The 57,671-nt window shown below is 41.9% G+C and carries 44 protein-coding genes, 2 tRNA genes and 3 rRNA genes (2 of these 49 cut by a window edge); 15 read left to right on the top strand and 34 right to left on the bottom strand.

All coding sequences use genetic code 11. From position 1 onward, the window contains the following. Together M1E93_RS01735 and M1E93_RS01730 are read left to right on the top strand one after the other, a co-directional pair. A protein-coding gene (locus M1E93_RS01735; protein WP_040132718.1) for a winged helix-turn-helix domain-containing protein crosses the window boundary here: on the top strand, positions 1-809 show its 3' portion. It extends 181 nt beyond the left edge of the window; the window shows 809 of its 990 coding nt (coding positions 182-990); its start codon lies beyond the left edge, outside the window; the stop codon is at positions 807-809. Further along, entirely contained in the window at positions 810-1,289 is a 480-nt protein-coding gene (locus M1E93_RS01730; protein ID WP_004925940.1) for a FidL-like protein, read from the top strand. A 69-nt stretch (positions 1,290-1,358) separates the two neighbouring features. Here the strand turns inward: M1E93_RS01730 and M1E93_RS01725 are convergent, their stop codons facing one another. The 7 genes from M1E93_RS01725 to M1E93_RS01695 form a co-directional block, all read right to left on the bottom strand. Then, positions 1,359-2,411 (bottom strand): isoaspartyl peptidase/L-asparaginase family protein, encoded by a 1,053-nt coding sequence (locus M1E93_RS01725; protein ID WP_104873035.1) that lies wholly within the window; start codon positions 2,409-2,411, stop codon positions 1,359-1,361. Positions 2,412-2,486: 75 nt separating this feature from the next. Continuing rightward, entirely contained in the window at positions 2,487-3,254 is a 768-nt protein-coding gene (locus M1E93_RS01720) for a fimbrial biogenesis chaperone (protein WP_004926106.1), read from the bottom strand. A 34-nt stretch (positions 3,255-3,288) separates the two neighbouring features. Further along, positions 3,289-4,551: a hypothetical protein gene (locus M1E93_RS01715; protein ID WP_231405887.1), complete on the bottom strand. Its 1,263-nt coding sequence runs from the start codon at positions 4,549-4,551 to the stop codon at positions 3,289-3,291. Positions 4,552-4,636: 85 nt separating this feature from the next. After that, positions 4,637-5,584: an IS30 family transposase gene (locus M1E93_RS01710; protein WP_140035165.1), complete on the bottom strand. Its 948-nt coding sequence runs from the start codon at positions 5,582-5,584 to the stop codon at positions 4,637-4,639. Between the two features lie 228 nt (positions 5,585-5,812). Beyond that, complete coding sequence (locus tag M1E93_RS01705) at positions 5,813-6,382, bottom strand: fimbrial protein (RefSeq protein WP_104873037.1); 570 nt, start codon at positions 6,380-6,382, stop codon at positions 5,813-5,815. Further along, entirely contained in the window at positions 6,366-7,112 is a 747-nt protein-coding gene (locus tag M1E93_RS01700; RefSeq protein WP_004925930.1) for a fimbrial biogenesis chaperone, read from the bottom strand. Before M1E93_RS01700 ends, M1E93_RS01705 begins: the two co-directional genes overlap by 17 nt. Positions 7,113-7,192: 80 nt before the next feature. Then, positions 7,193-7,750: a fimbrial protein gene (locus tag M1E93_RS01695; RefSeq protein WP_014656930.1), complete on the bottom strand. Its 558-nt coding sequence runs from the start codon at positions 7,748-7,750 to the stop codon at positions 7,193-7,195. A gap of 2,137 nt (positions 7,751-9,887) precedes the next feature. On the opposite strand from M1E93_RS01695, the gene zur reads away from it, so the two are divergent. Continuing rightward, positions 9,888-10,403 (top strand): zinc uptake transcriptional repressor Zur, encoded by a 516-nt coding sequence (zur, locus tag M1E93_RS01690; protein WP_004925923.1) that lies wholly within the window; start codon positions 9,888-9,890, stop codon positions 10,401-10,403. A gap of 166 nt (positions 10,404-10,569) precedes the next feature. On the opposite strand, the gene lexA is transcribed toward zur, so the two are convergent. Beyond that, positions 10,570-11,193 (bottom strand): transcriptional repressor LexA, encoded by a 624-nt coding sequence (gene lexA / locus M1E93_RS01685; protein WP_004925920.1) that lies wholly within the window; start codon positions 11,191-11,193, stop codon positions 10,570-10,572. A 136-nt stretch (positions 11,194-11,329) separates the two neighbouring features. Beyond that, positions 11,330-11,704, bottom strand: coding sequence for a diacylglycerol kinase (locus tag M1E93_RS01680; RefSeq protein WP_004925918.1), 375 nt, complete (start codon positions 11,702-11,704; stop codon positions 11,330-11,332). A gap of 126 nt (positions 11,705-11,830) precedes the next feature. On the opposite strand from M1E93_RS01680, the gene plsB reads away from it, so the two are divergent. Further along, on the top strand, positions 11,831-14,299 hold the full coding sequence (plsB, locus tag M1E93_RS01675; protein ID WP_004925916.1) for a glycerol-3-phosphate 1-O-acyltransferase PlsB: 2,469 nt from the start codon (positions 11,831-11,833) through the stop codon (positions 14,297-14,299). Positions 14,300-14,442: 143 nt separating this feature from the next. On the opposite strand, the gene ubiA is transcribed toward plsB, so the two are convergent. The 3 genes from ubiA to pgi form a co-directional block, all read right to left on the bottom strand. Then, positions 14,443-15,297 carry a 4-hydroxybenzoate octaprenyltransferase gene (gene ubiA / locus M1E93_RS01670; RefSeq protein ID WP_169342289.1) on the bottom strand — a complete coding sequence of 285 codons (855 nt, stop codon included), beginning with the start codon at positions 15,295-15,297 and terminating at the stop codon, positions 14,443-14,445. 33 nt (positions 15,298-15,330) lie between these two features. Beyond that, positions 15,331-15,837 (bottom strand): chorismate lyase, encoded by a 507-nt coding sequence (gene ubiC, locus M1E93_RS01665; RefSeq protein WP_004925912.1) that lies wholly within the window; start codon positions 15,835-15,837, stop codon positions 15,331-15,333. Positions 15,838-16,096: 259 nt separating this feature from the next. After that, the gene (gene pgi / locus M1E93_RS01660; RefSeq protein ID WP_104873039.1) at positions 16,097-17,743 is read right to left on the bottom strand and encodes a glucose-6-phosphate isomerase; all 1,647 of its coding nucleotides are present in this window, start codon (positions 17,741-17,743) and stop codon (positions 16,097-16,099) included. Positions 17,744-18,007: 264 nt separating this feature from the next. Between pgi and lysC the strand changes: the two genes are divergently transcribed. Then, the gene (lysC, locus tag M1E93_RS01655; protein ID WP_004925907.1) at positions 18,008-19,384 is read left to right on the top strand and encodes a lysine-sensitive aspartokinase 3; all 1,377 of its coding nucleotides are present in this window, start codon (positions 18,008-18,010) and stop codon (positions 19,382-19,384) included. A 53-nt stretch (positions 19,385-19,437) separates the two neighbouring features. Here the strand turns inward: lysC and M1E93_RS01650 are convergent, their stop codons facing one another. The 4 genes from M1E93_RS01650 to metH form a co-directional block, all read right to left on the bottom strand. Next, complete coding sequence (locus tag M1E93_RS01650; protein WP_060560900.1) at positions 19,438-20,055, bottom strand: LysE family translocator; 618 nt, start codon at positions 20,053-20,055, stop codon at positions 19,438-19,440. Next, positions 20,052-21,533, bottom strand: coding sequence for a tetratricopeptide repeat protein (locus M1E93_RS01645; RefSeq protein WP_104873040.1), 1,482 nt, complete (start codon positions 21,531-21,533; stop codon positions 20,052-20,054). Before M1E93_RS01645 ends, M1E93_RS01650 begins: the two co-directional genes overlap by 4 nt. A gap of 147 nt (positions 21,534-21,680) precedes the next feature. After that, positions 21,681-22,268 (bottom strand): hypothetical protein, encoded by a 588-nt coding sequence (locus M1E93_RS01640; protein ID WP_104873041.1) that lies wholly within the window; start codon positions 22,266-22,268, stop codon positions 21,681-21,683. A 54-nt stretch (positions 22,269-22,322) separates the two neighbouring features. After that, a complete protein-coding gene (metH, locus tag M1E93_RS01635) occupies positions 22,323-25,988 on the bottom strand; it encodes a methionine synthase (RefSeq protein ID WP_426207272.1) in 3,666 nt (1,221 codons plus the stop codon). Positions 25,989-26,215: 227 nt separating this feature from the next. On the opposite strand from metH, the gene iclR reads away from it, so the two are divergent. Next, positions 26,216-27,046: a glyoxylate bypass operon transcriptional repressor IclR gene (iclR, locus tag M1E93_RS01630; RefSeq protein ID WP_004925895.1), complete on the top strand. Its 831-nt coding sequence runs from the start codon at positions 26,216-26,218 to the stop codon at positions 27,044-27,046. An 18-nt stretch (positions 27,047-27,064) separates the two neighbouring features. Here iclR and M1E93_RS01625 read toward each other — a convergent pair whose 3' ends face one another. From M1E93_RS01625 to M1E93_RS01615, 3 genes are all read right to left on the bottom strand, one after another. Further along, positions 27,065-27,949 carry an N-acetylmuramoyl-L-alanine amidase gene (locus tag M1E93_RS01625; RefSeq protein ID WP_426207066.1) on the bottom strand — a complete coding sequence of 295 codons (885 nt, stop codon included), beginning with the start codon at positions 27,947-27,949 and terminating at the stop codon, positions 27,065-27,067. 917 nt (positions 27,950-28,866) lie between these two features. Beyond that, positions 28,867-29,142 carry a helix-turn-helix domain-containing protein gene (locus M1E93_RS01620; RefSeq protein WP_004925889.1) on the bottom strand — a complete coding sequence of 92 codons (276 nt, stop codon included), beginning with the start codon at positions 29,140-29,142 and terminating at the stop codon, positions 28,867-28,869. A gap of 471 nt (positions 29,143-29,613) precedes the next feature. Further along, positions 29,614-30,402 (bottom strand): N-acetylmuramoyl-L-alanine amidase-like domain-containing protein, encoded by a 789-nt coding sequence (locus tag M1E93_RS01615; RefSeq protein WP_004925887.1) that lies wholly within the window; start codon positions 30,400-30,402, stop codon positions 29,614-29,616. Between the two features lie 357 nt (positions 30,403-30,759). Here M1E93_RS01615 and edd point away from each other — a divergent pair, with 357 nt between their 5' ends. Next, entirely contained in the window at positions 30,760-32,556 is a 1,797-nt protein-coding gene (gene edd / locus M1E93_RS01610; RefSeq protein ID WP_395756079.1) for a phosphogluconate dehydratase, read from the top strand. 25 nt (positions 32,557-32,581) lie between these two features. Next, positions 32,582-33,223 (top strand): bifunctional 4-hydroxy-2-oxoglutarate aldolase/2-dehydro-3-deoxy-phosphogluconate aldolase, encoded by a 642-nt coding sequence (locus tag M1E93_RS01605; protein WP_104873043.1) that lies wholly within the window; start codon positions 32,582-32,584, stop codon positions 33,221-33,223. A 60-nt stretch (positions 33,224-33,283) separates the two neighbouring features. On the opposite strand, the gene aceK is transcribed toward M1E93_RS01605, so the two are convergent. From aceK to M1E93_RS01560, 9 genes are all read right to left on the bottom strand, one after another. Then, positions 33,284-35,035 (bottom strand): bifunctional isocitrate dehydrogenase kinase/phosphatase, encoded by a 1,752-nt coding sequence (gene aceK / locus M1E93_RS01600; protein ID WP_004925884.1) that lies wholly within the window; start codon positions 35,033-35,035, stop codon positions 33,284-33,286. Positions 35,036-35,140: 105 nt separating this feature from the next. After that, entirely contained in the window at positions 35,141-36,448 is a 1,308-nt protein-coding gene (gene aceA, locus M1E93_RS01595; protein ID WP_004925881.1) for an isocitrate lyase, read from the bottom strand. A gap of 53 nt (positions 36,449-36,501) precedes the next feature. Further along, positions 36,502-38,100 (bottom strand): malate synthase A, encoded by a 1,599-nt coding sequence (aceB, locus tag M1E93_RS01590; RefSeq protein WP_014656941.1) that lies wholly within the window; start codon positions 38,098-38,100, stop codon positions 36,502-36,504. Between the two features lie 354 nt (positions 38,101-38,454). Next, complete coding sequence (metA, locus tag M1E93_RS01585) at positions 38,455-39,384, bottom strand: homoserine O-acetyltransferase MetA (RefSeq protein ID WP_014656942.1); 930 nt, start codon at positions 39,382-39,384, stop codon at positions 38,455-38,457. Positions 39,385-39,889: 505 nt separating this feature from the next. Beyond that, a 5S ribosomal RNA gene (gene rrf / locus M1E93_RS01580) occupies positions 39,890-40,005 on the bottom strand. A 130-nt stretch (positions 40,006-40,135) separates the two neighbouring features. Then, positions 40,136-43,044, bottom strand: a 23S ribosomal RNA gene (locus M1E93_RS01575). Between the two features lie 325 nt (positions 43,045-43,369). Beyond that, a tRNA-Ala gene (locus M1E93_RS01570) sits at positions 43,370-43,445 on the bottom strand. Between the two features lie 135 nt (positions 43,446-43,580). Further along, positions 43,581-43,657, bottom strand: a tRNA-Ile gene (locus tag M1E93_RS01565). 63 nt (positions 43,658-43,720) lie between these two features. Continuing rightward, positions 43,721-45,260 (bottom strand): 16S ribosomal RNA (locus M1E93_RS01560). The 16S, 23S and 5S rRNA genes sit together here with 2 tRNA genes alongside, the layout of an rRNA operon. 689 nt (positions 45,261-45,949) lie before the next feature. Between M1E93_RS01560 and purH the strand changes: the two genes are divergently transcribed. Beyond that, positions 45,950-47,539 carry a bifunctional phosphoribosylaminoimidazolecarboxamide formyltransferase/IMP cyclohydrolase gene (gene purH, locus M1E93_RS01555; RefSeq protein ID WP_036942111.1) on the top strand — a complete coding sequence of 530 codons (1,590 nt, stop codon included), beginning with the start codon at positions 45,950-45,952 and terminating at the stop codon, positions 47,537-47,539. Between the two features lie 16 nt (positions 47,540-47,555). Further along, complete coding sequence (purD, locus tag M1E93_RS01550) at positions 47,556-48,839, top strand: phosphoribosylamine--glycine ligase (protein ID WP_104873044.1); 1,284 nt, start codon at positions 47,556-47,558, stop codon at positions 48,837-48,839. Between the two features lie 201 nt (positions 48,840-49,040). Here purD and M1E93_RS01545 read toward each other — a convergent pair whose 3' ends face one another. The 6 genes from M1E93_RS01545 to nudC all read right to left on the bottom strand — a co-directional run bounded on the left by M1E93_RS01545 (position 49,041) and on the right by nudC (position 53,600). Continuing rightward, entirely contained in the window at positions 49,041-49,664 is a 624-nt protein-coding gene (locus tag M1E93_RS01545; protein ID WP_014656945.1) for a DUF1481 domain-containing protein, read from the bottom strand. Positions 49,665-49,753: 89 nt separating this feature from the next. After that, the gene (locus M1E93_RS01540) at positions 49,754-50,026 is read right to left on the bottom strand and encodes an HU family DNA-binding protein (protein ID WP_004924821.1); all 273 of its coding nucleotides are present in this window, start codon (positions 50,024-50,026) and stop codon (positions 49,754-49,756) included. Positions 50,027-50,227: 201 nt separating this feature from the next. Next, positions 50,228-50,815: a YjaG family protein gene (locus M1E93_RS01535; protein ID WP_004924819.1), complete on the bottom strand. Its 588-nt coding sequence runs from the start codon at positions 50,813-50,815 to the stop codon at positions 50,228-50,230. A gap of 74 nt (positions 50,816-50,889) precedes the next feature. Next, complete coding sequence (gene nfi / locus M1E93_RS01530; RefSeq protein WP_076914839.1) at positions 50,890-51,561, bottom strand: deoxyribonuclease V; 672 nt, start codon at positions 51,559-51,561, stop codon at positions 50,890-50,892. A gap of 95 nt (positions 51,562-51,656) precedes the next feature. Then, positions 51,657-52,721: a uroporphyrinogen decarboxylase gene (hemE, locus tag M1E93_RS01525; protein ID WP_036942124.1), complete on the bottom strand. Its 1,065-nt coding sequence runs from the start codon at positions 52,719-52,721 to the stop codon at positions 51,657-51,659. Positions 52,722-52,820: 99 nt separating this feature from the next. After that, positions 52,821-53,600 carry an NAD(+) diphosphatase gene (gene nudC, locus M1E93_RS01520; protein WP_004924813.1) on the bottom strand — a complete coding sequence of 260 codons (780 nt, stop codon included), beginning with the start codon at positions 53,598-53,600 and terminating at the stop codon, positions 52,821-52,823. 239 nt (positions 53,601-53,839) lie between these two features. On the opposite strand from nudC, the gene M1E93_RS01515 reads away from it, so the two are divergent. The 5 genes in view from M1E93_RS01515 to M1E93_RS01495 are tightly spaced (at most 24 nt apart) and all read left to right on the top strand, a layout consistent with a single transcriptional unit that may run on beyond the window. Continuing rightward, complete coding sequence (locus tag M1E93_RS01515; protein ID WP_061064635.1) at positions 53,840-54,892, top strand: ABC transporter substrate-binding protein; 1,053 nt, start codon at positions 53,840-53,842, stop codon at positions 54,890-54,892. A gap of 24 nt (positions 54,893-54,916) precedes the next feature. After that, a complete protein-coding gene (locus M1E93_RS01510) occupies positions 54,917-55,735 on the top strand; it encodes an alkaline phosphatase family protein (RefSeq protein ID WP_104873045.1) in 819 nt (272 codons plus the stop codon). Beyond that, a complete protein-coding gene (locus M1E93_RS01505) occupies positions 55,735-56,640 on the top strand; it encodes an ABC transporter permease (protein WP_426207065.1) in 906 nt (301 codons plus the stop codon). Before M1E93_RS01510 ends, M1E93_RS01505 begins: the two co-directional genes overlap by 1 nt. Next, the gene (locus tag M1E93_RS01500) at positions 56,627-57,445 is read left to right on the top strand and encodes an ABC transporter permease (RefSeq protein WP_036942133.1); all 819 of its coding nucleotides are present in this window, start codon (positions 56,627-56,629) and stop codon (positions 57,443-57,445) included. Before M1E93_RS01505 ends, M1E93_RS01500 begins: the two co-directional genes overlap by 14 nt. Next, positions 57,445-57,671, top strand: partial view of an ABC transporter ATP-binding protein gene (locus tag M1E93_RS01495; RefSeq protein ID WP_004924798.1) — the beginning only. Its footprint extends 790 nt past the window's final position; 227 of the gene's 1,017 nt are visible here — the first part of the coding sequence; its start codon is at positions 57,445-57,447; its stop codon lies beyond the right edge, outside the window. The genes M1E93_RS01500 and M1E93_RS01495 overlap by 1 nt, the downstream gene beginning before the upstream one ends.

Genomic DNA, 57,671 nt, shown 5'->3' with positions numbered 1-57,671 from the left:
TGATAAAAGTTTGGGAAGAGTATGGCTTAGTAGGTTCAAATAATAACTTAAATACTTATATTAGTGAAATAAGAAAGAAATTTGAGTTGATCGGTATCGACCCAAAATCTATTGTTACCGTTCCTAAAAAAGGATTTCGTTTTGATTGTGACGCCTTAGAAACCATCACTGATGAAAACGATACGCCATATTTGCCAGAAGAAGAGATAGTCGTACTAAATAGCAGTGATGTTACTTTAGGTTTAGATGACTATGAACATTCCGTTACGCATTCTTCACAATATAGTGAAAAAAATGCTGAGGAAGCAACAACTCAATTTGTTGATCAGAAATCAATTATAGAAGAGCATCTTCATCAACCACGACAAGATAATTCGATATCAGAATTATCATCAACCGTACAAGAAGAGCCACAACTGCTCAAAATACAGAATAAGGGTAAGTTTAAAAATAACCCTATTTTGTTCGCTTTGATTGCAATGTCATTATTTTTGTTCATTTTTGTTTTCTATTACACCACTAATTCTAATGCAAGCATGGAAGTAAATAGCTACATGACAGTCAGTGAGCGAGACAAATGTTTGATACAAATACCTATTAATCTCATTGAAAGCTCAACAAAAGATAGCATCGATTTTGTGAATAAAAAACTTGATAAATATAATGTAAATTGTCAAGAGCCTAAGCGTGTTATCTTACTTTCAGAGCCGAATAGTATTCAGTCTGTTGATAAAAATATATCCCTTAGTATTTGTAAGGAAAAAAAGGCTCAATATGACTGTGTATCAATCAATGATCAGAGAATTTAAATGAAAAAATATATTTTATTGTTTTTATTTGTTTTTATTTCAGCTGTGGCAACAACAACATTTATCTATAATAAAGATAATGATGTGAATATTTGTAACTCTGATATTTTATGGATAAAAGATAACGGTACCGATGATGGGATTATGCTGAAGTCAAAAACCAGTGTACTCGTCGCAGATGATAATACCGGAAGAATGAATATGTATGGTTATATCAAGGAGAATAATATTTTTTATCGCCTTGATAGAGCGCTCTATTTTAGCTACCACGCGATTGATAAAAATAACCATTATTCGATACGGTTTAAATCGTTATCGATCACAAGTTCAGATAACGTTCCTCAAAAGCTGTTTGCAAACTTTATTCAGCTTGAAGAAGAAAAAATACACTATTATATTAATTTAACTAAAATGGATGATAATATTTACATTATCAAAGATGAAGCCTACTCATCATTTACTTGCCATGCTGATAAATAGAAAAAGCCTACTTAGAAAAAGTAGGCTCAGCCGTGAAAATTTCAGAAAAACACTCAAAAGGGCTAATAACTAAGGCCCAAATATGGCTACTTGTGGAATGCCATCCTGACCGATCGTTCCACGAAACATTCCCTTCGTATTGAATTGCATAACAAAATTACCTTTGCTATCTATCGCAATAATACCACCCGTACCACCCATATTTTTCACAGAGTTTAAAGTATTCATCACCGCTTCTGCTAACGGTGTATTACTGTATTTTATTTGTGCCACAACATCATAAGCGGCCACTCCACGAATAAAAACTTCACCTAACCCCGTGGTAGAAATTGCAACTGTATTATTATCAGCATATGTTCCTGCCCCAATAATAGGCGAATCCCCAATACGACCGTAATGCTTATTGGTGCTGCCACCTGTAGAGGTTGCCGCAGCAACATTTCCACGGCTATCTACAGCTACTGCACCTACCGTGCCATATTTATAATCATAAAGCAGAGGAGCTTCAAATAAGGCAGCATTTAGCCCTTTTTCTTGATCAATTTTATGGCTAATTTCTTTGACTTTTTTTAACTGTTCAAGTCTAGATTCAATAATAAAATAAGAAGGATCAACGAGTTCCAACCCCTCAGCTTTTGCAAATTGTTCTGCACCGGTACCACCCATCATAACATAAGGGCTTTTGGTCATAACTTTATAAGCCGCTATAATTGGATTTTTAATGTTAGAAACCCCAACGACGGCCCCCGCGGTATGGTCACGTCCATCCATAATGGAAGCATCCAGTTCTACTTTATTATCCGTAGTTAAAGATGCGCCTTTACCCGCGTTATATAATGGAGAATCCTCCATGATGATCACAGCGGCCTGTACAGCCTCAATACTGTCTCCACCTTTTGATAAAATTTCATACCCTGCTTGCAAAGCTTCTTTCAACTTTAATTCATGTTCTTTCTGTAATTGAGGTATAAGTGATTTTTCTGTTATATCACCAGCTCCTCCATGAATTAATAACCTAAAATTATTATTTTGTTGAGACATTGCAAAAGAAAATGGGAATAATAAAATAAAAAAACTCAGAAAAAGCGCTAGTATTTTATGTATATAGAATATTTTTTTCATTCGAAAACCGTGTAAACTAATTACCAAATATTACTCTTTCTGAGTTTTAGACCGGAAATAACTAAGATGAGTCGTTTATAACGTTGTTGTACGCTGTTCTAAAGGCATAGAAAACTCGTCCAGCACTCTCCAAGTTACTTTCGCGCCACTAGGAACAGATTTATTTTTCAGTTTAAACCTTTGCTCTCCTTTAGGAATCAATGGTTTAAATGTTTCATTTCTATCAATCTCAATAGAATTCACTGAAATATCTTCGAAAGTCATATATATAGGTGAATTATTTGTAACAATAAGTTCATTATTCTCCACCCTAAATTGTAATTTATCCAACTCTTCTTTAATTCTATAATATTCGAGCTGTTTTGGTCGGTAATATACTTTAAAATTCATCACGCGTACTACCGATAACTCAGAATTATGCTCGACATTATCACCCTCCTTTGGTACTTCAGAGGTTGGTATTGCTCTAAATTTAGCGATATATACAGACTCTCTGTCTTTGGGCATTTTTGACACATCACCAGCAAAGATAACTCGCCAATAATAGCGAGTTTTACCCTCTAATTTGTGTAATGGTGGCGTAATAATGAAAGGGATTTCTTCAGTATTACTATTCAATAAAGTAATGCCCGTATTCGTATCTAATGCTTCCATAGAGCCTTGGATCAGATAAGGGAGACTCTCTTTATTCCGTAAAGAAATAGAGATACTTTTATTACCTTCAACATAAGTACTCCGTATTAACTGAAAGCTAATACTATCCGGAATGTTACTATATGCAGATGTCATCGACAAAAAGAATAGAGCACCTAAAATAAATATTATCTTGCCTAGCTGTCTCATATTACTCTCTTAAACTATTAATGCTTAATATTGATCAAACCTTAGTATACACTAGCAATTCAACTCTTCCTTTGTACTTACCAGGTTTTACATCACGATTCTTACACATTAACCAACGTATGTTTAAGTTATCATTTTCAGCTTGCGCATTTTTGTTTAGTGGAATATCTGAATTATCAAACTTAATTAAATTTGATTGATTCGTTGCGTCGCAACTCAGCGCAGGGATATTACCACCATCAAAATATGGTGCCCCTATAACCCAAGGTTTTACTGTACTCTTCTCACCTGAATCAATTTGTTCTAATTCCAGCTTCGTTAATTTGTCACCTTTGGCTTCACCCATTCTCGGGATTGCAGACATATATAACGGATTCCCTTGCCCGCTACAGTTAAATGTTAACCGCGATTCTAATGGGATTGAATCAGCACGACCAAAAGTTTCGTGGAATACAGTACCACTTGCTGCACTTATACGACAAACTCGGGCTATTTTAACATTGGTAATAAAGCGAACCTTTATCTCCCCATCAGCTCTAAAACCTTTATGTCCTCCTAAGCTTACAAGTCTAAAGGCACTATTATCCATTATAAAGTCACCAGGAACCGCTTTTCCATTTAAATAGACTTCTAAAGGCTTAGCAATAGAAAACTGAACATGTTTGGTTCCACCATAGCCTATAGTTATTTTACCTGGTGGAATATAACATAAATTTAAACCTTTGGTATCTTTTCGGTCAACTGTGATAAGGTTTGCTATCGGTTCACCAAGAACACCCGAATATGATGTCTTTAACCCTTGAGTGCCGTTAGGTAAGTTTAAATTGATATCAACTTTAAAGCTAGGAACAACCCACGCGAATAAACCAGAAGCGTCTGTGTGTTTCATTTTAAAAGCAAATTTTTTACCCTGACCTAATACCGTATGTTCTGATGCATTAAAGGTCTCTGCTCTGCAACGACCTGAATAGTCAGAGATACCGACTATTGCGAACTCATCATCCCATTCTCTATTGTTAAGTGTTGAAGTGGTGTTCGGGAAATATTCAGGACGTTGGGTATAAATACCATACTCTGGAGGCCCCATCGTAATCGATGTCACCCCCATCATCCTTGCATCAAGTAGATGAGGTGTCCCCACAGGAACGTCATCATCTAGGTCAATCATACCATAGAGCTGTACAATCATTTGACCTGCCTGCATTGGACCTTCAGCATGCGCATTAGAAAAAAGCATCCCTATCGACATAGCTGATAAAGAAATCGCTTTCAAACATTTAGAAATACTTTTACTCATAACTGAACCTACCTTAACAAATATACAGTCAATCATTTATAATGCGCTAATTCATCTCAGGCGGATTCAAGTCCGAAGTGCAACGCTAAGCCGCCTTTCTTAGCTCCGCAAACACCACCGAAGGTTGTCTGAACCCCAGACACTTGCGTGGCCTGCTGTTCAACGCTCCCTGATAGCGTTGTAAGTCTTCTTCTGTCACTGTCCGCAGGTCTGTTCCTTTCGGGATAAACTGTCTTAACAACCCATTCGTATTCTCGTTCAGCCCACGCTCATGCGAGGCATACGGATGGGCAAAGTACGTATCTGCGTTCAGTGCTTCTGCTATCGCCTTGTGCTCACTAAACTCTAGACCGTTATCGAACGTTATTGTGTGACATACATCCTGATACTCACTCAGCAGTGAGATAATGGCCTTACTGACTTCCACCGCATCCTTTGAAAACACCTTTTTTGTCAGGTAAATACGGCTTTTGCGTTCTGCCAGTGTCACGATAGCACCAGTGCCCTGTTTACCCTGCACCAAATCGGCCTCCCAGTCCCCCAGACGGCTACGGTCATCGACGACTGACGGCCGTAGCTCAATGGATACCGCATCAGGGATGCGCCCTCGTTTCTGCCCGTAGCCCTTACGATATCGCCGTTTGCCCTGCCTAAGATGCCTGTACAACTCGCCACCGCTACGCTTATCCGCATAGATATACTGGTAAATCCATTCATGGCTGACGCTAAGACCAATAATGCTGCCAATTGCACTTATTTGCTCAGGACTCCACTTCCACTCCAGAGCAAATATCACGAAATCTATGGTCTGCTGAGGAATTGTCCTTTTGGCAGATGACAGCCGCCTATCACAGCACTTCTGGTGTGCCTGTTGTGGGTTATAACCAGTATCTGAAGTGTTACGCCTCAGTTCACGGGAGACCGTGGACTTGCTTACACCGATACGGATACCTATCTCATGGCAGGATAAATTATCCTCACGCAGTATCGATATCTGGTATCGTTGTCCTTCGGTTAGTTGCTGATACTTCATACTTACTCGCTCATCTTTGGTCGGAAGAGCAGGATAGCTTATCAGTAGCTAACCGTCCTTCCATCTAACATGACCGAGCGTTGCACTTATTATCTGAATTCGCGCATTAAATTCTATGTCTACCCCTTCTTTATCCTTTGCATTTGCATTTCCAAATAACATACACACGCCTAAAGTAACCGCAAATATAAGATTATTTCTCTTAAAATTCATTATAATAATTCCTTATTATGGTTGCTCTAACGTAATATCTATAGAGGAAAGCAACTCTCCAGGTTTTAAAGAACTTTCACCATCTAATTTAACCACACTAACTTCGAATAAATTTTCTGCTTTACCATTCCCTTTTATAGTAAAAGGTACATGTTCTGATTTTGAAAGTTCAACTATTTTGCAGCTGGACTCATCGTCTTTACAAGACCATAATACAAACGCTGCATTTGTTATATTATTAGTAGGATAGATTTTATTCATGCTATTAACTTCAGTACCACTGCCCGAAGTTATTTTCATCAGATATGGTACACCCGCATTTCCATTAGAAAAATCAAAGCTATCACATTCATAACCAAATAAAAATTGCTTCACATGCGTTTTATCTGTAACAGCTTCTTTTATTGTGTTGGTCTGTATCGGTAAATTGAAAGTAACATCTAATGTAGGAGAGACAACTTTACAAGAGCCTTTAATGATATTACCTTTAACTTCAAATTTAACTGCATTTGCAACGCTATTAAAACCCAATAAAAACGGTAACGCTAGGCAACCAAGTTTGATGTATTTAAAGTATTTGGCCATCATATTTCTCCTCGCCACCTAGATCATTAATTACAACCCATGTAGCTTGCTTATTATTCAAACCTCCACCGACTGTATAGCTATAAGAACTATATGGCGCAATCATGGTATTCTTTTTCTGTAGGCTTAAACTAACCTTTTTTCCACCAACCACTAATCTATTTAGATTTATGTAGTAAGGAGAGTTATTTTCAACTACTACACCTGATGGAGAGGATTTAATCACTAACTTCTTATATGCATCTTCTATTGATATAGGTAAATTATTAGGACGATAGAATAATTTTATAATATTATTATAGCCAATATTGATACCCGCACCTGTTGCTGGTCCATTAGTTGAGGGGATCATAGTGCCTGTAAAGTAAAAAACTGTTTCTCTATCTACTGGTAGGCTATGAGGCTGTATAAATATTCTAATATCTTGGCTTTTTTTACTATCAACTTTAACTAAAGGTGGATAAATTGCGAAAGGAACATTTTTACCACCGTTCTCTTGGGTTATAGCAAATTTAGCAAGATAGTTAATACTCGTATTATTTCTTGCACTAATAGAAATGCTTTCCTCTCCTTGAGAATAGACTAATCTTGTAGCATTTAACCCTACTCCACCATTCGCAAATGACTGCGCGGAAATAAATGGTAAAATAAAAACAAACAGTAAAATTAACAATCGCAGATTATCTATCGAAAAATTCAAATTTCTTTGTTTTAGTTTTATTGTTTGCATTATCTAAACCTACATTTTCCATCTTCAATAATAAGAGGCTGTAAATAGCCTCTTATGCCATTATCTAAACTTTATCAGTATTAGTTATAAGATACAGAGAAAGTAACTGGTACGTTTAATGTATCAGGAGCAACACCTACTTGAGTCAGTAAAAGTTTAGCCAATACAGGAATTGTAGTGCTACCGTTAACATCTACAGCGTTAGAGAATTTCAGCTCTGTGTCTACGTTTGGTTTGATATCTTTACCACCTGAAGATAATGCAACTGCTAAAGATTTAGCACCTGTGTTTGCAAAATACTCTGGGAATAGTGGAGATTCTTTACCTTCTGCATGAACGAAAATAGCTGCATCTTCTGCTGCTGCTTTAGAACAGTTAGTCAGGATCAGGTTGAAGTTTTTATCTGAACCTAATTGGTCTTTAACATTCTTACCATTAGTTTGGTCAAGAGTAAAAGTACCCCAATCAATTACAGAACCTTCCGCAGTTGAAGCTACATCACAAGAAGCCGCACGTAATTGAGCTTTGAAACGTACTTCAGTGCTTTTTTTACCTACTTCATCAGCAGCTAATGCTGAACCAGCTACCATTGAACTTGCTAATACTGCGATTGTTACTAGTTTCTTGTTGAATAACATTTTAAATACCTCTGTATTTATAACATGTAGTAGTGAAAGACATTGTTATTTAATGTTCAAATTTAAATTCGTTACATCCTTGTAAATCCAGTCCTAAAATTTTGAATATAAACTTGAATAATCAGCATTAGCCTATTTAGCTAACACCATTAGGGTTAAAAAAATCCTTTTAATCCCCTTTTTAAAGGCAAGTCAAAAAAATTGACTCTAAAAAAGGCACTACCCTTTCTACTTACATACTCAAAAACACATATTAAGTAGTCGTATTTTTACGGTTCTAGTGGCTCTTGAATTTAACTTATTGTTAGCTTTCAGCTATCCAGTAATAGACTCCTGAGCACCGCCTATAGTAAAAAATAAAAATACTATTCCTATAAAGGAAAGTGATGGCCAATATAGAAATAGCTATATGGATAAAATTTTCAACCTAGTTAATTAGTCATTTCATTAACTATTAACTAGACAAAGATAATAGCCAACATCAGGAACATATTTAATGTTAGGAGTTTTCTTATATTTGGAAGATATCAAAATCTTTATCTAATCGCGTTTTCTCTAAAAGCAAAACGTAGTAGCATAATTATCTTTTTCAATATGAAGAATATTTCCAAACATCCTCATCAACTGGTTCCAATATTACCGCAACAATATCTTTTGTCAAAAACACAACAAAAAAGCACTACAAACAAAATATAATATTTACAAACACCAAGACAAAAGAATAAACAACCACAAAAGCTAAAAAATCATATTTTTAGCCATCAAAATTGGATTAATTTATATTTATAAAAGGTAAATAATTTATAAAAATTTACATTTGTATCCATTTGTTTGAAATAATTTCATTACATATAAAACTATAAACAAGGAACGTGCTGAAATAAAATTCTATATTTTATAATTTAACAATACTTAACACTAGTTTACACACAAAAGAAGATAATTAAATCTATGTGGTTGAATTGTTGTAAGATAAGTCTTAATTGACATTCACCCTAAATGTAACAGTTCTTTACTTTTCGTGTCATCCGCTTTGAGTGTAATGATTACCCTTTGGTTTTATTTAGAATTTCACCAAATGGCTATTTTTTAATTAAACTTATGGCATTACTTTACTTAGATACAAAGATGTATCTCCACTCAAGAGAGTAATTTTTCAATAGCAATGCTCTATCTCTAATCGTTACCTTTAAAAAACCATGATAATCCTAAACATATCAACGCTGTTCTCCTATATAGATAGGGGAAACATGCCTCATATGCAGTCGCTTAGTAGTGAACGATGATATTCCTTTATCTAAGGGTGAAGTGAGAGAATATAAAGATATTCATCTATAAAGAAGAGATAGAAGTATTTCAAAGACTTCTCGCGGTATGAGTTTATAACTAGAAAAATAAAGTGATATGAAACTCAAGATTTATTTTTGATTATGTGGGTCACGGGCAGTGAAACAATATTCGCTAAATAAATACATTAGAATATATAACTAAGTAAATACTACTCTATTTATGCCTCTACTAATTTTTTATTACAAATTAATTATCCACTAATGAAGTTTATTGATATTGCAGACGACCTTTTAACTATTCATAAAAAGACACTCCCCATAATAGCCTAGTGATTGTTGCTTCTATTGACGAAAAAATACTTACAAAGTACCTTAAGTCACAAATTATCGCTTTATTTTAATTAAATAAGACATCTTAAATAGAATATTTAACCGCTATTGAGATACAAAAAACAAAATGCATAATTTTAAATTTTACACCTTAATTTTATAAGGTTAATGACCGTAGACGGTTATAGCATCCCAAAATCGGCAGTTTTGTGCCGTTTACCGATAAACATCGGTCTAACAGAAAAGCCTAGCCTAAAGCCTCACAATTACTGACGGTTAAGAAAAACGCCCAAACTGTGTTATGACAATTAACCTCAAGCGATACATTTAAAATGTAATATGACTCTATTTTTGTCCGATATTGCGGATTAAAATTTTCATTCTTGTTTTTGATAAATAACTATTTTTCTCTATGTTAGCCCTTTTGCTCTCTTCTTATTTCCATCTCTATCTGCAATGAAGTTATGGTAAACTTGTTTACAACAGCAATTTTCAGTTTTGATGTAAGGTCAATTACCATGAAAAAAATGAGTGAAGATAAACTGCTAGTGATGGCCGAAAAAATTTGCCAATCAAGAGGCGTTCGGCTCACACCGCAAAGAGAAACTGTTTTACGCCTGATTGCACAGCAACATGGCGCAATCAGTGCTTATGACTTATTAGATTTATTAAGAGAGGTAGAGCCTCAAGCAAAACCACCAACGATTTATAGAGGCTTAGAGTTCTTAATAGAGCAAGGGTTTATTCATAAAATAGAATCAACAAATAGTTATGTTATCTGTCACCATTTCGATAACCCGAGTCATATCTCAGTAATGTTGATTTGTGATCATTGCGGAAGTGTCACAGAGAGTGATTGCACAACAATTGAAACAGCAATTATGTCTCTTGCAAACAGCCACCAATTTCACCTGAGACACACTGTGGTAGAAAATCATGGATTATGTCATGAATGTTACGAACTCAGCACTTGCCAGGATCATGAACATTGTGAACACAACCATGAGCAACCGGTTATCACAAAGAAGAAATAAGAAGTGGCGTAGAATTACTGCTGATAGTAGGTACTTGCTGAGGGAGCACTTAAATAGAGTGGCAGACTTTTTATCTAATTTAATAACCTAGTGACAAACCTAGGTTGATATTAGAAAACAGTAAAATCTGCCAGCAATATTTTGAAGGGTGGTTATAAGACCAATATTAACACCAATCACCATTGCGAATCACACCTACCGCTAATCCTTCAATAGTGAAATTTTGTTGACGTAAATCGACAATAATAGGTGCAAACTCTGGGTTTTCGGCGATTAACTCAACGCGGTTACCTTGTTGCTTAAAGCGTTTTACCGTAACCTCATCTTCAATACGCGCCACAACCACTTGCCCATTACGGACATCTTGTGTTTTATGAACAGCTAACAGGTCACCATCCATAATCCCGATATCTTTCATCGACATCCCATTAACACGCAATAAAAAGTCAGCATGTGGTTTGAATAGCTCAGGATCAACCTGATAATGACTTTCAATATGCTCTTGCGCTAATAAAGGTTCGCCGGCAGCGACACGCCCAATTAAAGGTAGCCCCTGAATTTCAGGATCATTTTCTTCTTCAAGCAGTAAACGGATACCACGAGAAGCCCCTGAAACAATCTCTATCACCCCTTTACGAGCTAAGGCCTTAAGATGCTCTTCTGCCGCATTAGGCGAACGAAAACCAAGGCTTGCTGCTATTTCAGCACGTGTAGGTGGCATACCCGTCTGAGAAATGTGATCGCGCACCAGATCATAAACTTGCTGTTGTCTAGCGGTCAGTGCTTTCATTTCGTTCCCCTGTTTGTTTATACAGTCAGACTGTGAGTATATACAGGTAAATGAAGATTTGAAACACTTAAATCACTCGAATGCCATATTTGCCAGTAATCTCACCGATAATCGCTCTGTTTTCGATAATTTCTGACTAGCCAACGAAATAATGCTGCCACAATATCGTCGCCCAAATAACTAAAGCTAACCCAATCGTGATAAACACAGCCGCCGAGCCAATATCTTTCGCTCGTCCAGACAACTCATGATATTCACTTCCTACACGATCCACGACCGCCTCTATTGCACTGTTAATTAATTCTACGATAGCGACCAGTACAACAGAGCTAATCAATAATAATCGGTCGATATAGCTAACATCCAGCCACAACGCGATAATGACAGCAAGTATTGCCGCAACGGATTCTTGCCGAAATGCAGCCTCATTGACCCAAGCTGCTTTCAACCCTTTAAGGGAGTAACCCGCAGCCTTAATTACACGCGTAAATCCCTTAGTTTGGTTTGCCATATTTATTCCTCAAAATTACAAAACAATAATCATTTTTTGCGGTCAAAGTTAATTGTCAGTAACAGATTTGCCAGTTGATTTCTGGTATGCTTGCGAAGCATTGTTAACAAGAGGCTATAATCATTTATGTCACTATGGCGTAAAATATATTACAACACGTTGAATTTACCACTTAAATTACTGGTAAAGAGCAAACTCGTTCCAACGGACCCTATTTCAGAACTTGAATTGGACACCAGTCGGCCCACATTATATGTGCTGCCATATCATTCTAAATCTGACCTTTTAACATTACGTCACCAATGCTTATCTATCGGCCTACCTGATCCTTTGGTCGATAATGACATTAATGGCACTAAATTACCGGCTTACGTCTTTATTGATGATGGCCCTAGAGTATTTCGTTATTATTCTCCTAATCCACGTAAAGAATCGGTGAAGGTATTCCATGCCTACTTAGATTTGCATCGTAGTAATCCGAATCTTGATATCCAAATGCTACCGGCTTCTGTCATGTTCGGTCGCTCTCCTGGGCGTGAAGGGCATACACCGGCGCCGCCATTGCGTTTACTTAACGGTATTCAAAAGTTCTTTGCCATAATCTGGCTTGGGCGAGATAGCTTTGTTCGCTTTTCCCCTCCAGTGTCGATGGGCTTGATGGCGCAAGAACATGGCACAGATACTATTATTGCGAATAAACTTGCACGGGTCGCGCGTATTCACTATTCACGCCAACGCCTTGCTGCTGTTGGCCCTAAATTGCCTGTTCGCCAAGAGCTATTCAATAAGCTGCTAACCTCAAAAGCCATTGAAAAGGCGGTTGAAGACGAAGCCCGTAGCAAAAAAATTCCACTGAAGAAAGCTCAGCAAAATGCCGTCAATATGATGGAAGAAATTGCCGCTAACTTCTCTTATGAAGCGATACGTCTTACTGACCGAGTGTTAAGTTGGACTTGGAACCGCTTATATCAAGGGATCAACGTTCAGCATGCCGAGCGGGTTCGCCAATTGGCGCAAGATGGTCATGAAATCGTTTATGTGCCTTCTCATCGCAGCCACATGGATTACTTGCTGCTGTCATACGTTTTATATCATCAAGGCTTAGTTCCTCCTCATATCGCGGCAGGTATCAACTTGAATTTCTGGCCAGCGGGGCCTATTTTCCGTCACCTCGGCGCTTTCTTTATTCGTCGAACCTTTAAAGGTAATAAACTCTATTCAACCGTATTCCGTGAGTACCTCAGTGAATTATTTGCGCGGGGTTACTCTATTGAATATTTTGTTGAAGGTGGCCGCTCCCGTACAGGCCGTTTACTTCAGCCAAAAACAGGTACCTTGTCGATGACGCTACAAGCGATGCTACGTGGCGACTCTCGTCCTATTACGATCGTGCCCGTTTATATTGGCTATGAAAATGTTCTGGAAGTGGGAACCTATGCCAAAGAGCTACGTGGTGCTGAAAAAGAGAAAGAAGGCTTCTTTTCGATGGTTCGCGGCCTACGTAAATTACGTAACTTAGGCCAAGGCTATGTGAATTTTGGTCAGCCTATTTCACTCTCTCAATATCTCACAAAGCGTGTACCTGATTGGCGCGACTCGATTGACCCTATCGAACCTCAGCGCCCGAGTTGGTTAAACCCAATCGTCAGTGGGCTAGCAGATCACATTATGGTCAATATTAATAATGCTGCGGCAGCTAACGCTATTAACCTGTGCTCAACAGCATTACTTGCGTCGCGCCAACGTTCATTGACGCGTGAGCAACTTATTGAGCAAGTCGATTGTTACCTACAGTTATTGCGTAATGTTCCTTATACGGCTGATGCAACAACACCAAATAAAACAGCGGAGCAATTGTTAGAACATGCTTTGCAGATGGATAAGTTTGAAGTCGAAAAAGATAGTATGGGAGACATTATCATTCTTCCTCGTGAGAATGCCGTCCTCATGACTTATTATCGTAATAACATTCATCACTTATTGGTGTTGCCATCACTGATCTCGAGCATTGTGCTCCATCATGAAAGTATTAGCCGCCAAGATATCCACTATCAAGTAGGGCAAATTTACCCCTTCCTCAAAGCTGAACTGTTTATGCGTTTTGATAGTGGCTCTTTGGTTGAAGTCGTTGATACCTTAATTGATGAGCTAAATAACCAGAAATTAGTGTGCTTAAAAGAAGACGATATTGTCATTCTTAACCCACGTCGTATACGCCCATTACAGTTGCTCGCAGCAGGTGTTCGCGAAACCTTACAGCGCTATGCGATTACGCTTTCTTTACTCAATGCGAGTCCAGAAATTAGCCGTAATACATTAGAAAAGGAGAGCCGCATGCTAGCTCAGCGTCTTTCTGTGCTGCACGGTATTAACGCTCCTGAATTCTTCGATAAAGCGGTCTTTTCAATCTTAGTCGAAACGCTACGGGAAGAAGGCTACATTGATAATGATGAAAACGATATTTTCACGGCCAATGCGAAAAAACTCTATGCGGTTATTTCGCGTTTAATGTCGCCAGAAATTCGTTTGACTATCGAGAGCGTGAGTCAACCAGAGGAGCGCGCTACTGAGACAGAAAAATCAAAAGAAGACTAACTTTTAAGTCTAAAGAAACCAAAAGGGGGAATGCAATTCATGTTCCCCCTTATAAACAAAATCCCACGTTAAAAACGTAGGGTCGTCAGTACGTAAAAGGGGTAATGTGCTTCACATTACCCCTTTACTATTCCACAAATGGTTTACAAGTAACTTAAGAAAATCCCAATAAATAAGATCAATCCAACATAGTTATTATTTAAAAAGGCTTTAAAACACGGTGCTCGTTCCCTATCTACCATTAATTTTTGTTGGTAAATAAACAGCAATGCCGATAGTGATAGTGCGATATAGTACACCGCTCCTAAATCAGCCAATGAACCCACTAACACCAATAAAACAATCATCACGATCTGTAAAATACCAATAATCAGCTTGTCATATTGGCCAAACAGTATCGCTGTTGATTTAACGCCGATTTTTAAATCATCATTGCGGTCAACCATCGCATACTGGGTATCATAAATCACGGACCACAAGATATTGACCAAAAACAGTACCCAGCACACCAATGGTAACGATTCACTGACAGCAGAGAAGCCCATCGGGATAGACCAACCAAATGCGGCACCTAAAACAACTTGAGGTAAGTGGCTGACTCGCTTAACAAAAGGATAAATCCACGCCAAAGCTAATCCGGCAACAGATAGCCAGATAGTCATTGAATTTAGCGTCAGTACTAATAAAAATGAGAGACCAACGAGGCTAGCGAATAAAATTTTTGCTTCTTTTTCTGTCACATCACCACTGGGTAATGGGCGGTGTTTCGTTCGCTCAACATGGCCATCAAAGTGACGGTCTGCGAAATCGTTAATCACGCATCCGGCTGCACGCATCAAGAAAACGCCCGCCGTAAAGACAATAAGAATATGTAAACTCGGTATACTTTGAGCGGCAATCCACAACGCCCAATAGGTTGGCCATAACAATAATAGCGACCCTATCGGCCTATCAATACGCATCAAACGGCTGTAGGCATGCCATTTACTTAGCGCCATACTTCCCTCCATTTGTTGTGCTCCTTTTATTTTTTATCTTTTATATGCAGGTGATTCAGGTAAAAACAGTTCGGTTAATAATAAAGGTTTTTCAGATAATCTTAATAGAGAGCGGCGGATCCATCGCAAATTTTGCTGCCCTATATGAATATAATCACGGGAAAGATTATCATGGCTAAAGAGATAACGCCCTAACGGTACAGCACCGATATCAATAAGTTTCCGGTCTTCACCAGTCAATGTCTCCTGTGGAATTAACGTTCGTCCAAGTAACCATGGAATATTATCACCATACATAATGACTTCACGTAACCAATAATATTCACTGACAGGTAAACACGCCGCTTCTTCTTCGCTCAATGCCTCTTGAGTCACATAACGTTGCGTATAAGGAACAACCGTGACACGTTGGCAATGCTGCTCTAAGCGTTTTGTCATCGACCCTAGTTCATGTAGCCAATCTAAAACATTTTCAGGAACAAGGTCATCATCTTCTGATAGCCATGTTATCGGGTGAGAGATAAAAAGCGTTTCATCCATTACTCATCATTCCACCACTATACTGTGTGGTTTTGTATCATATTGGTTCTTAGCATGAAGGATATCACGTTGCCTTGCGATAAGGTTAAAGTTAGCTAACAAATTAGTTAAAAAATCACAAATCCCACATGAATTGTAAAATTTTCTTAAAATAATTTTTAACGCTAATGAGTCATACACACAAAATGATCAAGTAGAAATGATTAAATAGCGACAGCCTGCCATTATGGCAGGCTGTGAAAGGTAGCTATGACGCTTATCAACGCCAAGCTTTATAACGATTAATTAGCCCATTAGTTGAGCTATCATGGCTGCTGATTTCGTCTTTACTTTCTAACTCAGGCAAAATTCGGCTCGCCAATTGCTTCCCAAGCTCTACACCCCATTGGTCAAAGGTGAAAATATTCAGAATTGCCCCTTGCGTGAAGATCTTATGTTCATACATCGCAATGAGTGCACCTAATGAATAAGGTGTGATCTCTTTAAGCAAGATTGAGTTTGTTGGGCGGTTACCTTCAAACACTTTATAAGGAGCAACATACTCCATATCCGCAGGGTTTTTACCTTGAGCCGCAAATTCCGCATCAACAACTTCACGCGTCTTACCAAATGCCAACGCTTCCGTTTGAGCAAAGAAATTCGACAGTAATTTATCGTGATGATCACCGAGTGGATTATGCGTTACTGCTGGCGCAATAAAATCACAAGGGATCATTTTAGTTCCTTGATGGATCAATTGATAAAAGGCATGTTGGCCGTTTGTGCCCGGTTCACCCCAAATAATTGGCCCCGTTTGATAAGAAACTTTGTTGCCATTACGGTCAATATACTTACCATTTGACTCCATATTTCCTTGTTGGAAATAAGCGGCAAAACGGTGCATATATTGATCATATGGCAGAATCGCTTCAGTTTCCGACTCAAAAAAGTTGTTATACCAAATGCCAATTAAGCCAAGGAGAACAGGAATATTCTTTTCAAAAGCCGTTTGGGTAAAGTGCTTATCCATTGCATGAGCCCCTTCGAGGAGCTGAACAAAATTGTCATAACCCACAGACAAGATAATGGATAGGCCAATCGCTGACCATAATGAATAACGGCCACCAACCCAATCCCAAAACTCAAACATATTTGCCGTATCAATACCGAACTTCGCGACTTGCTCACTATTGGTTGACAGTGCCACGAAATGTTTTGCGATATGCTGTTCATCTTTCGCTTGTGCGAGCAACCAATCACGCGCTGAATGCGCATTCGTCATGGTTTCTTGCGTCGTGAAGGTTTTTGATGCGATTAAAAACAGAGTTGTTTCTGGATTTAAAACTTTCAACGTTTCCGCTATCTGCGTGCCATCAACGTTAGAAACAAAGTACATATTTAAGTGATTTTTATAAGGGCGTAGCGCTTCGGTGACCATAAATGGACCAAGATCTGAGCCACCGATACCGATATTCACCACATCCGTGATAGCCTTGCCAGTATACCCTTTCCACTCGCCATTAATAATGCGCTCACTAAATTGATGCATCTTTTCTAAGACCGCGTTGACATCTGGCATCACATCTTTGCCATCAACATAAATCGGTGTATTGTCACGGTTACGTAGTGCGATATGCAATACAGCACGATCTTCGGTACGGTTAATTTTTTCACCACTGAACATACTATTCATTGCGCTTTTTAGCTGAGTCTCTTCAGCTAATGCGAATAATTTATCCAATGTTTCTTGAGTAATTCGGTTTTTGGAGTAGTCCACCAAAATTTGGTCGTCAAATGTCGCGGAAAATTTGGTAAAGCGATCATTGTCTTGTTTGAACAGGTCGCGCATATGGGTATCTTTCATTTGCGCAAAATGTTGCTCTAGCGCCCGCCATGCTGCCGTTTGGCTTGGATTAATACTATTCATGGATAACACTCTCCAAAATATTTGAAATAAAAATAATTGTAACTCGCCGAGTCATCTTGACCTATCACTTTCCTGCGTTCTTGCAATCCTTATGATATTGGGCAATTTTTTGCAATTTTTCCAGAGCTTATTACAGCCATCGGGAAAAGCGATAATAAATTAGTCATCATTAGAATTACTGATTTGCATCGATTCTTCATTGACGGCATCGGCCTAACCCGATATTTCTATATAAAAAATAGATTGCCAAAAGGGATTGATACCATGAATGCAGTAGCCTCTTTGCCAGAAAATAATCCGTACGTTATCGCCAAATTTGGGGGGACAAGTGTCGCTAATTTTGAAGCCATGAACAAAAGTGCAGACGTTGTTCTTTCGAACAATAATGTCCGCGTAGTGGTACTTTCTGCTTCTGCGGGTATCACTAATTTGTTGATAGAGCTTGCCGAAGGTTGCGATGCCGACAAACGTAATCAGCTACTGCAAAAAGTTAAAGAGATCCAATATGCGATTATTGATCATTTACAACATGCGGAAGTAATTCGCGAAGAGATTAATCGTTTATTAGATAATATTGCTCATTTGGCAGATTCCGCTTCTCTGGCAACTTCCGATGCGCTCACCGATGAAATGGTGAGTCACGGTGAACTTATGTCGACTTTGCTGTTTGTTGAAGTCCTCCGCCAGCGTGGGGCTAACTCACAATGGTTTGATGTGCGCAAAGTAATGAAAACAAATGCAAACTTTGGTCGCGCTGAACCCGACCTTTTGCAATTAAAAGAGTCGGCCCAACAACACTTGCTCCCTCGCCTACAGGGTTCTTTAGTCATTACACAAGGTTTTATTGGGCAAGATAGCAAAGGACGCACAACAACACTTGGCCGTGGCGGTAGCGATTATACCGCGGCATTATTGGCTGAAGTTCTCAATTTAGCACGTGTTGATATCTGGACAGACGTTCCTGGTATTTACACGACAGATCCACGCGTCGTACCCGCAGCACAGCGTATCGATGAAATTGCTTTTGACGAAGCCGCAGAAATGGCAACGTTTGGCGCTAAAATATTGCATCCAGCAACGCTATTACCTGCGGTACGTGCTGGGATCCCTGTTTTTGTTGGCTCCAGTAAAGAGCCACAAGCTGGCGGAACCTTAGTGTGTGATAAAACCGCGAATGCCCCTCAATTTAGAGCGTTAGCACTGCGCCGTAAACAAACACTGCTCACGTTACATAGCCTAAAAATGCTGCATGCTCGAGGCTTCTTGGCTGAAATATTCACGATTTTATTACGTCACAATATTTCCGTTGACTTGATCACCACATCCGAGGTGAGCGTAGCCCTCACATTAGACACCACTGGCTCTACGGGTACAAATGGTAGCTTACTCACCAACGCACTGATGACAGAGCTATCAGCGCTATGCCGCGTAGAAGTAGAAGAAAATTTAGCGCTAGTGGCCATCATTGGGAACGAACTGTCGCAAGTAAATGGCCTCGGCAAACAAATTTTTGGGGCGCTAGAATCCTTCAATATCCGAATGATCAGCTACGGTGCCAGCAGCCATAATATCTGCCTACTGGTACCAGGTAATGACGCGGAAGAGATAGTGCGCACTCTGCATTCAAATCTATTTGAATAACGGCTCACTTTCCTGAGAAGACAGGCGCTCTTAGATAAAGGGCGCCTTTGACTTTATCGGCGAGAGAAAGCTAATTTAGCCGCGAACATAATAAAAATTAGCCCTGTTGTTCTGTCCATCCAGCGAATTACCGCCGGTTTTTTAAATAATGTCGATAGGGGGCGGGTAGCACCAATCAACAAGCCACTCCAAATAATCCCTAAAATGACATGGATCCCCACCAGCAAAAATGTCCACATCACTACATCTTTTCCGGCAGGGATAAATTGCGGTAAAAATGAGACATAGAAAATACCTACTTTTGGGTTAAGTAAATTGCCCAAAAAGCCTCGCATAAACCAATTTTGTTGCTTGGTGGATGTCGCGTTATCACCTGAAAAATGGTTTCTCGGTTTCAATAGCATTTGAACACCAAGCCAACACAAATAGGCAGCACCACACCATTTTAAAATAGAGTAAGCGAGTTCAGAGGCGGCAATCAGTGCGCCTAAACCAAAGGCTACCATAGCCCCCCACGCCAAACACCCTAACCCAATTCCTGCCGCGGCGGTAAAGGCCGTTCGTGTTCCCTGAACCGTTGATGTTCTTAAAATTAGTGCGGTATCAATACCCGGTGTTATTGTTAGCAATGTTGCCGCGAGTACATATGCGACCATCAATTCAGCTATCATTCATCACCCCCCTTTATCTTAGCCATCGCCTTTTGTACATTTGCCGTGTACTCCAACATCGCTGCTGTCACCGCTGCATTCTCTTTTAACAACCTTAAATTTTTTTGTGCTGTTTTATCATCCTGCTGACTCGCCCGCTCAAACCACATGATGGCTCGAAAGATATTTTTATCGCCACCAAGACCCTTGGCATACATGACGGCAAGGTTATTTTGTGCATCGCTGAGGCCTTGAAACGCGGATTGTTGCCATAATTCCCGCGCTCTTCGCGCATCTTGTTTTACCCCATTTCCCGTTAAGTAAAAAATGGCCAATTGATTTTTTGATTGGATATCATCCTGCTCTGAGGCTTGTAGCCAACTCACCACTTTTTGAATATCTATCTCAGGGAGTTGCCCTGCAATATACAATTCAGCGAGTTTTGTTTGTGCTTCGACAATATCATCCTCGGCCATGCTCATATACCATTCAATGGCTTTTCCATGATTGGCTTTGACACCGCCTAACCCTTTTTCGTAAAACTCCGCGACTTTCATTGCAGCAGGAACAGAACCATTATTGGCGCCTAGCAAATACCACTCAAAGGCACTGCCAAGATCTTTGCCTACACCATCACCCTCTTCATAGCCCCGCCCCATCACAAACAGTGCATCTGTATACCCCTGTGATGCAGCACGCTTATACCAATACATCGCTTGATACGGGTTCTTTTCAATCAAACGGTGGCCTTCATAATAGAGATCCCCCATATTCATTTGGGCAATTGCTGAACCCATATTTGCTGCTTGTCGATACAAATCAATGGCTTTTTCCTCGTCCTGCTGAACGCCTTCACCCTTTTCATATAAGACAGCTAAGTTATTGACTGCCGCAGCCACTCCCTGCTGTGCACTCTTTTCATACCACATTTTGGCTTTTTGATAATCAACCTCACCGTCTAAGCCATCGTAATAAAACATGCCTAACGCCAATTGGCTATACGCGCCCCCTTGTTCGGCGGACTTCATATACCATGCTTTAGCTTGTTTATAATCTTGCTCCAAGCCTAAGCCACGCTCATACAAAAAACCTAAACTATATTGGCAATCAGGGTCACCCTTTTCTGCACCTTTCCGATACCAGCGCACTGCCTCTGCATATTTTTGCTGCTGTTGTGCTAAAAGCCCTAAATAATAGTCACCATCGGCACTGCCGCGATCAGAGACTTTTTTAAACCAAATGAAAGCCTTATCTGCATCAGGAGATAAATAATCAGTACCATCCATATAAACAAGGCCAATACTGAGCATGGCATCAATATCACCAGACTCAGCTTCTTTTAATTTATGAGTAAACTCGACAGGAAGGTTTTCAGGGGGTGTGGCAAGAGAAGCTGGCGGTTGCTGTTTTCCTTGTACCGATAATGTTTCCTTGGAATTAGCCTGCACAAAAGCAGCACTGCCTAAACAAAGCAAAAATATTAAGGGTCGTAAATTCATTCAATCAATCCATTCGCCAGCATTATGCTTATAACATAACACTCCTCATGGAAAAGCATAAGCGTTCAGCTCCTAAAATCAGCAACGAATAATAGAATATTTAGGCATATTTTAGGTGGTGAAAAACCGTTCACCACCTAAAGGGGATTAGTTGACTCGATAACCGCCATGTTTGCTCGCGAATAAATTAAATTTCCCCCATTCCACTAGCATGGATTCCAGCATTTCATGGCTGACCTTACATAGGTTCGCTATTTGTGACACAACAAATTGGTTTTCCCCGATTAATTCAGGGGAGAAAACTTCAGCTATCCAACCACACTCTTTCATGGTGACCAACCAACCGTCATTGGTGGCAAACTTATGCACAGGGATCATTCCCTCTTTCGAGCTTTCTTTCGATAATAATTTATCTTCATCGCGTTGTGCTTGGTGGAATGCGTCAATTTCTTCTTGTGAAGGAACAGGCTCAACCATTTGTGCATCTTCTAAATAAAGATAAATCTCCTCCGCACGAGCCGGTGTCAATTCACTTTTTAGCCAAATTTGATTGAAACAGTGGTCATCTAACATCTCATCGGTATCAAGCTTATCCATGATTTGCAAAATACTCATCATGGCGCTCACCAGATCTTCACTCATGAAAAATGTCTCAGGTGCCGCACTGTTTTGGATTTTATAAGGATAAACTGCCGTGTTCGGCAGCCTATCTTCAATAATAAATTCGTAGCTCATCATTCAGCCTCTTTAAGTGTCTTACTGATAAGATGGTGCCGATCCTCCGGAAATTCAATCCTCTGGGTCATAGCCTAAATTTGGTGCGAGCCATCTTTCAAGTTCACTGACTGACATTCCCTTACGTTTTGCATAGTCCTCGACCTGATCCCGCTGCACCTGAGCGACGGCAAAATATTTACTTTCAGGGTGGCTGAAATACCAACCTGAAACCGACGCTCCAGGCCACATTGCATAAGAACTGGTTAATTGCATACCGATTTGATTTTCCACATCTAATAACTGCCAAATTTTGGCTTTTTCGGTATGTTCAGGGCAAGCTGGATACCCCGGCGCCGGTCGGATCCCCTGATATTTTTCACGGATCAGCTCATCATTCGGCAAATCCTCGTCAGGGGCATAACCCCAATACTCTTTTCTCACCTGCTGGTGCAAGTATTCCGCAAATGCCTCCGCAAGCCTATCAGCTAACGCCTTCAACATAATTTTATTATAGTCATCATGTTGCTGTTCATATCCATCTGCAAGGGCATCTTCTTCTAACCCCCCCGTAACCGCAAAAGCACCAATATAATCCGCTTTTCCACTGGCTTTAGGGGCGACAAAGTCAGATAAACAGTAGTTAGGAAACTCTTTCTTCTCTGTTTGTTGACGTAGGTTGAGAGCGATAACATCTGCACTATCACGAGCCGAGGAACGATATATTTCAATATCATCCCCTACACTGTTTGCAGGATATAGACCAAATATGCCTCTTGGCGTCAGGGCATTATCCTTCGCGAGTTGATCTAGCATGTTGTTCGCGTCTTTTAGTAATTTACGCGCCTCTTCACCGACCACCTCATCTTCTAGGATGCGTGGATATTTCCCCGCGAGCGACCATGTCATAAAGAAAGGCGTCCAATCAATATAATGACGTAATGTCTCAATCGATGCTTTGACCTCTTTCACACCAAGGAAACGTGGCACTGGAGGCTGGTAATTTTGCCAATCAATTTTCACTGAGTTAGCGCGAGCAACTTCAAGGGAGACTGGTGGGGTTTTGGGTTTTTTACGTCCATGTTGCTCACGAACGATTTCATATTCACGGCGAGTTCGAGCAACGAACTCCGCTTTTTGTGTTGCGGAAAGTAGCGCGGAAACCACGCCTACAGTGCGCGATGCATTTTGTACATATGTCACTGAGTGGCTGTAATTGGGTTCTATTTTTACTGCCGTGTGAGCTTTTGATGTTGTCGCTCCCCCAATCATCAAAGGGATTGTAAAGCCTTGGCGCTCCATCTCTTTAGCCACATGGACCATCTCATCCAACGAAGGCGTAATTAACCCAGAAAGGCCAATAACATCAACATTCTGCTCACGGGCTGTTTTTAAGATGGTTTCACAAGGTACCATCACGCCCAAGTCAACAATCTCATAGTTATTACACTGTAAAACGACGCCGACAATATTTTTACCTATATCGTGAACATCACCTTTAACGGTCGCTAATAAAATTTTACCCGCGCTGCTACCTGATTGTTTAAGTGCCTGAATATAAGGTTCTAAGTAGGCAACTGCTTGTTTCATCACTCGAGCGGATTTAACAACCTGTGGTAAAAACATTTTCCCTTCACCAAACAAGTCACCCACGACATTCATCCCATTCATCAATGGCCCTTCAATCACTTCAATAGGGCTTGCTGCGAGTTGGCGCGCCTCCTCCGTATCTGGGATGATAAATTCGGTGATCCCTTTAACTAACGCATATTCTAAACGCTTTTCGACAGCCCAAGAGCGCCATTCAGCCTGTTGAACTTGCTGCTCCTCACTGCCTGATGCACGATATTTTTCCGCTAATTCCAACAGGCGTTCAGTGCTATCCTCACGGCGGTTTAAGATCACATCTTCGACCGCATCTTTTAACTCTTTAGGCAGATCATCATAGATAGCTAACTGCCCCGCATTGACGATCCCCATATCCATGCCATTACGGATAGCATAATAGAGGAACACAGCATGGATCGCTTCACGAACGGGATCATTGCCTCTGAATGAAAACGACACGTTAGAGACACCACCAGAGATCATCGCATGTGGAAGCTGCTGCTTAATATCCTGACAAACTTCAATAAAATCGACAGCATAGTTATTATGTTCTTCAATACCTGTCGCGACGGCAAAAATATTTGGATCAAAAATAATATCTTCTGGAGGGAAACCAACCGTGTCAGTCAATACGTGATAGGCACGACGACAAATTTCGATTTTTCGTTCACGGGTGTCGGCTTGGCCTACCTCATCAAATGCCATCACAATGACTGCGGCACCATATTTACGCACCAATTTGGCATGTTCGATAAAGGCACTTTCCCCCTCCTTCATCGAAATTGAGTTCACAATGCCTTTGCCTTGAATGCATTTCAGCCCTTTTTCGATAACATCCCATTTTGAAGAGTCGATCATAATGGGAACACGGGCAATATCAGGTTCGCCAGCAATTAAATTAAGAAAACGCACCATCGCCGCTTCCGAATCCAACATCCCTTCATCCATGTTGATATCGATAATCTGTGCGCCGTTTTCCACTTGCTGGCGAGCAATATCTAATGCCTCTTGGTAGTTTCCTTCCTTAATGAGACGTTTAAACTTCGCCGATCCCGTCACATTCGTACGTTCGCCGACGTTAACAAATAACGAGTCTTTGCCAATATTAAGTGGTTCTAGCCCTGATAAACGGCACTCTACAGGTAACTTTGGTAAGGCGCGCGGCGCAATTCCTTTAACGGCTTCAACAATTTTTTTGATGTGCAAAGGTGTCGTACCACAACATCCCCCGACAATATTCAAAAAGCCTGCTTGTGCCCATTCACGAATTTGTTCCGCCATATTTTGTGCATCGAGATCATATTCGCCAAAAGCATTGGGTAAGCCTGCGTTAGGGTGTGCACTGACATAGCACTCCGCAATACGCGATAGTTCAGACACATATTGGCGCAATTCATTTGGCCCTAAAGCACAGTTGAGACCAAAGGATAAAGGTCTAGCATGACGCAATGAGTTATAGAAAGCTTCGGTAGTTTGCCCCGATAGGGTACGCCCAGACGCGTCGGTGATCGTCCCTGAAATCATAACCGGCAGAGTCACTCCCAAGGCTTCAAATTCTGTTTCAACCGCAAAGATCGCCGCTTTTGCATTTAACGTATCAAAAATTGTTTCGATCATGATCAGATCGACACCCCCTTTGATCAAAGCGCGCGTTGATTCACGATAGGCTTCAACTAATTGATCAAAATTGATATTCCGAAATGCGGGGTCGTTAACATCAGGGGAGATCGAGGCTGTGCGGTTAGTCGGTCCCAACACACCAGCAACATAGCGTGGCTGTTCCGGTGTTTTACGTGTCCACTCATCGGCACATTCACGGGCGATACGTGCAGCGGCTTCATTTATTTCGGCAGACAACGATTCCATTTTGTAGTCTGCCATCGCAATCGTTGTTGAGTTAAATGTGTTTGTCTCAACAATATCTGCCCCAGCCGCAAAGTATTGATCATGAATATCGCGGATAATTTCAGGCTGAGTCAAAACAAGGAGGTCGTTGTTTCCTTTGAGGTCACAAGGCCAATCCGCAAAGCGTTCACCACGGAATTGTTCTTCGGTTAGCTTATGGCGCTGGATCATCGTCCCCATTGCGCCATCCAGTACTAAGATCCTTTTTTGTAATTCTTGTTCTAACATACTGATTTTATAAACCACTTTCCCTGCCTCCTAAAAAACAACAACCAAAGTCATAAGTTAAATTAGTGCCACATTCATCCTATCATAATTTTTACGTTGAGAATTCCACCTCATGATGAGAGTTTCTCAGGTTGCATAAGATCTAATTTTTCACTGATCCGATGAGTATTTTGAGGTGAAATCATCCATAATAGAAACAAAAATTCATTCCAGTCAGGAGAGACTTAATGGCGACTGCATCAATCAGTAAAAAAATAAAAAAGGCAAAGGGGCCGGCAAGTGGAGCACCTGCGGCAGGTCAAGTCCAGTCATTAAGTCGTGGGCTAACCCTTTTGGAATATATTTCTGAATCAACGGGAGGGATTGCGTTGACCGACCTTGCTCTACAAGCGGGTCTACCTAACTCCACAACCCACCGTTTGCTCATGACACTCGAACAACACGGTTTTGTCCGTCAGACTGGCGATCTCGGCTTATGGGTGATTGCTTCTAATGCGTTTATTATTGGGAGCAGCTTCCTTGAAAGTCGTAACCTACTAGCCTTAGTTCACCCTATTTTACGTCGTTTAATGGAAGAGTCCGGTGAGACCGTCAACCTTGCTATTCTTGACCATAGTGAATTCGACGCAGTCATTGTCGACCAAGTGCAATGTAATGCTTTAATGCGCATGTCTGCCCCTATCGGTGGGAAACTTCCTCTGCATGCTTCCGGTGCAGGTAAAGCATTTATCGCCAACTTACCGGAAGAACAACTCATTCCACTATTGAGTAAAAAAGGGCTTCACGCCTATACACCTTATACTTTAACGACGCCATCTGCCCTTAAAGAAAACCTGCAACAAGCGAAAAAGCAAGGGTTCTCTTATGATGATGAGGAGCACGCTTTAGGACTCAGGTGCATTGGCGCATGTATTTATGATGAACACAAAGAGGCATTTGCTGCCATCTCTATTTCAGGGCCACTTTCACGGATCACCGACGATCGGGTGACTGAACTCGGCGCTATGGTGATCAAAGCCGCCAAAGAGATCAGTCGTGAATATGGCGCGATCCGCTAACCTATAAAAATAAGGTTATTAATTAGTTATATGCTGAACCTGTGGATGCGTAAATGAATTTGTAGATAAGAAACGTGGCATATCACGGTACTTTTCAATGAGCGCTAACGCAATTGCCTCAGTTTCAGCATCGGCTTTTCCATCAATGTTCCGTGGACGGAAATGCATTTGGAATGCGCTAATGATCTGTTGCGTCTGCCCATCCAGCTCCCCTGATAGCGGAATTTCCGCATAGCCATAAAACCTTAGTGCCTTCTGCAACAATAGCACATTACTCGGCTCGTCTTTCCCTCTATTCGACAAATAACCTTTTACTGTCGCAGCATCAGGCCATGCGCCAATGTCTTGTTTCGCCAATTCTTCCCATGGAAAGGCTCTACCGGGGTCCTCTTTGCGTAATGGCGCAATATCACTATGCCCGATGATATTTTGCGCAGGGATATTATAGCGCTGCATAATATCTTTCACTAACGGGATTAAAGCTAAAATTTGCGACTGATTAAAAGGAGCCCATATTTTACGGCCATTCTGATCCGTGGAAAAACCTGAATTCACAATTTCAATACCAATTGAAGTATCATTCAAATTACTGCTATTTAGCCAATGGCTATCACCAGCATGCCATGCCTTTAGCGATTCCGGCACTAGCTGTAATACCACGGGCTTATTATTTTCCTGTGAGGGAGTACTTGGGATCAGATAATGGGAGCTCACATTACCTTTAGTGAGCAGATAGATAGATTGATTGTCATCAGACACTGTATAGTGCAAAACCACATATTGGACCCTTTCACTCGTATTGCGTGACGGATAGCGATTATCAACATAGTATCCCTGCCGTGGTGACAGCGTTGAACAACCTGAAATAATAAAAACCATTAGAATTAATAAATAACGGATCATTCAATCTGTCCTTATAGCCCCTATGTTAAATTGACAGGCATTCTACCTATTTATTTGTTTACAAAGAATACACAAAATAAAAATAGACGATTATCTAAGCTAAATCGCCAAGAAAAATAGGGCATTATCCATATTAAAAAAAACGATTGAAATACCTTTTTTACCCATGCTTAAGCCAAAGTGCGTAACCGTTATTTTGAGCATTTTAACCATTCGATTCAGGCTATCATATACACGGAAAATGCTTTATAGCCTGCACGGCATCCTTACCTTAAATGGGTTGATTATTTTATCTCTAATTTGTTTCAAAAGAATTTAGCATAAGTTTAATTCATTGGTTTAGGTTACCATTATCAATCTGGTTACTATTTTACTTTAATCAAATATAGCCTTTATTTGGTTAATAGTTAAAACCAAAACCTAATAAAAGGGTAAAAATACGAAAACGGTCTGGTTTCTTTAAAATCAAATTATCAAAAATTGATATGATAGATGATTAATTTTAGAATAATTTATAATTAATCTGATAAAAAATAATCAATCGGAATACTTTATTAAGTATAAACCACATGTTTATTTATCTAGTCTTGATAGTTCAGATATAAGTTGACCTTCAATCGCGATTATTTATCCGATGTATAACGAAAGAGTCATGGATGACTAAGGTAAATAAGCATACCTTGAGTGATATATTCACCAATTATATTAGTATATTTTACAGTTTGAGTGGGTAACCGATAATTTAATACCAGTTACCCATAGAGGTGCTCGAACACATATTACGCGTTGATAACTAGTCACATTGACTATATTAGATTAAAATTATTAACAAAGTTTTAGTCTTTATCAGAACAGCCTAAAAATTCCTCTAATAAATTAGAGAATCTCGTCAGACCTCCTAATCTCAAATAAATTTCCTATTCTATTGATGTATAGAAAGTTCGCTTCTCATGTTCAACTTCTGTCGTAATAATCCTCACAATATCTTTAACATCGATATCTAAAAATACAATAATTTCAATAAGTTTATCTAAACTCAATTTATTTACGCCACGCTCATAACGCGAGATTTGTTGCTGACTTAAATTAATAATATTTGCTAATTCGTGACCAGATAATCCTCTTTTCATTCTTGCTTGACGCAAATGGTGACCTAATAAAGCATACACATCTTCTCTTTTTTTTATCGCCATATCCCTCTCCTAGAAAAGGAAATAATATTATTTTATTAGCCCAACTATTATAGAATTTCCCCCCCTCTTTAAAAATAGTTATCAGCAATCAAAATTTAACATATTGATAGTTAATAGTTATCATTCATTTTATTAAACAAATTTATTCCTTTTTTAAAAAAGCAATTCATTGCTTTTTAAGCATTTTTTTATTTTTATCACGCCTACAATTAGTTTTATAGTTAATTATTTATACTTAATATTTTAATAACTATTTACACTTTAAATAACTCTAGAAATAGTTAGACACTTTAAACAATATTTAGAATTCCTGAAAAATGAGTAACAACAATCCATAATATGAGGTAGATCATAATTTATGAATTAAATATTAAATTAAATCCAATTCAAATTGAATACAGTCAGCTCCATAAAGATATATTTAAAGCTGTAAATTTAACTAATGGCGATATCAGAACTTGAAGTAATCCCCTAATATCCGGTCGATGAGTCTACTGTGGATCTGACGACAATGATCCCAGCCTTACCACGCAAATAGCGCATTAACTCTATATCCATAACTTGCAAATTAAGTTTTAATGAGGAAGCATTTCTAAAATAAATTTTACCGCCCTGACGAATAGCAATCCCAACGTGACTTACATCTAGCCCAGCCCGATTAGCATAAATCCCAATATAATCCCCTGTCTGTAGCGCATCCAACACAGCCTCATCGATATACTCTGTCGGTATATAGCTGACTACGCGTTTCGTTACCGGTAGACCTTGAATAAAGCGCTGCCCATGACTTTTTAAATTAAGATTTTTATACACCTGAACTGCGTTAGGGCTGATGGTTTGGGTGATATCAAACACCATACCGTCGTTTTGATACAACCAATCGGTGAAAAAATGCCGTCGATTCACATAGGAGATATTATCTTGCGTATAACGGATATTTTTTAGATTATGAATAAAATCATCATAATTCTCTGATCTTTTAAATGCTTCTGTATATTCAATAAAAGTCATGCAATCCATTGATTTTAAATTTATAACCAACGTTTCTTTCGCCGAAAAAGAAGCGTTCAACGTGTGACTGTTATAAGGCGTGCCTAGCAATGTTTCAGTTATCACTTTAACCCGCTGCTCTTCATTCAGTCCTTTTGTACGTTGCTGAATATCATTGAGTATTGATAGCGAGCCTGATTCCAATACCGTCTCTGCATATGTTAAAGACGATGTGAACAGTAATGCCACTGCAATAAACCGTTTTAGCATGAATCCCCGACTATAGACCTTCTTTCTCAATCAATGTGTAAGCCTATTACTAGACCACAAATCATTCACAAAATTCAGCCTATTAATCGAAAACAGCACAATTTTCCCTCAATCAACAAGTCAAGTAATCTTGATTCAGATCACAGATACTTCGAAATCTGTCCACGATCCATTGCAACTCTATGCATTTCAATTAACAATGTTACCGGTAACATATCGCTAAACAAATAAAGTCTCTTCAGCGCCCTTATTTGATAAATGCGTGTTGGTAGATAAAAAGTCTCTGTGATGAGGTTAGTAATTATGAGCAATTCCAATAAGATAGAGAACGGTTATTCCTCCGTTCATCCTGAAATAATGCGGATCACCAAACGTATTATCGCTCGCTCAAAAAAAACAAGAGAGCATTACCTACACAAAATTGAGCAAGCACGTAGTACAACCGTTCATCGTGCAGAACTTGCTTGTGGTAACCTCGCTCATGGATTTGCAGCCTGCCAACCTGAAGATAAGAAGATCCTCAAAAGCATGACACGCTCTGATATTGCGATCATTAACTCTTATAATGATATGCTGTCAGCTCACCGCCCCTATGACAATTACCCTGAGCGTCTGAAAAAAGCGTTACTCGAATCGGGTGCTATTGGGCAAGTTGCCGCCGGCGTGCCTGCAATGTGTGATGGTGTAACTCAAGGGCAAGATGGCATGGAATTGTCTCTGCTAAGCCGTGATGTGATTGCAATGTCTACCGCAATTGGCCTTTCACATAATATGTTTGACGGCGCGTTATACCTTGGGATCTGCGATAAAATTGTGCCCGGCCTCATGATTGGTGCCTTGTCCTTTGGTCACCTTCCCGCTATTTTTGTTCCTGCCGGCCCAATGACAACAGGGTTACCAAATAAAGAAAAAGTCCGCATCCGCCAGCTATATGTCGAAGGCAAAGTAGATAGAAACGCGCTATTAGAAGCTGAAGCTGCCTCTTATCATGGTATTGGCACCTGTACCTTTTACGGTACCGCAAACTCTAACCAAATGGTCATGGAGGTTATGGGTCTACATTTACCGGGGGCCTCTTTTGTTCAGCCGGATACCCCCTTACGCGACGCCTTAACCGAGGCAGCAGCACGCCAAATTACTCGTTTAACCGAACAATCAGGTAATTACCTGCCAATAGGCCAATTAATTGACGAAAAGGTCATTGTGAATGGTATTATCGCCTTACTTGCAACTGGCGGTTCAACTAATTTAACTATGCACCTAGTGGCTATTGCACGAGCAGCAGGGATCATCATTAATTGGGATGATTTCTCTGAGCTATCAGCAGTGATCCCATTAATCTGCCGCATTTACCCCAATGGTCAAGCAGATATAAATCAATTTCAAGCCGCAGGCGGAGTACCTCTCCTTATCCGCCAGCTCTTATCCAAAGGATTACTCCATCACGACGTTCATACTGTTGCTGGTAATGGCCTCTCACGCTACACCATGGAGCCTTGGCTAGACAACGGTCATTTAGCGTGGCGTGACGGCCCCGATACCTCCTTTGACTTGAACGTCATCGCAGATATTAATCAGCCATTTTCCCATCATGGTGGTACAAAAGTTTTATCGGGGAATTTAGGACGCGCCGTCATGAAAACCTCCGCAATACCGGAAGCGAATCAAATCATTGAAGCTCCTGCTGTCGTCTTCAATAACCAACACGATATTTTGCCGCTGTTTGAGTCTGGGGAATTAGATCGTGATTGCGTCATTGTTGTCCGTTTCCAAGGCCCATCTGCAAATGGTATGCCTGAACTCCATAAACTCATGCCTCCATTAGGGGTTCTTATGGATAGAGGTTATAAAGTTGCACTAGTAACAGACGGTCGATTATCCGGCGCATCAGGTAAGGTTCCTTCGGCCATCCATGTCACCCCTGAAGCACATAATGGCGGTTTACTGGCTAAGGTGGAAAATGGCGATATCATTCGTGTGAATGGTGTAACGGGTGAATTGACTCTGCGAGTCGATGAACCAACACTCGCCGCTCGTCAGGCTTATCAACCAGATTTAAGAGCCCAACGTTCAGGCTGTGGTCGAGAGCTCTTTAGTGCATTAAGAAACCACTTCTCGGGTGCCGAAGAAGGGGCTTGTAGTCTCGATTTTTAACTCCTTCAGTGAATAGGAAAAGATTATGCATAATTGGAAGTTAGCTGCTGCAGATGTACTCAATGCAGGCCCTGTCGTTCCCGTCATTGTGATCAATAAACTTGAACAGGCGGTTCCTCTCGCAAAAGCACTGGTAAAAGGGGGAATTAGAGTACTTGAAGTGACACTGCGTACTGAGTGTGCCATTGATGCAATTCGTCTTATTGCCAATGAAGTGCCCGAGGCGATGATCGGAGCAGGCACTGTGATTAATGCTCAACAACTCACAGCCGTCACTGAGGCTGGCGCCCAATTCGCTATTAGCCCAGGTCTTACCGAAGAGTTACTCAGTGCAGCAACAAAAGGTTGTATCCCTCTAATTCCAGGTATATCAACCGTTTCAGAATTAATGCTCGGTATGAATTATGGCTTAAAAGAGTTTAAGTTCTTCCCTGCCGAAGCCAATGGCGGTGTAAAAGCATTAAAAGCAATTGCTGGCCCCTTCTCACAAGTTAAATTTTGTCCAACGGGTGGAATATCGCCAGCTAACTACCGCGATTACCTTGCCTTGAAAAGTGTATTGTGTATCGGTGGTTCATGGTTAGTGCCAGAAGATGCCCTTGAATCCGGTGGTTATCAACGAATCACTCAATTGGCAGAAGAAGCGATTAAAGGCGCTCAGCAATAATTAAATTTGATATATCAATATGAGCCAGAGTATCCCAATACTGTGGCTCTATTGCTTAACTCAGCCACTAAGTCGCTGCATTGGCTCCTGTCCAAAACGTAAACTAAAGCGCAAATCTTCTCGATAAGCATAGACGTCCTCGATATAGCCGCTGCGGATCCTATTTTGTAAGCCTTGCCAATATTCTGCCGTAAATAAGTTGGCATGCCGCTTCTGTAAATAACCGCGTATTTTAGGGTCTTGGCATAAAAATAACGCAAACTCCTCTGGAAAAACATCCTGCTCTCCCACGCTGTACCAAGGCTCCCCCGAAAGTTCTTGCTCTGGGTACATAGGTTCAGGGATCTTCCTAAAATTTACTTCGGTCATATAGCAAATTTCATCATAGTCATAAAAAACAACGCGGCCATGACGTGTCACACCAAAATTTTTAAATAACATATCGCCTGGAAAAATATTTGCTGCCGCTAGCTGTTTTATCGCCTGACCATACTCATCAATCACATGATGTAATTGCGCTTCGTCAGCCTCATCCATATAAATATTTAATGGCGTCATCTTCCGTTCCATATACAAATGACGGATCAATATTTTGTCGCCTAAATCTTCTATCAGGGAAGGGGCTTCCTTAAGTAATTCCGCCATCAGTTCATCACTGATATAACGCTTTTCAATAATAAAGTTTTCAAATTCTTGGGTATCCGCCATTCGCCCAACCCTATCGTGTTCTTTAACAAGCCGATAGCACTCCTGTACACGTTCCCTCGTGACCTCTTTTTGTGGAGCAAACTCATCTTTAATCAATTTAAATACGCGATCAAAAGAAGGCGAAGTGAATACCAACATTACCATTCCCTTCACACCAGGCGCTATCGTGAACTGTTCTCGAGAAAAATTAATAAAAGCCAGATATTCACGATAGTACTCCGTCTTTCCATGTTTTTGGCAGCCAATTGCCATATACAGTTCAGCAATAGATTTACTCGGTAAAATTTCCCGTAACCAAAAAACCAATGCGGCTGGAAATGGGGCATAAACCATAAAATAAGAGCGAGCAAAACCAAAGACGATGCTGGCTTCATCAAACCCCGTTAAACAGGTATCAACATAAATTTTGTGGTCAGCGTCATGATGAATAGGTAATAAAAAGGGGTGAACTTCATTATTAATGACCAATTTTCCCACCAGCCACGCTGCCTTATTTCTATAAAACAATTCATTCGCAATCTGGAAAGTAACCGTTTCATTGCGAATATTAGGGAATCGTTCTATTAGGCTCTCAACAATGCATTGCACATCCCAACTTAAAGAGCGCCACTGCAAACGTAGCGGCAATGCACTTAGCACTTCTTCCAGTACATTAAACAAACTGTCTTTAACCGGATATTCTCGAGCTAATGGCCTAGGCAGGTCACTAAAACGCCGAGCTGGCTGAGAGGTAAAAATAAATAAGTTGTCTTGCGTCAGTTCCCGATGCTGGAACAAACGACAATACACCGAATTAAAAAAACTTTCTGCAATCTCAAAACGCGGGTAATGCGGTAACAATGCCGTGTATACCCGTTTAATATTCGAAAGCATTTCTGGCGTTAATGACTGAACCAAACCCATAAATTGTAACTGAGCCACGACTAACCCTACATGGTGGTCATACAACTGTATTCTTTGTTTCATCGCATCTTGAATAGCATGCCAATCTGCTCGTTCAAATCGTTCCTGTGCACCTGATGTAATCTCTAAAAAACGACCATACTGAGCATCAAAACCTTGTAAAATGGTTTGAGAAATTATCTGTTCAGTCGATAGTGTCATAGTAGCTCCTGACAAAAAACGGCACTCGAAAGTGCCGGTAAAACAAAAAACAGATACATATGAACAAAAGAAAAATATGCGCGGCTTAATGAAAGAAGTTTCTGGTTAAAACTGCTCTTCTTCCGTCGAACCTGTCAGCGCAGTGACTGATGATGTTCCACCTTGGATCACAGTCGTTACCTTATCAAAATAACCCGTTCCCACCTCCTGCTGATGCGAAGAGAAGGTATAACCCTTATCAATCGCAGCAAACTCACGCTCCTGAACTTTCTCTACGTAGTGCTTCATACCTTCACCTTGTGCATACGCATGAGCTAAATCAAACATGTTAAACCACATGCTATGAATACCCGCCAATGTGATAAACTGGAAGCGGTAACCCATCGCTGAAAGCTCATCTTGGAAGCGAGCAATCGTCGCATCGTCCAAGTTTCTCTTCCAGTTAAAGGAAGGTGAGCAATTATAAGCCAGTAATTTACCCGGGTATTTCGCGTGGATCGCCTCGGCAAATTGGCGAGCCGCCTCTAAATCAGGTTTTGATGTTTCACACCAGACCAAATCAGCATATGGCGCGTAAGCGAGCCCACGGCTAATGGCTTGCTCAATGCCCGCTTTAGTACGGAAAAAGCCTTCGTTGGTTCTTTCCCCTGTAATAAATTCGGCATCATACGGGTCGCAATCCGACGTTAAAAGATCGGCGGCGTCTGCATCCGTTCTCGCGATTAAAATCGTTGGTACTCCCGACACATCCGCTGCTAAACGAGCCGCAACTAACTTTTGTATAGCCTCTTGGGTTGGTACTAGTACCTTTCCACCCATATGACCACATTTTTTAACCGCCGCGAGCTGATCTTCAAAATGTACGGCAGCAGCTCCCGCTTCAATCATACCTTTCATTAGTTCAAAGGCATTTAGCACCCCACCAAATCCCGCTTCAGCATCAGCAACGATAGGGAGGAAGAAATCAATGTATTCCTTATTTTCTGGCCCAATCCCATTAGCCCATTGAATTTGATCCGCCCGACGGAACGTGTTGTTTATCTTTTTCACGACCGAAGGAACCGAATCGACCGGGTATAACGATTGGTCAGGGTACATACTTGATGCCGTGTTCGCATCCGCTGCCACTTGCCAGCCAGAAAGATAAATAGCTTCAATTCCCGCTTTGGCTTGCTGTAATGCTTGTCCCCCCGTTAAGGCACCTAAGGCATTCACATAACCTTTTTTAGAATGGCCATGGAGTTGATCCCATAACCTTTGTGCCCCTCTGGTCGCTAGAGTATGTTCTGGGTTAACTGAACCACGCAGCTTCACCACTTCTTCAGCACTATAAGGGCGAGTGATCCCTTCCCAACGTGCTTTTTTCCACTCATTCTCTAATTGGGCAATCTGCTCTGCGCGTGATATCGTCATGTTCGTATTCCTTATAATTTAAGTAGGGCCTATCGGAACGGCTTTAATCGTGCTTAATTAATAAATTGGTAACCAGGTATTGTTAAAAACTCAATGAGTTCATCTTGCGTTGTTATTCTTCGCATCAAGTCAGCGGCCTCACGGAAACGACCACTTTGGAACTTCTGATCACCAAGCTCTTTTTGAATGACTTGTAATTCTTCATCTAACATTTCTTCAAAGAGGGCTTTAGTGACTTTTTCACCATTTGAAAGCGACTTACCATGGCGGATCCATTGCCAAATAGAGGTACGAGAAATTTCTGCCGTTGCAGCATCCTCCATTAAGCCATATATCGGTACACAACCATTTCCAGATATCCATGCTTCAATATATTGAACTGCAACTCGGATATTCGCTCGCATACCCGCTTCCGTCCTTTCGCCATCACAAGGCTGCAATAGCTGCTGAGCGGTAATTTCTTCGTCTGAATCGCGCGATACGTGTAATTGGTTTTGGTGTTCGCCCAGTGCTTGGTTAAAAACCGCCATGACGGTGTCTGCTAACCCAGGGTGTGCAACCCATGAGCCATCATGACCATTACGGGCTTCTAATTCCTTATCAGCTTTAACCTTCTCTAAAATAGCTTTATTCTCTTGTGCATCTTTACTTGGGATAAAGGCAGACATCCCCCCCATTGCAAAAGCCCCTCGACGGTGGCAAGTTTTAATCAGCAACCGAGAATAAGCACTTAAAAAAGGTTGTGTCATGGTCACGACTTGGCGATCAGGTAATACCCTATCTGCGTGCTCTTTTAATGTTTTGATATAACTGAAAATATAATCCCAACGGCCACAATTTAGACCAACGATATGCTGGCGCATGTGATACAAGATTTCATCCATCTGAAAAACAGCTGGCAGTGTTTCGATAAGTACGGTGGCCTTAATCGTTCCTCGTGGTAAACCAACAGAGTCTTCGGCCATACTAAATACATCACTCCACCATTGAGCTTCCTGCCAAGACTCAAGTTTGGGTATATAGAAGTAAGGGCCACTTCCTTTTGCTAGTAGCGCTTCATAGTTATGAAAAAAGTAGAGCGCAAAATCGAATAACCCTCCGGGGATTGGCTTACCATCGAGCAAAACATGTTTTTCATCTAAATGCAGACCACGAACACGCGCGATTAATACAGCAGGGTTAGATTTTAATTGGTAAACCTTTCCATTTTCGTTGGTATACGAAATATCGCCTCGAACCGCATCTCTTAAATTAATTTGCCCATCGATCAATTTATCCCATGAAGGGGAGAGTGAATCTTCAAAATCAGCCATAAAAACTTTAACATTGGCATTAAGCGCATTGATCACCATCTTACGCTCTACAGGGCCAGTGATCTCAACTCGGCGATCACGCAAATCCTCAGGGATATTTTGAATTTTCCAATCAGCCTTTTTAATGGAATCACTTTCTGAAATGAAATCAGGCAACATGCCAGAATCTATTTTCTGTTGTCTAACTTGCCTTTCTTTCAATAGCACATCTCTTTTAGCGGAAAACTTTTCTGCCAGATCAGAAAGAAACGCGATAGCTTCAGTCGTTAGCACCTTGCTATCTTGCTGATTAAAACTCTTAGTAAATGTTAATGTTGATGCTGATAATTGCTGATCCATTGGTAGATCCTCTCTCATATCTGCCGATAAATTAAGACTAACTCAAAATAAAAATAAATCAAAAATAGTTTCCATTTTATTTTAATTTAAATACAACATATTGATATATAATTAAATTAACAAGATTCTAATTATGATTGCAGGTTCCCTTTTCACAACAAAAGATGTTAAAATTAAGTTAAATCAATGTGTTGTAAAAATAACAATCATTTACTAAAAAACAAAAAAAGCAGCCTCATCAGGGCTGCTTAAATTCTTTAATTAGGATTCAACTTAAATGAAATCGCTGTAATTTATCATTACACTAGGCGAATACGTTGTTATAAGCGTATCTGGCAGTAGATAGGTGGTTTTTTAATCTAACGTCGGCTGCATATGACTAAGATCGAAAGGTGTGATCTGATACACATAATAATTTAACCAATTTGAGAAAAGTAGGTGCCCATGACTACGCCAAGTAATAATGGGATCCTTTTCCGGATTATTTTCCCTAAAATAATTACAGGGGATATTTGGCGAAATTCCAGCATCAACATCGCGCCAATATTCTTGAGCGAGGGTATCCGCATCGTATTCTGGATGACCTGTAACAAAAACTAATCGCTTATCTTTAGATGCAAATAGATAAGCCCCTGCTTCTTGTGAACTAGCTAATATATCCAAATCCGTATGTTTGCGGATCAATGATTCAGGGAAGTCAGCATAGCGTGAATGAGGCGCATAAAAAGATCCATCAAATCCTCGGGTTAATAGGGCAAAAGGCTCAAGCGTATCATGCTGATAAATACCAGATAGCTTTTCTTCCCGTGTCCATTTAGGTAAATCATAAAGCACTTTCAATGCAGCCTGCACCGCCCAGCAAACAAATAGAGTCGAGGTCACATGATCTTTCGCCCAATGAATCACTTTTTCTATTTGCTGCCAATAAGCAACATCACAAAACTCCACTAAACCTAAAGGAGCACCAGTCACAATCAATCCATCAAAATTCTGGTCTTGGATATCCTCAAAGTCACAATAAAAGGTATTCAGATGTTCCGCAGGCGTATTTTTAGATTCACGCTGATCAATTCGCAGTAACTGAATATCAACTTGTAGCGGTGTGTTCGACAGTAAACGTAAAAATTGATTTTCAGTTTCAATTTTCTTAGGCATCAAATTGAGTAGTAACACTTTCAAGGGACGGATCTCCTGAAGGCTTGCTCTTGTCGTTGTCATGACAAAAACATTCTCCTCTCGTAAGAAATTTACCGCTGGCAACTCATCAGGTAAACGAATTGGCATCATCTTCCCCTTTTATACATTTATACGTTTAGACTTCTAGAATGCTAAATAATCTAACCAAAGTTGCCATCATTGTCGAGTCTTTCAACACTAATTGAAATTATTTCAAGTGATTAGATTTGGTACAATTTGATTGCTATATATAGCATGGTTATAACTGTATGATTCTATTTATATTATGATAAAAACTATTCAATTATAAACATCAATATTTATTAGAATTTTTATTTATATCCTATACAGAGACAAAGATACTAAGTACTAGTAATGCTGGCTGGAATCCGCCAAAAATAGAGAAAATGGGAAAAGAAGGGAAGTGATGGAAGGTAAGGTATGAAATAGATGAGGGCTTTGATAAATTTCTTACTAATAATTCTTTAATCTATCTATTGCTATTGAAATAACCCATATTTGAAAAAATAAGCCGCCCTAAATAAGGGATTAAACTTTATCTCTCCCAAACGCAAAAAAGCCACCCGATGGGTGGCTTTCTCACTGATTTGATGTCTGGCAGTTCCCTACTCTCACATGGGGAGACCCCACACTACCATCGGCGCTACGGCGTTTCACTGCTGAGTTCGGCATGGGGTCAGGTGGGACCACCGCGCTATTGCCGCCAGACAAATTCGGTTTCGTTCCCGTTTGCGTCGACACCGCAAACCAGAACTGCAATCTTGAACAAGCTGATTTCTCGCACCACTCTATCTCGTGCACTTCAACAATCGTCTCTCTAAAACACCTTCGGTGTTGTCAGGTTAAGCCTCACGGTTCATTAGTACTGGTTAGCTCAACGTATCGCTACGCTTACACACCCAGCCTATCAACGTCTTCGTCTTAAACGTTCCTTTAGGACCCTTAAAGAGTCAGGGAAGACTCATCTCAAGGCAAGTTTCCCGCTTAGATGCTTTCAGCGGTTATCTCTTCCGCACTTAGCTACCGGGCAGTGCCATTGGCATGACAACCCGAACACCAGCGGTGCGTCCACTCCGGTCCTCTCGTACTAGGAGCAGCCCCTTTCAATCTTCCAACGCCCACGGCAGATAGGGACCGAACTGTCTCACGACGTTCTAAACCCAGCTCGCGTACCACTTTAAATGGCGAACAGCCATACCCTTGGGACCTACTTCAGCCCCAGGATGTGATGAGCCGACATCGAGGTGCCAAACACCGCCGTCGATATGAACTCTTGGGCGGTATCAGCCTGTTATCCCCGGAGTACCTTTTATCCGTTGAGCGATGGCCCTTCCATTCAGAACCACCGGATCACTAAGACCTACTTTCGTACCTGCTCGAGCCGTCACTCTCGCAGTCAAGCTGGCTTATGCCTTTGCACTAACCGCATGATGTCCGACCATGCTTAGCCAACCTTCGTGCTCCTCCGTTACGCTTTGGGAGGAGACCGCCCCAGTCAAACTACCCACCAGACACTGTCCGCACCCCAGATTATGGGGCTACGTTAGAACATCAAACATTAAAGGGTGGTATTTCAAGGTTGGCTCCATGCAGACTGGCGTCCACACTTCAAAGCCTCCCACCTATCCTACACATCAAGGCTCAATGTTCAGTGTCAAGCTATAGTAAAGGTTCACGGGGTCTTTCCGTCTTGCCGCGGGTACACTGCATCTTCACAGCGAGTTCAATTTCACTGAGTCTCGGGTGGAGACAGCCTGGCCATCATTACGCCATTCGTGCAGGTCGGAACTTACCCGACAAGGAATTTCGCTACCTTAGGACCGTTATAGTTACGGCCGCCGTTTACTGGGGCTTCGATCAAGAGCTTCTCCTTACGGATAACCCCATCAATTAACCTTCCAGCACCGGGCAGGCGTCACACCGTATACGTCCACTTTCGTGTTTGCACAGTGCTGTGTTTTTAATAAACAGTTGCAGCCAGCTGGTATCTGCGACTGGCTTCAGCTCCATGGGTAAACCACTTCACCTAATGCCAGCGTGCCTTCTCCCGAAGTTACGGCACCATTTTGCCTAGTTCCTTCACCCGAGTTCTCTCAAGCGCCTGAGTATTCTCTACCTGACCACCTGTGTCGGTTTGGGGTACGATTAATGATAATCTAGAGCTTAGAGGCTTTTCCTGGAAGCGGGGCATGAGCTACTTCGCCACCGTAGTGACTCGTCATCAGACCTCAGTGTATAGCGAACCGGATTTGCCTAATTCACCCACCTACATCCTTAAACCGGGACAACCGTCGCCCGGCCAGCCTAGCCTTCTCCGTCCCCCCATCGCAATTATCACCAGTACAGGAATATTAACCTGTTTCCCATCGACTACGCATTTCTGCCTCGCCTTAGGGGTCGACTCACCCTGCCCCGATTAACGTTGGACAGGAACCCTTGGTCTTCCGGCGTGCGGGTTTTTCACCCGCATTATCGTTACTTATGTCAGCATTCGCACTTCTGATACCTCCAGCATGCCTCGCAGCACACCTTCACAGGCTTACAGAACGCTCCCCTACCCAACAACATTTACATGTCGCTGCCGCAGCTTCGGTGCATGGTTTAGCCCCGTTACATCTTCCGCGCAGGCCGACTCGACCAGTGAGCTATTACGCTTTCTTTAAATGATGGCTGCTTCTAAGCCAACATCCTGGCTGTCTGAGCCTTCCCACTTCGTTTCCCACTTAACCATGACTTTGGGACCTTAGCTGGCGGTCTGGGTTGTTTCCCTCTTCACGACGAACGTTAGCACCCGCCGTGTGTCTCCCGTGATAACATTCTTCGGTATTCGTAGTTTGCATCGGGTTGGTAAGTCGGGATGACCCCCTAGCCGAAACAGTGCTCTACCCCCGAAGATGAGTTCACGAGGCGCTACCTAAATAGCTTTCGGGGAGAACCAGCTATCTCCCGGTTTGATTGGCCTTTCACCCCCAGCCACAAGTCATCCGCTAATTTTTCAACATTAGTCGGTTCGGTCCTCCAGTTAGTGTTACCCAACCTTCAACCTGCCCATGGCTAGATCACCGGGTTTCGGGTCTATACCCTGCAACTCATTCGCCCAGTTAAGACTCGGTTTCCCTACGGCTCCCCTATTCGGTTAACCTTGCTACAGAATATAAGTCGCTGACCCATTATACAAAAGGTACGCAGTCACCCTGATAAATCAAGGCTCCCACTGCTTGTACGTACACGGTTTCAGGTTCTATTTCACTCCCCTCGCCGGGGTTCTTTTCGCCTTTCCCTCACGGTACTGGTTCACTATCGGTCAATCAGGAGTATTTAGCCTTGGAGGATGGTCCCCCCATATTCAGACAGGATAACACGTGTCCCGCCCTACTCGTCGAGTTCACAACACCAACACCTTCGGATACGGGGCTATCACCCTTTATTGCCGGCCTTTCCAGACCGTTCTCCTGATGCTGATGCTGATTAAGACTCTGGGCTGCTCCCCGTTCGCTCGCCGCTACTAGGGGAATCTCGGTTGATTTCTTTTCCTCGGGGTACTGAGATGTTTCAGTTCCCCCGGTTCGCCTCGTTTGACTATGGATTCATCAAACGATAGTGCAACGAATTGCACTGGGTTTCCCCATTCGGACATCGTCGGTTATAACGGTTCATATCACCTTACCGACGCTTTTCGCAGATTAGCACGTCCTTCATCGCCTCTGATTGCCTAGGCATCCACCGTGTACGCTTAGTCGCTTAACCTCACAACCCGAAATTGTTTCAACGATCACCTGACTGTCATGGCTGTGCGTGGTGAACTTCTGCGTTGGGCAGTGCTCGCAATGCTCACGTACTCCTGTACGCTGCGCTTGCTGCGCGCTGTCCGCCTTGAATTTCACCCTGCTCGCTCATGCCACTCGTTTGAATGACCGAAAATTTCAGGTTTGAAATTTTGAGAGACTCTCACATTGTTTAAGCGATAAACAATGTGCGTTGTTTCAATTTTCAGCTTGTTCCAGATTGTTAAAGAGCATAATTATTCGCAATAGACTAAAACTAATCTATTCTGAATAATTCAAAAATATTATGGTGGAGCTAAGCGGGATCGAACCGCTGACCTCCTGCGTGCAAGGCAGGCGCTCTCCCAGCTGAGCTATAGCCCCATAACAGGTTTAACAGTATCATCGCCGTCTTTAATCGGTGTGATTAAAAACGAAATCGAATTAAGGCAAGGCGTAGCTTAGCGACGTTTACACTAGGTAAACGAGCTGAGATACAACGTAGCATTCATTCGATTTTGGTAGGCCTGAGTGGACTTGAACCACCGACCTCACCCTTATCAGGGGTGCGCTCTAACCACCTGAGCTACAAGCCTATTGATACCGTTGACTCTTTCATCAGACAATCTGTGTGAACACTTCACAAAACACTTCAACGGTAAGGAGGTGATCCAACCGCAGGTTCCCCTACGGTTACCTTGTTACGACTTCACCCCAGTCATGGATCACAAAGTGGTAAGCGCCCTCCCGAAGGTTAAGCTACCTACTTCTTTTGCAACCCACTCCCATGGTGTGACGGGCGGTGTGTACAAGGCCCGGGAACGTATTCACCGTAGCATTCTGATCTACGATTACTAGCGATTCCGACTTCATGGAGTCGAGTTGCAGACTCCAATCCGGACTACGACGTACTTTATGAGTTCCGCTTGCTCTCGCGAGGTCGCTTCTCTTTGTATACGCCATTGTAGCACGTGTGTAGCCCTACTCGTAAGGGCCATGATGACTTGACGTCATCCCCACCTTCCTCCGGTTTATCACCGGCAGTCTCCTTTGAGTTCCCGACCGAATCGCTGGCAACAAAGGATAAGGGTTGCGCTCGTTGCGGGACTTAACCCAACATTTCACAACACGAGCTGACGACAGCCATGCAGCACCTGTCTCAGAGTTCCCGAAGGCACTTAAGCATCTCTGCTAAATTCTCTGGATGTCAAGAGTAGGTAAGGTTCTTCGCGTTGCATCGAATTAAACCACATGCTCCACCGCTTGTGCGGGCCCCCGTCAATTCATTTGAGTTTTAACCTTGCGGCCGTACTCCCCAGGCGGTCGATTTAACGCGTTAGCTCCGGAAGCCACTCCTCTAGGGAACAACCTCCAAATCGACATCGTTTACAGCGTGGACTACCAGGGTATCTAATCCTGTTTGCTCCCCACGCTTTCGCACCTGAGCGTCAGTCTTTGTCCAGGGGGCCGCCTTCGCCACCGGTATTCCTCCACATCTCTACGCATTTCACCGCTACACATGGAATTCTACCCCCCTCTACAAGACTCTAGCTAACCAGTCTTAGATGCCATTCCCAGGTTAAGCCCGGGGATTTCACATCTAACTTAATTAACCGCCTGCGTGCGCTTTACGCCCAGTAATTCCGATTAACGCTTGCACCCTCCGTATTACCGCGGCTGCTGGCACGGAGTTAGCCGGTGCTTCTTCTGTCGGTAACGTCAATCGTTGATGGTATTAACATCAACGCCTTCCTCCCGACTGAAAGTACTTTACAACCCTAGGGCCTTCTTCATACACGCGGCATGGCTGCATCAGGCTTGCGCCCATTGTGCAATATTCCCCACTGCTGCCTCCCGTAGGAGTCTGGGCCGTGTCTCAGTCCCAGTGTGGCTGATCATCCTCTCAGACCAGCTAGGGATCGTCGCCTAGGTAAGCCATTACCTTACCTACTAGCTAATCCCATATGGGTTCATCCGACAGCGCAAGGCCCGAAGGTCCCCTGCTTTGCTCCTAAGAGATTATGCGGTATTAGCCACCGTTTCCAGTAGTTATCCCCCTCTATCGGGCAGATCCCCATACATTACTCACCCGTCCGCCGCTCGTCAGCGAGAAGCAAGCTTCCCCTGTTACCGCTCGACTTGCATGTGTTAGGCCTGCCGCCAGCGTTCAATCTGAGCCATGATCAAACTCTTCAATTAAAAGTGTTTGATGCTCAAAGAATTAAACTGACTACATTCTTTCATATATGAATTAACGTGTTAGTCACTCTTCAAGACTTTAAAATCAAATATTTTTTTGATAGTGTCCTGTGAGTGCCCACACAGATTGTCTGATAAATTGTTAAAGAGCGTTGCGACTTTATCTTTCGATATTAACCAGTTAGGTCGTTGTCGCGAGGTGATGTATACTACGTTTTTTCGTGAGAAAGTCAAGCGATTATTTTCAACTTTTTCTTTCTTTTTTCACCTCTCGTTGCCACTGGTTTCTTTTCTAACCTGACCACCGAAGTGGTTTGTCGTGACAACGGATGCGCATTATAGGGAGTCAGAAAATTCTAGCAACCCCTTTTTATCACTTTTTTATTCGATTGCTGCATTCCACAGCAAAACGCACCTTTATACAGATTTACCCACAAAGTTATCCACAACCATAAAAATAATTAAAATATAACGCGCATTACGCAAACGATTGCGTTACAATTAGCATGAAAATTCATCGTTGATTTTATTTTTATGTTCTGAAATTGTTAGTGGCTTATCTCTATCTATTGATATTTTGATGTGATTAAACAGTTACAGCAGAAATAGGTATATATAAGAAGCGTCGTTTTTACGCTTTAAACTAACTCTTACGGTTTTATTGCTTTCTTATCCAAGGGATCTATCTCATGCAACAGCTTCGTCCTATTCGTCGTGCCCTGCTCAGTGTTTCTGATAAAACAGGTGTTGTTGAATTCGCTAAAGCGCTTTCACAACGAGGTGTTGAACTGCTCTCTACAGGTGGAACCGCAAAACTACTTGCCGAGTCAGGGTTAAAAGTCACCGAAGTTTCAGACTATACAGGGTTCCCTGAAATGATGGATGGTCGTGTTAAAACACTTCACCCAAAAGTTCATGGTGGCATTTTAGGTCGTCGTGGCATTGATGATGCCATTATGCAGCAACATAATATCGAACCGATTGATATGGTTGTTGTCAATCTGTACCCCTTTGCACAAACCGTCGCTAAGCCTAACTGTACCCTAGAAGATGCTGTTGAAAATATTGATATCGGCGGCCCCACAATGGTGCGCTCAGCCGCTAAAAACCATAAAGATGTCGCGATTGTTGTGAACAGCAATGATTATGAAAAAATCATTGAAGAATTGGATAACCACGATAACTCTTTAAATTGGTCTACTCGTTTTGACCTTGCTATTAAAGCGTTCGAACATACTGCCGCTTATGACAGTATGATAGCCAACTACTTTGGCGAATTAGTCACCCCTTATTATGGCGATACAACGCAACCATCGGGACGTTTCCCTCGTACGTTGAATTTAAACTTTATCAAAAAACAAGACATGCGTTACGGTGAAAATAGTCACCAAGATGCCGCTTTTTATATAGAAGAGAACCCTAAAGAGGCATCAATCGCCACGGCGACACAGCTGCAAGGTAAGGCTCTCTCTTATAACAATATTGCTGATACGGACGCCGCTTTAGAATGTGTTAAATCTTTCGAAGAGCCAGCCTGCGTTATCGTCAAACATGCCAACCCTTGCGGTGTTGCTATTGGTAATAATATTCATGCAGCTTACGATCGCGCGTTTAAAACGGATCCAACGTCTGCATTTGGTGGCATCATTGCCTTTAACCGTCAGCTTGATAAGGCAACAGCAGAAGCGATTATTGAGCGCCAATTTGTAGAAGTTATTATTGCACCAACGGTTGCCGATGATGCTCTTTCAGTATTAGCGACCAAGCAAAATGTGCGTGTTCTTACATGTGGTGAGTGGGATAAACCTGTTGCAGGATTAGATTTTAAACGTGTTAACGGTGGTTTATTGGTCCAAGACCGTGACCTCGGTATGGTTGAACCTGACGAGCTACGTGTTGTGACTAAACGCCAACCCACTGAGCGTGAATTTAAAGATGCTCTATTCTGTTGGAAAGTCGCTAAATTCGTTAAGTCGAACGCGATTGTTTATGCCAAAAATGATATGACTATTGGCATTGGTGCAGGGCAAATGAGCCGAGTGTATTCTGCGAAAATTGCAGGTATTAAAGCCGCAGATGAAGGCTTAGAAGTTGCAGGTTGTGCAATGGCCTCCGACGCATTCTTCCCGTTCCGTGACGGTATTGATGCAGCGGCAGCCGTTGGTGTGACCTGTGTGATCCAGCCAGGTGGTTCAATCCGCGATAGCGAAGTGATTGAAGCGGCTAACGAGCACGGCATCGCCATGATTTTCACTAATATGCGCCATTTCCGCCATTAATCATGTGGAGTTAAGTATGAATATTTTAATTATTGGTGGCGGTGGTCGTGAACACGCCCTAGCATGGAAAGCCGCACAATCACCACTTGCTGACAAAGTTTATGTGGCTCCGGGTAATGCTGGAACTGCATTAGAGCCTAATCTTGAAAACGTGGCTATCTCAGCAACGGATATCGATGAATTATTAAAATTTGCGAAAGAGCAACAAATCGGCCTAACGATTGTTGGCCCAGAAGCACCACTGGTCATTGGGGTCGTTGATGCGTTCCAAAAAGCAGGGCTAACCATTTTCGGTCCGACTCAAGGCGCCGCACAGCTCGAAGGTTCGAAAGCTTTTACGAAAGACTTTTTAGCTCGTCACAAAATACCGACAGCCGCTTACCAAAATTTTACTGAAATCGAACCTGCTTTGGCGTATCTGGATAACGTCGGCGCACCGATTGTTATTAAGGCTGATGGTCTTGCCGCAGGTAAAGGTGTCATTGTCGCGATGACGCTGGCTGAAGCTAAAGATGCTGTGCACGATATGCTTGCTGGTAACGCATTTGGTGATGCAGGTCACCGTATCGTGATTGAAGAGTTCTTAGACGGTGAAGAAGCAAGTTTTATTGTGATGGTGGACGGCGAAAATGTCATTCCAATGGCAACTAGCCAAGACCATAAACGTGTTGGTGATGGTGATACAGGTCTTAACACGGGCGGCATGGGCGCATATTCACCGGCGCCCGTTGTGACAAATGAAATTCACCAGCGTGTCATGGAACAAATCATCTATCCAACAGTAAAAGGTATGGATGCCGAGGGGCATCGTTATCAAGGTTTCCTCTATGCGGGTCTAATGATTGATAAGGCTGGTAACCCTAAAGTTATCGAATTTAACTGCCGTTTTGGCGATCCTGAAACTCAACCTATCATGATGCGTTTACAATCTGATTTAGTCGAGTTGTGTCTTGCAGGGGCAAAAGGTGAGCTAGCAGGTAAAGATTCCTTATGGGATGAACGCCCTGCTCTCGGTGTGGTAATTGCTGCCGGAGGTTATCCAGGTGATTACCGCCAAGGTGATGTGATCCACGGTTTGCCGACCGAAGAAATGGCGGATAGCAAAGTATTTCATGCTGGCACTAAAATGAAAGATGATAAGGTCATCACTGCCGGAGGCCGTGTTCTTTGTGTCACAGCACTCGGTAATGATATCGCCCAAGCTCAACAAAAAGCCTATCAAGCCGCTGAAAATATTCATTGGGATGGCAGTTTTTACCGTAAAGATATTGGTTATCGTGCCGTCGCACGCCTGAAATAGCGAGCACAGAAGCTAAACTCACTAAGCTGATAAACAGCCGCTTTATCAGCTTTTTTATTTCTAACAGGCGAAAGCGCTGAGTATTTCGTAGCCTAACTAGGCGACAAAGTAATTTATCCTCGGGGGTATACACAAATATGTGACTGAGGTGAGTTGCTGAAGCCAACAACGTTAGGATGCGAAAGACGACGAGCGGTGAGATTACAATGAATCTTTACTAGGCTGCCAGCGGCAAAAATCGGTATCCGCAACCATCAAAAGTTGATTCCCTTCAGGGGATTCTAACCAAGCAATATTCAGCTGTTTATGCCAAACTTTTGTTCGGCTTTCTAACCAATTTTGTGCATAAGGTTCAAATTCGACTTTTTTGACATCACCGCCACAAGTGACGACTTGGTTTTGTGACCAACGGCCTTGGTATAGTTTCACACCACCGACTACCAAAGCAGTATTAATATCTAAAATACGTTTTGCTTCAAAACGCCAACGGATAATGTCATCGGAAGAAAGTGCGGTTTTGCGATCTTTTTCGACTCGTTGCATAAAGATCACATCATCGTTTTTGTTAAAACGGAGTTGTTCCATCATTTCTTGCTCACCCGCATTTAAGATTTGGCTACGAATTTGCCAAAGCTGGCCTGCTCGGTACTCGAAGAAATTAACGGAAGTATCAGTGCCTTTGTAAGGGCTGTAAACAACCATAAGCACTTGAGGGTCATTTTTTGCGTCATTAAGACGCCACATACGGATTACACCATCATCCGCAATAAATCCACTCGCACTAAACTCGGGAAAGTTGTTACGAGAAGAACAGGCGCTGAGCATTGAGATGGCTCCCAATACCAGCAACCCTTTCCGAATGAACAAAAGGGGTCGTTGACTACCCCCCCTGATAATTCTAGTTTGCAACTTAATTATTTTACCGCTTCTTTCAGTGCTTTACCGGCAGAGAAAGCAGGAACATTAGTTGCTGGGATAGTGATCTCTTCGCGAGTTTGCGGGTTACGACCGGTACGCTCTGCACGGTGGCTGACTTTGAAAGTACCGAAACCGACCAGTTGTACTTGCTCGCCTTTTTTCAGCGTTTCTGAAATAGCATTCAGAGTTGATTCTAATGCTGCTTTAGCCTGTACTTTTGTCAGGTCTGCTGATTCTGCGATAGCATCAACTAATTCAGTCTTGTTCATAAATTATCCTTACACAGTGTGTTTATCGTTTGCAAAGCATCGAGTGCGTCGGATATGCCAAATTGACAGCCCCTGATACACGCCCCCGATAGCCACTTCTCTTCTTGCCCCTAAATGTAGACCAGTCTAGGGGCAAATGTGAAGTCTTAGTCATCAGCATTACTGCGCTAAGTCACGTTTTCATCAATGAAACGCTAAAAACTAGCCTACAGTAATACCAATATTGCTAACCCCCGCTTCACGGAGGTCAGATTTTAATCCTTTAATTAACTCTAAGTCTCGCTCTTCACAGGCAGCCAGTAAACGGAAAATTTCCCACTGGATATCCCACTCTTCCTCAATTGAGGATAATTCTTTCAGCTCTTCCTCTGACATTTCCCTACCAGCTTGGGTCATTTCCAGCATCGCAACAGTACGAATCGATGTTTCGCTAACCGCAATAGCATGGCTCAGTGTTTCGCCACTTAATTTTGCATGAACCACTTCACCTAAAGCGATACAAGCATCAATGGCTGGATAAACACCGTAGAAATCAAAATCATCTGCTGACGGTATAATTTCTTCTAATTTTTCGAGCTGATTGTCGAAATTAATTTTACTGTCTTTAACGACCAGCGTTTCCCATACCAAATCAAGTATAGACCGATAAACCTTTGCGTCAGTAAATTCACTTTGCTGACAAAACATTTGGTAGTTGGGGTACATTCGTTCGCACAGGCATGCCATAAAAGTAACATGTTGCCAGCTTTCTAGTTTTTCCAACCTCAAATGGATGGGATTTCTTAACATAATTTCAGACTCATCAATCTCAATACATCGCAGTTTACCTGAAAATCTGCCAATACCACATATTTTGCTGATAATTAGCCGGATTTCTCTTTCATTCGCTCAAAAAACGACCTATTAGAGGCTATTCCATCAGCAAGTCGCGTTGGCTCAGGTAGCCGATACCCCTTTAAACAGCGTTCAACCCACTCACGAGAAGCACTGACACTCATCTTATGACCCGGTGAAATAAACAAAGGATTGCATCTTTTTTTACTTCTCAGTACCCAACCAAGCTGATTTTCGCCATGCCGTAATGGTTGAAAACTTCCCGGGGCTTCATTCACTGCTTCATAGTCACCGTACAATCGACTTTTTGCGACTCCAATGGTTGGCACATCAGCCTGTAAGCCAAAGTGACACGCAACACCGAAACGACGAGGATGGGCGATCCCTTGACCATCAACTAACACTAATTCAGGTTTATGATGCAATTGTTGCCAAGCTGCCATCAATCCAGGCACTTCACGAAAAGAGAGCAAACCCGGAATATAAGGTAATTGTGTGGGTACTCGCGCAATCTGATACTCAACCAATTGCAAATCAGGCCATGACAGAACGGCGATCACCGCACGAGTGACAGTACCTTGCTGCTCAAAGCCCACATCAGCACCACCGATAAAAATCGGCTGTATATTATTTTCATTCAATACAATAAGCTGTGCTTTATCTGCTTGCTCTTGTCGCAACAATCGAGTGTCTATGGCCATGATGTGCTCAATACTTATTATGATTAACGATTAATGATAGAAGATAACAGCGTACTTACAAGGATCTGTGAGTACGCTATCAAAAAACCGATCAGTTATTGATGGTATTGGCGGGAAAAACGGTGGACGGCATCAACAAAAGCACCTGCATGCTCAGGGGGAACATCTTGATGGATACCATGACCTAAATTAAAGACATGTCCATTACCTTGCCCGAAGCCTGCCAAAATATTTTGTACTTCTTCTTCAATGCGCGGTATCGGAGCATAAAGCATTGATGGATCCATATTTCCCTGTAGTGCCACTTTGTCACCGACTCGACGACGGGCATCCGCAATTTCAGTGGTCCAATCAAGACCTAGAGCATCACAACCTGTTGCAGCCATCTCCTCTAGCCATTGCCCACCGCCTTTTGTAAATAGGGTCACAGGCACACGGCGGCCTTCATTTTCACGTATTAGGCCATCAATGATCTTATGCATGTAATGAAGAGAGAATTGTAAATAATCACGTTTAGTTAGCACGCCACCCCATGTATCAAAAATCATGATGGATTGAGCCCCTGCCCGAATTTGCGCATTTAAATATAAAATCACGCTATCAGCGAGTTTATCCAGTAATAAGTGGAGCGCATTCGGGTCTTCATACATCATTTTTTTAATTTTTGTGAACGCTTTACTGCTGCCACCTTCGACCATGTAAGTGGCTAATGTCCACGGACTCCCCGAAAAACCGATAAGAGGTACATCCCCCTTTAGCGCTTTACGGATTGCTCTTACCGCATCCATAACATAGCCCAGTTCCATTTCCGGATCAGGTACTGGTATGTTTTTTATATCATTTAGGCAAGTGATTGGCTTTTTGAAACGAGGCCCTTCACCCGTCTCAAAATAGAGGCCTAGCCCCATAGCATCAGGGATGGTTAAGATATCAGAAAATAGGATTGCGGCGTCTAATGGAAAACGACGTAACGGTTGAAGTGTCACTTCACACGCTAACTCGGTGTTTTTACACAGAGAAATAAAATCACCAGCCTGTGCACGCGTTGCTTTGTACTCCGGTAGGTAACGCCCTGCTTGACGCATCATCCATACAGGGGTGGTATCTACAGGCTGACGTAGCAAAGCACGTAGATAGCGGTCATTTTTCAACTCAGTCATTATTTACTCCATTATAGTCAGTGGCCGCCGCAAATGGCTAAGGGCCGCTATTGTAGCATGTTACACACAACAATATCAGCGCCTAAGCAATTCGCACGTTTAGGCGTCCTCTTGGCGACATAAAGCCACCGTATCTTCAATTAATCGCCTTGCGATTGTGTCACTCGGAGGAATTTTAGGTAATTCATTGTAGTGATACCACGCGGCACTCACGAGTTCATTCGGGTCAACCTTAATTTCGCCACTGTCATAGTCAGCCAGAAACCCCATCATTAATGAGTGAGGGAAAGGCCAAGGCTGAGAAGACACATAACGAATATTACGTATTGTGATCCCGCTTTCTTCCATGACTTCTCGTGCTACCGCTTCTTCCAGTGTCTCACCCACTTCAACAAAACCCGCAAGTACGGTAAAGAGAGGGTTTTGAGTATGGCGGCGGTGCTGTGCTAGCAATATATGGTCACCACGACGGATGCCAACAATAATGCAAGGCGCAATTTGTGGGTAATAGCGTTCATGGCAATGGTCACAAAGACAAGCCCACTCAGTCGTACTATGACGCATTGCGGTGCCGCAATAACCGCAGTAACGATGGGAACGATAAAACTCCGCTAACTGTACTCCACGCCCAGCTAAACGAAATAATCCCTCATCTTGTGATGCTAATAAGCGCGGTGAAGCCATATCTGTTGGCATTTTTTCAGCAATTAGCCAAACAACCTCACCTTGCCATTCACCAATCGGTGTTGCTATCTTCCCAGACAGTGACCAATCTTTTGCACTCCCCCTAGGAGCATCTCCTTGTGGTAACCATAAGCGCCCAGCAAAGCAAACAAACCACCAACCTTTCTCTGTTCCAGTTAATGTCACTTTTGTCATTTTTTACATCTTTTATTGGTATAAAAGGATTTCATCTTTTTCTATAAAGATACGCTTTTTTCACAAAATGTAATCTAGTCGTTGTACTTAATCATTTTTAGTTAGTGTTTTTGACACTTTTTAGACAGTTTTTTCCCTAAAACATCGAAAAAGTGTCACAAAACCGTCAACTCACTGTCACCTTGGAAAATTAGCATACTAACTAACCAATATAACTCCTCTATACAGTGAGAGATAAAATGAAAACGATTGTACCCGCAGTTTTACTTTCATTAACCGCGTCAAGTGCTGCTTTAGCAGCCGATAACGATTTAACCGCCTTGATTGAAGCCGCTAAAAAAGAAGGTCAAGTATACAGTGTTGGAATGCCAGATACTTGGGCTAACTGGAAAGGAACTTGGCAAGATCTCGAAAAAACCTATGGATTAAAGCACCAAGATACGGATATGAGTTCAGCGCAAGAGATTGCTAAGTTTGCCGCTGAAAAAAATAATGCTACCGCAGATATTGGCGATGTCGGCGCCTCCTTTGGCCCTGTTGCCGTACAGAAAGGCGTTACCCAACCTTATAAACCAACCACATGGTCACAAATCCCTGATTGGGCAAAAGATAAAGAAGGCCATTGGGCACTGGCTTATACGGGCACCATTGCTTTCATGATCAATAATGAGTTAGTTAAAGATGCACCAAAAAGCTGGGATGATTTGCTAAAAGGTAAATATAAAGTCACTGTTGGTGATGTTGGTATCGCAGCTCAAGCTAACAATGCAGTATTAGCAGCGGCCTATGCGCGCGGTGGTGATGAAAATAACTTACAGCCCGCTATTGCGTTTTTTGCTGAACTTGCCAAGCAAAAACGTCTTTCCGTGAATGATCCAACCGTTGCAAATATTGAAAAAGGCGAAGTTGCCGTCGGTATTCTTTGGGATTTCAATGCGCTGAATTATCGTGATCAGATCAATCGTGAGCGCTTTACCGTTGTCATTCCTTCTGATGGTTCAGTTATCTCAGGCTATACCACTATCATTAATAAATATGCCAAAAATCCAAATGCCGCGAAGTTAGCACGTGAATTTATTTTTAGCGATCAGGGGCAAATTAACCTAGCTGAAGGCTACGCCCGCCCAATTCGTGCTGAATACCTCACCCTCCCCGAAGAGATTAAAGCCAAATTGTTACCGGATGAGCAGTACAAAAATGTTCGCCCAATTAACGATGCGGATGGCTGGGAAAAGTCGTCTCGCAAACTCCCCAAAATGTGGCAACAGCAAGTGTTAATCCACCAGCAGTAATGTCACTTAGGAAGAAAATATCTCATGTCTGATAAAGTGATCCTTGTTGTTCTCGATGGCTTGAGTTACCCAGTAGCCCATGATTGTATGGGCTACCTCAATGGACTGATCGAAGCTGATCGAGCAACGCTCTATAAAGTGGAGTGTGAGCTACCCTCTATGTCACGCCCTTTATACGAATGTATTTTGGCGGGAGTTTCCCCTGTCGATAGCGGTATCGTTAACAATGACGTCGTGCGTCTCTCCCACTTCGATAGTATTTTTTCTTTAGCCAAGAATGCGGGTAAAACAACGGCAGCCGCGGCTTATTATTGGGTCAGCGAGCTATATAACCGAGCACCTTTTGTTGCGACTCGAGACCGTTTTACCAATGATAAGCAACTCGCTATCCAGCATGGTTGTTTTTACCAAGCAGACCATTATCCAGACAGCCACCTATTTATGGATGCGGAATACCTACGCACTCAATACTCGCCTGATTTTTTACTGATCCATCCGATGAATATTGATGATACAGGCCATAAGTTTGGGTTTGATTCCTCACAATATCGTAACGCGGCGCGTCAAGCCGACACTATTTTGTCAAATTACTTACCTCAATGGATTGAGCAAGGCTATCAAATTATTGTCACGAGTGATCATGGCATGAACAGTGATCATAGCCATGGCGGTATATTACCTGAAGAGCGCACTGTTCCTCTGTTTGTTATTGGCGAGCAATTTTCACATCAAGAACAGTGTATGGTGAAGCAAACTGCGATTTGTGGCACGGTTTGCGCCTTACTCGGAATTGAATATGGCGATAAAACAGTCTGTCACACATTATTGGTAGGAGATAATTAATGGCCGACGTTAGCGTACCTTGTGAACAAGCAAACCACCAACAAGGGAAAGCCGCAATGTTAAAGAAACACTTATCACGTTTTCATTGGGGATCAGCCTTATTAACACTGCCATTTATTACATTGTTTTGCTTGTTTCAAATCGCCCCTATGATTTGGGTATTTATCAATAGCTTTATTTATGAAGAAGCTTGGTCAGTCGACAACTACCTTGATATTTTCACCAACGATTTTTATCTGCAAGCCTTTGAGAACACCCTCTGGTTATCGATTGTCTGTAGTGTCATCGGGCTATTCTTTTCTGCATTAACGGCATTTTCCATCTATAAAATGCAAGGCAGAGTACGCAGTATGATGATTTCCTTCACCACAATGGCGAGTAACTTTAGCGGTGTTCCCCTTGCCTTTGCTTTTATCATCATACTTGGGGTCAATGGCGCAATTACCCTGCAATTGAAATCTTGGGGAATTATTGAGGATTTCGATATTTATAGCGCAAGTGGGTTAATGCTGCTGTATATCTACTTTCAAATTCCTCTGGGTATTTTATTGCTTTATCCTGCCTTTGATGCGTTGAAACCGGAGTGGGAAGATGCGGCTAAAACCATGGGAGCCAGTAAATTATCTTATTGGCGCAACGTTGCTATCCCCGTACTCGCTCCCGCATTACTTGGTACTTTTATTATTTTAGTTGCTAATGCCGTTGGGGCTTACGCGAGCACTTACGCCCTGATGAGTGGCAATTACAATCTAGTGACCATCCGTATTGCCAGCTTAGTCTCCGGCGACCTTTATTTAGAGCCTAATTTAGCAGCAGCATTATCCGTTTTACTAATTGCTATTCTTGGATTTATCACTGCCATCCATCATTGGCTATTAAAACGGAGTTATCATGCCAAGTCATAATCTTACCGCCAAGCCAAATGGCTCTTCCGGCCTTTGGCTACATAAATTCATTCTTATTAGTGTTGTTTTGTTATTAGCTCTACCTATTGTTGCCACTTTTATTTATTCAATTTCTACACAATGGGGAGCGACCGTTTTACCGGATGCCTTATCGATAAAATGGTATTTACAGTTATGGCAAGACCCTCGATTTCTGTATGCTTTTGGGCGGTCGCTGCTCATCTGTTTTAGTACTTTGTTGGTTAGCACACTAATCATTTTACCAATGGCATTTGCCGTGTTTTACCGCTTCCCGAAATTAAAGGGGCTGATGGATTTACTGATCATCCTGCCTTTTGCTATTCCCCCTGTGGTGTCATCGGTGGGTCTATTACAAATATTTGCTGATGAGCCATTTATGCTGGTTGGTACGCCATGGATATTAATTGGTACTTATTTCACTATCACCCTACCTTTCATGTACCGTGCACTCGCTAATAGCTTCCAAGGCATTAATTTACATGACTTAATGGATGCCGCGCATTTACTCGGAGCAAGTACCTTTAAGGCTTTCTTATTAATAGTATTACCGAATATTCGCAAAGGATTACTAGTCTCATTACTGATCTCATTTTCATTTTTGATGGGTGAGTTTGTGTTTGCCAACATTTTGGTGGGAACACGTTATGAAACATTGCAAATCTACTTATTTAATATGCGTCAAACCAGCGGTCACTTTACCTCTGCGTTGGTGATGTCTTATTTCTTATTTACCTTGTTACTCACATGGCTCGCCACGCGGATGAGCCGTTCGGGAGATGAATAATGAGTTATGTTATTGCTGAAAATTTGAGTAAATCATTTGGTCAAAATCAGGTGTTCTCTAATATTCAATTCACAATAGAAAAAGGCGAATTTATTACCCTGTTAGGGCCTAGCGGCTGTGGAAAATCGACCTTATTGCGTTGTATTGCCGGACTCGAACAACCTGATAATGGTGACCTGTATATCAATCGCCAAAACATCACGCACCAAGCAGCCCAGCAGCGAGG

The organism is Providencia sp. PROV272 (assembly GCF_049901975.1).
GTDB classification, from domain to species: Bacteria; Pseudomonadota; Gammaproteobacteria; order Enterobacterales; family Enterobacteriaceae; genus Providencia; species Providencia stuartii.
Note: the sequence above shows the minus strand (reverse complement) of the source record. Positions and strands in the feature narration are given on the sequence as shown.

Excerpts from the sequence above, each read along its gene's own strand:
- ubiC (WP_004925912.1), bottom strand. The coding sequence starts at position 15,837 with ATGGATGAAACGCTTTTTATCTCTCACCCGATAACATGGCTATCAGAA.
- M1E93_RS01650 (WP_060560900.1), bottom strand. The coding sequence starts at position 20,055 with ATGATAGCTGAATTGATGGTCGCATATGTACTCGCGGCAACATTGCTA.
- M1E93_RS01720 (WP_004926106.1), bottom strand. The coding sequence starts at position 3,254 with ATGAGACAGCTAGGCAAGATAATATTTATTTTAGGTGCTCTATTCTTT.
- metA (WP_014656942.1), bottom strand. The coding sequence starts at position 39,384 with ATGCCAATTCGTTTACCTGATGAGTTGCCAGCGGTAAATTTCTTACGA.
- M1E93_RS01545 (WP_014656945.1), bottom strand. The coding sequence starts at position 49,664 with ATGCTCAGCGCCTGTTCTTCTCGTAACAACTTTCCCGAGTTTAGTGCG.
- M1E93_RS01615 (WP_004925887.1), bottom strand. The coding sequence starts at position 30,402 with ATGCTAAAACGGTTTATTGCAGTGGCATTACTGTTCACATCGTCTTTA.
- M1E93_RS01620 (WP_004925889.1), bottom strand. The coding sequence starts at position 29,142 with ATGGCGATAAAAAAAAGAGAAGATGTGTATGCTTTATTAGGTCACCAT.
- aceB (WP_014656941.1), bottom strand. The coding sequence starts at position 38,100 with ATGGATCAGCAATTATCAGCATCAACATTAACATTTACTAAGAGTTTT.
- M1E93_RS01640 (WP_104873041.1), bottom strand. The coding sequence starts at position 22,268 with ATGAGCTACGAATTTATTATTGAAGATAGGCTGCCGAACACGGCAGTT.
- M1E93_RS01535 (WP_004924819.1), bottom strand. The coding sequence starts at position 50,815 with ATGTTAAGAAATCCCATCCATTTGAGGTTGGAAAAACTAGAAAGCTGG.
- M1E93_RS01710 (WP_140035165.1), bottom strand. The coding sequence starts at position 5,584 with ATGAAGTATCAGCAACTAACCGAAGGACAACGATACCAGATATCGATA.
- M1E93_RS01625 (WP_426207066.1), bottom strand. The coding sequence starts at position 27,949 with ATGATCCGTTATTTATTAATTCTAATGGTTTTTATTATTTCAGGTTGT.
- M1E93_RS01540 (WP_004924821.1), bottom strand. The coding sequence starts at position 50,026 with ATGAACAAGACTGAATTAGTTGATGCTATCGCAGAATCAGCAGACCTG.
- M1E93_RS01500 (WP_036942133.1), top strand. The coding sequence starts at position 56,627 with ATGCCAAGTCATAATCTTACCGCCAAGCCAAATGGCTCTTCCGGCCTT.
- nudC (WP_004924813.1), bottom strand. The coding sequence starts at position 53,600 with ATGACAAAAGTGACATTAACTGGAACAGAGAAAGGTTGGTGGTTTGTT.
- M1E93_RS01645 (WP_104873040.1), bottom strand. The coding sequence starts at position 21,533 with ATGAATTTACGACCCTTAATATTTTTGCTTTGTTTAGGCAGTGCTGCT.
- M1E93_RS01680 (WP_004925918.1), bottom strand. The coding sequence starts at position 11,704 with ATGGCAAACCAAACTAAGGGATTTACGCGTGTAATTAAGGCTGCGGGT.
- ubiA (WP_169342289.1), bottom strand. The coding sequence starts at position 15,297 with ATGGCGCTAAGTAAATGGCATGCCTACAGCCGTTTGATGCGTATTGAT.
- zur (WP_004925923.1), top strand. The coding sequence starts at position 9,888 with ATGAAAAAAATGAGTGAAGATAAACTGCTAGTGATGGCCGAAAAAATT.
- aceA (WP_004925881.1), bottom strand. The coding sequence starts at position 36,448 with ATGACGATATCACGCGCAGAGCAGATTGCCCAATTAGAGAATGAGTGG.
- nfi (WP_076914839.1), bottom strand. The coding sequence starts at position 51,561 with ATGGCCATAGACACTCGATTGTTGCGACAAGAGCAAGCAGATAAAGCA.
- pgi (WP_104873039.1), bottom strand. The coding sequence starts at position 17,743 with ATGAATAGTATTAATCCAAGCCAAACGGCAGCATGGCGGGCGCTAGAG.
- M1E93_RS01705 (WP_104873037.1), bottom strand. The coding sequence starts at position 6,382 with ATGGCCAAATACTTTAAATACATCAAACTTGGTTGCCTAGCGTTACCG.
- lexA (WP_004925920.1), bottom strand. The coding sequence starts at position 11,193 with ATGAAAGCACTGACCGCTAGACAACAGCAAGTTTATGATCTGGTGCGC.
- plsB (WP_004925916.1), top strand. The coding sequence starts at position 11,831 with ATGTCACTATGGCGTAAAATATATTACAACACGTTGAATTTACCACTT.
- M1E93_RS01715 (WP_231405887.1), bottom strand. The coding sequence starts at position 4,551 with ATGAGTAAAAGTATTTCTAAATGTTTGAAAGCGATTTCTTTATCAGCT.
- metH (WP_426207272.1), bottom strand. The coding sequence starts at position 25,988 with ATGTTAGAACAAGAATTACAAAAAAGGATCTTAGTACTGGATGGCGCA.
- M1E93_RS01515 (WP_061064635.1), top strand. The coding sequence starts at position 53,840 with ATGAAAACGATTGTACCCGCAGTTTTACTTTCATTAACCGCGTCAAGT.
- M1E93_RS01505 (WP_426207065.1), top strand. The coding sequence starts at position 55,735 with ATGGCCGACGTTAGCGTACCTTGTGAACAAGCAAACCACCAACAAGGG.
- M1E93_RS01695 (WP_014656930.1), bottom strand. The coding sequence starts at position 7,750 with ATGTTATTCAACAAGAAACTAGTAACAATCGCAGTATTAGCAAGTTCA.
- iclR (WP_004925895.1), top strand. The coding sequence starts at position 26,216 with ATGGCGACTGCATCAATCAGTAAAAAAATAAAAAAGGCAAAGGGGCCG.
- M1E93_RS01605 (WP_104873043.1), top strand. The coding sequence starts at position 32,582 with ATGCATAATTGGAAGTTAGCTGCTGCAGATGTACTCAATGCAGGCCCT.
- M1E93_RS01510 (WP_104873045.1), top strand. The coding sequence starts at position 54,917 with ATGTCTGATAAAGTGATCCTTGTTGTTCTCGATGGCTTGAGTTACCCA.
- purD (WP_104873044.1), top strand. The coding sequence starts at position 47,556 with ATGAATATTTTAATTATTGGTGGCGGTGGTCGTGAACACGCCCTAGCA.
- M1E93_RS01725 (WP_104873035.1), bottom strand. The coding sequence starts at position 2,411 with ATGAAAAAAATATTCTATATACATAAAATACTAGCGCTTTTTCTGAGT.
- M1E93_RS01700 (WP_004925930.1), bottom strand. The coding sequence starts at position 7,112 with ATGCAAACAATAAAACTAAAACAAAGAAATTTGAATTTTTCGATAGAT.
- lysC (WP_004925907.1), top strand. The coding sequence starts at position 18,008 with ATGAATGCAGTAGCCTCTTTGCCAGAAAATAATCCGTACGTTATCGCC.
- edd (WP_395756079.1), top strand. The coding sequence starts at position 30,760 with ATGCGGATCACCAAACGTATTATCGCTCGCTCAAAAAAAACAAGAGAG.
- hemE (WP_036942124.1), bottom strand. The coding sequence starts at position 52,721 with ATGACTGAGTTGAAAAATGACCGCTATCTACGTGCTTTGCTACGTCAG.
- M1E93_RS01730 (WP_004925940.1), top strand. The coding sequence starts at position 810 with ATGAAAAAATATATTTTATTGTTTTTATTTGTTTTTATTTCAGCTGTG.
- aceK (WP_004925884.1), bottom strand. The coding sequence starts at position 35,035 with ATGACACTATCGACTGAACAGATAATTTCTCAAACCATTTTACAAGGT.
- purH (WP_036942111.1), top strand. The coding sequence starts at position 45,950 with ATGCAACAGCTTCGTCCTATTCGTCGTGCCCTGCTCAGTGTTTCTGAT.